The organism is Nocardiopsis halophila DSM 44494, from assembly GCF_000341245.1.
Taxonomy (GTDB): Bacteria; Actinomycetota; Actinomycetes; order Streptosporangiales; family Streptosporangiaceae; genus Nocardiopsis_A; species Nocardiopsis_A halophila.
Genome location: NZ_ANAD01000223.1, coordinates 1 through 50057, shown reverse-complemented (window position 1 = coordinate 50057; position 50057 = coordinate 1). Strand labels below are relative to the sequence as shown.

37 protein-coding genes are annotated in these 50057 nt (G+C 74.6%); 29 read left to right on the top strand and 8 right to left on the bottom strand.

The features are described 5' to 3' along the window. Window positions 1–50 precede the first annotated feature (50 nt). Window positions 51–2063 carry a terpene synthase family protein gene (locus D450_RS0124625; RefSeq protein ID WP_449289483.1) on the bottom strand — a complete coding sequence of 671 codons (2013 nt, stop codon included), beginning with the start codon at window positions 2061–2063 and terminating at the stop codon, window positions 51–53. Window positions 2064–2826: 763 nt separating this feature from the next. On the opposite strand from D450_RS0124625, the gene D450_RS0124620 reads away from it, so the two are divergent. Continuing rightward, window positions 2827–3147 (top strand): helix-turn-helix domain-containing protein, encoded by a 321-nt coding sequence (locus tag D450_RS0124620; protein ID WP_017541289.1) that lies wholly within the window; start codon window positions 2827–2829, stop codon window positions 3145–3147. A 10-nt stretch (window positions 3148–3157) separates the two neighbouring features. On the opposite strand, the gene D450_RS0124615 is transcribed toward D450_RS0124620, so the two are convergent. Continuing rightward, entirely contained in the window at window positions 3158–3769 is a 612-nt protein-coding gene (locus D450_RS0124615; protein ID WP_017541288.1) for a ClpP family protease, read from the bottom strand. 1 nt (window position 3770) lies between these two features. Further along, window positions 3771–4424 carry a ClpP family protease gene (locus tag D450_RS0124610; protein WP_017541287.1) on the bottom strand — a complete coding sequence of 218 codons (654 nt, stop codon included), beginning with the start codon at window positions 4422–4424 and terminating at the stop codon, window positions 3771–3773. 215 nt (window positions 4425–4639) lie between these two features. Here D450_RS0124610 and D450_RS0124605 point away from each other — a divergent pair, with 215 nt between their 5' ends. From D450_RS0124605 to D450_RS0124530, 16 genes are all read left to right on the top strand, one after another. Next, window positions 4640–5545 (top strand): DMT family transporter, encoded by a 906-nt coding sequence (locus D450_RS0124605; RefSeq protein ID WP_017541286.1) that lies wholly within the window; start codon window positions 4640–4642, stop codon window positions 5543–5545. 71 nt (window positions 5546–5616) lie between these two features. After that, window positions 5617–6258, top strand: coding sequence for a hypothetical protein (locus D450_RS0124600; RefSeq protein ID WP_017541285.1), 642 nt, complete (start codon window positions 5617–5619; stop codon window positions 6256–6258). A 357-nt stretch (window positions 6259–6615) separates the two neighbouring features. Further along, complete coding sequence (locus tag D450_RS0124595; protein ID WP_017541284.1) at window positions 6616–8637, top strand: flotillin family protein; 2022 nt, start codon at window positions 6616–6618, stop codon at window positions 8635–8637. A gap of 4 nt (window positions 8638–8641) precedes the next feature. Then, window positions 8642–13675: a DNA repair ATPase gene (locus D450_RS0124590; protein ID WP_017541283.1), complete on the top strand. Its 5034-nt coding sequence runs from the start codon at window positions 8642–8644 to the stop codon at window positions 13673–13675. Window positions 13676–13809: 134 nt separating this feature from the next. Next, entirely contained in the window at window positions 13810–14100 is a 291-nt protein-coding gene (locus D450_RS34985) for a hypothetical protein (RefSeq protein WP_017541282.1), read from the top strand. Then, window positions 14097–14483 (top strand): Uma2 family endonuclease, encoded by a 387-nt coding sequence (locus tag D450_RS34980; RefSeq protein WP_017541281.1) that lies wholly within the window; start codon window positions 14097–14099, stop codon window positions 14481–14483. Before D450_RS34985 ends, D450_RS34980 begins: the two co-directional genes overlap by 4 nt. Continuing rightward, on the top strand, window positions 14477–14587 hold the full coding sequence (locus D450_RS0124580; protein WP_017541280.1) for a hypothetical protein: 111 nt from the start codon (window positions 14477–14479) through the stop codon (window positions 14585–14587). The genes D450_RS34980 and D450_RS0124580 overlap by 7 nt, the downstream gene beginning before the upstream one ends. A gap of 10 nt (window positions 14588–14597) precedes the next feature. After that, entirely contained in the window at window positions 14598–15386 is a 789-nt protein-coding gene (locus tag D450_RS0124575) for a helix-turn-helix domain-containing protein (protein ID WP_017541279.1), read from the top strand. 63 nt (window positions 15387–15449) lie between these two features. Further along, entirely contained in the window at window positions 15450–16082 is a 633-nt protein-coding gene (locus D450_RS0124570; RefSeq protein WP_017541278.1) for a TIGR03086 family metal-binding protein, read from the top strand. Window positions 16083–16148: 66 nt separating this feature from the next. Beyond that, window positions 16149–18293, top strand: a complete 2145-nt coding sequence (locus tag D450_RS31205; RefSeq protein ID WP_241483278.1) for an MFS transporter — start codon at window positions 16149–16151, stop codon at window positions 18291–18293. A gap of 349 nt (window positions 18294–18642) precedes the next feature. After that, window positions 18643–19857 carry a sensor histidine kinase gene (locus D450_RS0124555; RefSeq protein ID WP_017541277.1) on the top strand — a complete coding sequence of 405 codons (1215 nt, stop codon included), beginning with the start codon at window positions 18643–18645 and terminating at the stop codon, window positions 19855–19857. 231 nt (window positions 19858–20088) lie between these two features. After that, window positions 20089–21309: a sensor histidine kinase gene (locus tag D450_RS0124550; RefSeq protein ID WP_017541276.1), complete on the top strand. Its 1221-nt coding sequence runs from the start codon at window positions 20089–20091 to the stop codon at window positions 21307–21309. 725 nt (window positions 21310–22034) lie between these two features. Continuing rightward, the gene (locus D450_RS0124545; RefSeq protein ID WP_017541275.1) at window positions 22035–23201 is read left to right on the top strand and encodes an IS701 family transposase; all 1167 of its coding nucleotides are present in this window, start codon (window positions 22035–22037) and stop codon (window positions 23199–23201) included. Between the two features lie 633 nt (window positions 23202–23834). Continuing rightward, window positions 23835–24980: a 3-deoxy-7-phosphoheptulonate synthase gene (locus D450_RS0124540; RefSeq protein ID WP_017541274.1), complete on the top strand. Its 1146-nt coding sequence runs from the start codon at window positions 23835–23837 to the stop codon at window positions 24978–24980. 248 nt (window positions 24981–25228) lie between these two features. Next, window positions 25229–25909: an isochorismatase family protein gene (locus D450_RS0124535; protein ID WP_017541273.1), complete on the top strand. Its 681-nt coding sequence runs from the start codon at window positions 25229–25231 to the stop codon at window positions 25907–25909. Then, window positions 25906–27819, top strand: coding sequence for a phenazine-specific anthranilate synthase component I (locus D450_RS0124530; RefSeq protein ID WP_017541272.1), 1914 nt, complete (start codon window positions 25906–25908; stop codon window positions 27817–27819). Before D450_RS0124535 ends, D450_RS0124530 begins: the two co-directional genes overlap by 4 nt. A 185-nt stretch (window positions 27820–28004) precedes the next feature. Here D450_RS0124530 and D450_RS31200 read toward each other — a convergent pair whose 3' ends face one another. Beyond that, entirely contained in the window at window positions 28005–29015 is a 1011-nt protein-coding gene (locus D450_RS31200; RefSeq protein ID WP_039820917.1) for a dTDP-glucose 4,6-dehydratase, read from the bottom strand. A gap of 742 nt (window positions 29016–29757) precedes the next feature. Here D450_RS31200 and D450_RS0124520 point away from each other — a divergent pair. The 3 genes from D450_RS0124520 to D450_RS0124510 all read left to right on the top strand — a co-directional run bounded on the left by D450_RS0124520 (window position 29758) and on the right by D450_RS0124510 (window position 34014). Then, window positions 29758–29946, top strand: coding sequence for a hypothetical protein (locus D450_RS0124520; protein ID WP_017541270.1), 189 nt, complete (start codon window positions 29758–29760; stop codon window positions 29944–29946). Window positions 29947–30301: 355 nt separating this feature from the next. Next, window positions 30302–32641 (top strand): TOMM precursor leader peptide-binding protein, encoded by a 2340-nt coding sequence (locus tag D450_RS0124515; protein ID WP_017541269.1) that lies wholly within the window; start codon window positions 30302–30304, stop codon window positions 32639–32641. Continuing rightward, the gene (locus D450_RS0124510) at window positions 32638–34014 is read left to right on the top strand and encodes a hypothetical protein (RefSeq protein WP_241483276.1); all 1377 of its coding nucleotides are present in this window, start codon (window positions 32638–32640) and stop codon (window positions 34012–34014) included. Before D450_RS0124515 ends, D450_RS0124510 begins: the two co-directional genes overlap by 4 nt. Before the next feature lie 18 nt (window positions 34015–34032). On the opposite strand, the gene D450_RS0124505 is transcribed toward D450_RS0124510, so the two are convergent. The 3 genes from D450_RS0124505 to D450_RS0124495 all read right to left on the bottom strand — a co-directional run bounded on the left by D450_RS0124505 (window position 34033) and on the right by D450_RS0124495 (window position 36804). Then, window positions 34033–34638 carry a response regulator transcription factor gene (locus D450_RS0124505; protein ID WP_017541267.1) on the bottom strand — a complete coding sequence of 202 codons (606 nt, stop codon included), beginning with the start codon at window positions 34636–34638 and terminating at the stop codon, window positions 34033–34035. Between the two features lie 181 nt (window positions 34639–34819). Continuing rightward, on the bottom strand, window positions 34820–35533 hold the full coding sequence (locus D450_RS0124500) for a response regulator transcription factor (protein WP_017541266.1): 714 nt from the start codon (window positions 35531–35533) through the stop codon (window positions 34820–34822). Further along, window positions 35527–36804: a sensor histidine kinase gene (locus tag D450_RS0124495; protein WP_026128751.1), complete on the bottom strand. Its 1278-nt coding sequence runs from the start codon at window positions 36802–36804 to the stop codon at window positions 35527–35529. The genes D450_RS0124500 and D450_RS0124495 overlap by 7 nt, the downstream gene beginning before the upstream one ends. Window positions 36805–37364: 560 nt before the next feature. On the opposite strand from D450_RS0124495, the gene D450_RS0124490 reads away from it, so the two are divergent. From D450_RS0124490 to ispG, 8 genes are all read left to right on the top strand, one after another. Further along, window positions 37365–38795: a family 2B encapsulin nanocompartment shell protein gene (locus D450_RS0124490; RefSeq protein ID WP_017541264.1), complete on the top strand. Its 1431-nt coding sequence runs from the start codon at window positions 37365–37367 to the stop codon at window positions 38793–38795. After that, a complete protein-coding gene (locus tag D450_RS31195) occupies window positions 38795–40819 on the top strand; it encodes a terpene synthase family protein (protein ID WP_241483275.1) in 2025 nt (674 codons plus the stop codon). The genes D450_RS0124490 and D450_RS31195 overlap by 1 nt, the downstream gene beginning before the upstream one ends. Window positions 40820–40827: 8 nt before the next feature. Continuing rightward, a complete protein-coding gene (locus D450_RS34975) occupies window positions 40828–41127 on the top strand; it encodes a hypothetical protein (RefSeq protein WP_017541263.1) in 300 nt (99 codons plus the stop codon). Further along, a complete protein-coding gene (locus tag D450_RS0124480; RefSeq protein WP_017541262.1) occupies window positions 41124–42560 on the top strand; it encodes a family 2B encapsulin nanocompartment shell protein in 1437 nt (478 codons plus the stop codon). Before D450_RS34975 ends, D450_RS0124480 begins: the two co-directional genes overlap by 4 nt. Before the next feature lie 464 nt (window positions 42561–43024). Then, window positions 43025–44143 carry a family 2 encapsulin nanocompartment cargo protein polyprenyl transferase gene (locus D450_RS0124475; protein ID WP_017541261.1) on the top strand — a complete coding sequence of 373 codons (1119 nt, stop codon included), beginning with the start codon at window positions 43025–43027 and terminating at the stop codon, window positions 44141–44143. 94 nt (window positions 44144–44237) lie between these two features. Next, the gene (gene ispH, locus D450_RS0124470) at window positions 44238–45590 is read left to right on the top strand and encodes a 4-hydroxy-3-methylbut-2-enyl diphosphate reductase (RefSeq protein ID WP_017541260.1); all 1353 of its coding nucleotides are present in this window, start codon (window positions 44238–44240) and stop codon (window positions 45588–45590) included. Continuing rightward, window positions 45587–47512 (top strand): 1-deoxy-D-xylulose-5-phosphate synthase, encoded by a 1926-nt coding sequence (locus D450_RS0124465; protein WP_017541259.1) that lies wholly within the window; start codon window positions 45587–45589, stop codon window positions 47510–47512. Before ispH ends, D450_RS0124465 begins: the two co-directional genes overlap by 4 nt. Continuing rightward, window positions 47509–48672 (top strand): flavodoxin-dependent (E)-4-hydroxy-3-methylbut-2-enyl-diphosphate synthase, encoded by a 1164-nt coding sequence (gene ispG / locus D450_RS0124460; RefSeq protein ID WP_017541258.1) that lies wholly within the window; start codon window positions 47509–47511, stop codon window positions 48670–48672. The genes D450_RS0124465 and ispG overlap by 4 nt, the downstream gene beginning before the upstream one ends. Before the next feature lie 95 nt (window positions 48673–48767). Here ispG and D450_RS0124455 read toward each other — a convergent pair whose 3' ends face one another. Continuing rightward, window positions 48768–49085 carry a DUF6221 family protein gene (locus D450_RS0124455; protein WP_017541257.1) on the bottom strand — a complete coding sequence of 106 codons (318 nt, stop codon included), beginning with the start codon at window positions 49083–49085 and terminating at the stop codon, window positions 48768–48770. A 162-nt stretch (window positions 49086–49247) separates the two neighbouring features. On the opposite strand from D450_RS0124455, the gene D450_RS0124450 reads away from it, so the two are divergent. Continuing rightward, window positions 49248–49988, top strand: a complete 741-nt coding sequence (locus tag D450_RS0124450) for a PhzF family phenazine biosynthesis protein (RefSeq protein ID WP_017541256.1) — start codon at window positions 49248–49250, stop codon at window positions 49986–49988. Window positions 49989–50057: the final 69 nt, after the last annotated feature.

Sequence of the window (50057 nt, the reverse complement as noted above, 5' to 3'; positions counted from 1 at the left end):
ACAAGGGTGTCGGTGCGGGCGGCAGGCAGTGCCACCGGGGCCTGCCGTCTTCAGCGCATCGCGCCCGGGACCGGGGGGCCGGAGGGGATGCGGGTCGCCGCCCTGGCTGCGAGGTCCATGGCGGCCCTTCTCGGGGCCGGTTCGCTCGCCAGGTCCTGTTTGCGGTAGCGGACCACCTCGCGGTGCCAGTGCAGGATCCCCGACATCCAGTCCTTCATCAGGTCCGCATAGCGCCGCAGCGCGTCCTGGGCCCGGTTGTCCAGGCCCATGTCCTCGAACAGCGCCGGCAGGCCCTCGCGGTCGAGGCGGTCGAACTGGTCCAGGCGCACCCGCAGCAGGTCGGCGACCGCGTCCCGGGCGGTGATCCGGTCGGTGCCGAGGAAGTTCTCCACCACCAGGACCATGTTGTGCAGCTCGCCCTCGCGCTCGATCTCCTTCTGGTAGGAGAACAGGTCGTTCAGGATGCACGCCACGTCCTGGGCGGAGGTCTCCAGTTCGCGCACCGTCCGGGTGACGAACACCTCCGGAGGGACGTCCCCCGCGCCCTCCATCCGGGCCAGGCCCATCGTCATGTCCGACCCGAACGTGCGCCGCCGCATCTCCAGGTAGTCCACCGGGTCGGGGACCCGGTTCGCGGCCTGGTTGTCCAGCTCCCACACCCAGCTGGCGGTCATCTCCCGCACCGACGTGCGGAACGCCTCGCGCGCCGCCATCGGCAGCGGGGCCGCCGACCGGCGCCACAGCTCCTCCAGCCCGCGCTCCATCGGGTCCAGCGGCTCGGGGACCAGCCCCAGGTCCAGGGGCATGAAGGCGCCCAGCCGCTCGTGCGAGAGCCGGCCCGCCGCCACGTCCCGGCGGGCGCCGTACACCAGCGGGTAGTAGTCGTCGCCGTAGGTACCCCAGCACAACCAGTCCGTGGAGACCTCCAGCTTCTCCAGCGACGAGTCGGCGTGGATGGCGGCCGCGCACAGGGCCAGGTCGTAGCCGGTGAACTTCTCCTCGCTCCAGACCACGGCGCCCACCCCGGGCACCTCGTCCAGCATGCCCATGGAGCGCACCCACTCCAGCGAGTGCTCGCGGGCGGCATCAAGGTGGGGGCTCATCCGCAGCGGGTAGTGGATCGGGATGTCCGGCAGCGGCAGGTGCCCGGTCTCGGGGTAGATCTCGTGCCCGTGCCTGCGGGCGCGGCGGCGCAGCCCCGGAGAGAAGTCGAGGTTGAGCGCCGGCACCCGCGCCGAGGAGGTGCCCAGTCCGGTCGGCCCGCCGGCCGACGCGGGCGGGCGCGGCGAGGGGTCCCCCGTGTAGCGGGCGGTGGCCGCGTGCCACTCGTGCCCTCCGGCCTGCCAGTCCTGCAGTGCCTTGGCCAGCGCGGCCGCGGCCGCCGCCTCGCCGGGAAGGCCGCCGGCCGCGGCCACCCCCTCGGCCAGCTCGCCCACGGCGGTGTCCTCGAACTGCACCATCCGCGAGGTGAGCAGGTCGTTGACGAGCTCCGCGGCCTCCTGCGTCGGGCAGCCCAGGAAGCCGCCGTAGACCTGGACGGCGTTGTCCCGGCGCCCGTCGGCGGCGTCCAGGCGGTAGGAGAACAGGTCGTTGCGCAGGTGCACGGCGTCGGCGAAGGCCTCGCGCAGCACCCGGACGGCGCGCCCCTGCGCGGCCGCGCCGAGCGCCGCACCGGCCGCGTACTCGGCCAGGTCGGCGCAGAACAGGCCGCCGCCCCCGGCACGCCGGTCCTGCAGGTGCTCGACCGGGTTGGGGGTGCGTCCGCGCTGGTCGGCCTCGCGCAGCGCGTCGGCGATCACCCCCCGCAGGTCGGCGGTGAAGCGGTCGCACAGGCCCTCGGGCAGAGCGGGCGCGGTCCGCTCCCACAGGTCGGCCAGNCCGCCCCCGTCCGTGTCGGCCTCGTCGGCTTCCCCGGGCTGTTCGGGCGGATCCGCCGCTCTGCCGTCGACCACGCCTTCGAGGAGGGCGACGTGGGCGCGGGCCTCGGGACGGTCCCCGGCGGTGCGGAAGCGGGCGCGGGCGTCGTCGCGGTGGAAGAACGCCCAGCTGTACCAGTCGGCCATGAGCGCGAGGGTGGCGGCGTCGCAGTCGGGGTGGGCGTAGGCCGCCAGGAGCGGGACGTCCATGGCGGCCACGGCGGCCTCGTTCCAGACCGGGCCGGTCCCGCCGGAGGCGCCGGGGGCCGGTGCATCGAGCAGCCCGACGCGCCGGATCCACGCGGCGTTGTGCTCGCGCGCGGCCTCCAGGTTCGGATTGATGCGGGCCGGATACGGGAGGTAGAAGGAGGGCAGCTCGAAGGCGTCCATCACTGAGGGGGCCTCTCTCGTCGACCGTGAGCCGGGGCGCGCCGCTTCGCAGGCAGCCTAGGCACGGTCGCGGCCGGGAGTCCCGGGCGCAGGGCGAATCCGTCGCGGACCGCCCGGGTTCATGGAGGCTTGCCCCCTTTGCCCACCGGGTTCCGGACGTCCGCTCCCCCGTTCCGGGGGCCATCCGACACCGCCCCGACCGCCGAAACGTGAAGGGCGGCGCCCCGGCCCCGGACCGCCCGGGAATGGCCCGGGTCACACGGAACATCTATTGAAAATGGTTTTCATTTCCGTCATGGTCGACAGGGTCGGCCCGCCCCGGGAGGCGCCCGGCCCACCTCCCTCAGACCGGGCGCCTCCCCTGACCCCTCGCGGGGCGCGGGGGCTGCGGACGGGTACCGGGTCCGCAGCCCTCCGGGTTACGCCCGGCGCGGAACCGCCCTGACGGCCGTGGCGGGGTCCGCGCCGGGCGCACTATGTTCGGAAGCCGAGCGACGTCCGCCGACGCCGGGAGGCAGCCGTGACCGAACGCGTCCCCGAGGACGAACCCCTGATGCGCGACCTGGTCGGCGCCATGCTGCGCCGGACCCGCCTGGAGCAGGGCCGGACCCTGCGGGAGGTGGCCGAGGCCTCCCAGGTGTCGCTGCCCTACCTCTCGGAGATCGAGCGCGGACGCAAGGAGCCCTCCTCGGAGGTCCTCGCCGCGATCCGCCAGGCGCTCGGCCTGCGCCTGGTCGACCTGGTCGGCACAATGCACATGGAACTGGCGTCCTCCCCGGTGGTCCCGGCCCAGGGCCCCGGCGTCGGGGGCGGCCACCAGGCGGTCATGCTCGCCGCCTGAGGGCCACCGGTCAGGCCGCCCGCGCGGCCAGGTCCCTCGCGGTCACCAGCCCGTCGATCAGGCCGTACTCCAGCGCCTCCTCCGCCGTGAAGATCTTGTCGCGGTCGGTGTCCTCGCGCAGGCGCTCGGTCGTCTGGCCCGTGTGGCGGGACAGGATCTCCTCCACCTGGGCCCGGATCCGCAGGACCTCCGCCGCCTGGATCTCCAGGTCGGCCGCGGTCCCCTGGCCCTCGGCCGACGGCTGGTGCAGCAGGACGCGCGCGTGCGGCAGGGCCGCGCGCTTGCCCGGGGCCCCCGCCGCCAGCAGGACCGCCGCCGCGGACGCCGCCTGCCCCATGCACACCGTCGCCACGTCGGCGCGGACGAACCGCATGGTGTCGTAGATCGCCGTGAGCCCCGTGTTCGCCCCGCCCGGGGAGTTGATGTAGAGCTGGATGTCCCGGTCCGGGTTCTCGTGGTCCAGGTGCAGCAGCTGGGCCATCACCACGTTCGCCACCCCGTCGTCGATGGGCGTGCCGATGAAGACGATCCGCTCCGACAGCAGCCTGCTGAACACGTCGTAGGCGCGCTCGCCGTCCGGGCGCCGCTCGACCACCGTCGGGATCGTGTAGCTCTGCGCCATCTCACTTCCCTCCCGTCTTCACGGCCCCCGCGGCCACGCCGAACCCGAACCGGCGGGCGGTCTCCCCGCCGATCTCCGCGACGCTGCGCACCACCCGGTCAACGAAGCCGTACTCCTTCGCCTCCTGGGCGGTGAACCAGCGGTCCCGCCGCTGGTCCTCGGCGATGGTCTCCTCCGACTGCCCTGAGTGCTCGGCGATGAGCCGCTGCACCGTCCTCTTGGTGTGGGCCAGGTTCTCGGCCTGGATGGCGATGTCGGCGGCCGTCCCGCCGAGCCCGCCGGAGGGCTGGTGCATCATGATCCGCGCGTTGGGCAGGCTGTAGCGCTTGCCCGCCGTCCCCGTGCACAGCAGCACCTGCGCCATGCTGTAGGCCGACCCCATGACCAGCGTCGACACGTCGTTGGGGATGAACCGCATGGTGTCGTGGACGGCCAGCCCCGCACTGATCGAGCCCCCCGGGCTGTTGATCAGCAGCGTGATGTCGCGCTTGGGGTCCTCGGAGGCCAGCAGCATCAGCTGGGAGCACACCCGGTTGGCCACGGCGTCGTCGATCTCCGCGCCGAGCACCACGATCCGGCCGTGCAGCAGCCCCGTCAGCACGTGGTCGCCGAACCCCCCTGCGGGGGCGGCCTCGGACGCCTCGTTGGTGAGCATCGTCCTCCTCCTCGCTTCCGTCCGGCGGGCCCGTGCTCCGCCGGTGCCTCAACAGTGCGCGGCCGGCGGCCGCGGGGGCCACGGTTTCTGCCCTGCGGAGATCTGCTGCGGGCAGAGCCCGGCCGAGGGGGCGACGGCGGGTACGGCACAGGGCGTAGGCCGGTTGTCGCCTCTGGGAGGACGCCGCCGCGAAGAATGTCCGAAAGGCTCGTCCCATGTCGATCGGTGTCTGGTTCGGTGTCGTCCTCGGGGTGCTCTCCTGCGCCTGCTACACGGCCGCCGCGGTCGCCCAGCGCCGGCTCGCGGTCGCCGTCCCCGGGCCGCTGACCGGGCGCCGCCCGCTGGCCGCCCTGCTCGGCCACCCCCTGTGGTGGGGCTCGGCGGTGCTCAACGGGGGCCGCGCCGCCTTCCAGGTGGGGGCGCTCGCCTTCGCCCCGCTCACCGTGGTGCAGCCGCTGGGCGTGCTGGTGCTGGTGTTCGGCCTGCCCTGGTCGGCGCGGCTGGCCGGGCGGCGGGTGGCGCCGCGCGAATGGCGCGGGGCGCTGCTCACCGTGCTGGCGCTGGCGGTGCTGCTGGCGGTGGCGGTGACCGACGGGCGGAGCCGGCCGATGGGCCCCGGCGTCTCGGCCGCGGTGGCCGGCGGGACCGCCGCGCTGCTGGCCGCCCTGGCCTGGGCCGCCGGCCGGGTGCCGTCCGCGGCCTGGCGCAGCCACCTGCTGGCGGCCGCCGCCGGGATCGCCTTCGGGGTCTCCTCGGCCACCGCCAAGACCGCCATCGCCGCCGCCGGGACCGACGGCGCCGCGGCGCTGTTCCACCCGGCCGCGGCCGGCACCGCGCTGGTCGCCGCCGCCGGGCTGCTCCTGGCCCAGGCCGCCTACCAGGGCGCGGAGCTGGGCGCGCCGCTCGGGGTGACCACGCTGGCCAACCCGCTGGCGGCCTCGGTGGTGGGCGTGGCGTTCATGGGCGAGACCTACTCCGGCGGCCTGCCGGGCGCCGGGGTCGCGGTGCTGTGCGGACTGCTGGCCGCGTACGGCATCGCCCTGCTGGCCACCCCCTTCCGACCTGGCCGAACCCGGACATACCATCCCACCCCGCCGCTGTCCGGGGCCCGCGGCCGATAGGATCGGCGCCGCGCACCGCCCGGGAACCGCCCGGATGCGGCCGACCACGTCAGGGGGCATCCGGGCAGGACATGGGGTTCTTCAACGCGGCGTTCGCCTTCCCGACGGTGCTCTTCAGCATTCCGCTGGTGGTCGTGGTCGGCTACTGGCTGACCGCGCTGCTGGGCGTGCTCGACATCGGTCTGCTCGACGGCGACGCCGGGGACGGCGAGGCCCCCGGCGGCCTGGCCGGCGTGCTCGCCGCCGCCGGGCTGGGCGGTCTGCCCGCCACCGTCTCCCTGTCCCTGCTGATCGCCCTGGCCTGGTTCACCTCACTGGTGGGATACGTCGTGATCGCTTTCCTGGGACTGTCCACCCCGCTGATGATCGCCGCCTCCCTGCTCGTCCTGGTCATCGCCGTGATGGTGGCCTGGGGCCTGACCAGCGCCGTGGCGGTGGGCGTCCGGCGCCTGCTGCCCGGGACCGCCCGCGTGCGCACCGGCGGCGACCTGGTGGGGCGCACCTGCACGGTGCGCACCGGCCGGGTCGACGACGGCTTCGGCCAGGCCGAGGTGGTCTTCGACGACGGCTCCAGCATGACGGTGCAGGTGCGCACCATCGGCGGCGAGCTCCTGGAGTCCGGGGAGACCGCGCTCATCTTCGACCACGACGCCGAGGGCGGCCTCTACCGCGTCTCGCGCTACGACAAGGCCCTGGACCCCGGCGAGGGCTGACCGCCCGCGCCCTCCACCCCCTCCCGGCCCTCCGCATTCCCGCCGACGCGTCCCCGACGACCTGCGCGTTCACGGTGGTCCCCGGCCTGGTCCGGCCGCACGGGGAACCGGTCGGCCCCGCACCGCGTCGGAGGGCCTGAGGACGCACCGGGCGGAACCGCGCGCACCCCCGCGCCCGCACGGCCGCGTTCCCCGTGGACCGCACGCAGTACCGCACGACGACCGAACGAACCACCCAGCGGACGCCCGGCCCCGCCGGGTGCCCCGCAGGCGCCGTCCGGCGCACCGTGCCCGGCCCCCGTCCCCGCTCACCGGCGCCCCGCACGACGCAACCGCACGTAGAAAGATCCCCTCGGCATGGAAGCCATCGGCATCGGCGGCGGTGTCCTCATCGCCGTCCTCCTGCTCATCGCCGTGCTCGTCCCGGTGGTCCTTCTGAAGATGTTCCAGAAGGTCCGCCAGGGCGAGGCGCTGATCATCAACAAGTTCCGCCACGACGACGTCTCGCTCACCGGCGCCGTGGTCCTCCCGGTCATCCACAAGGCCGAGGTCATGGACATCTCCCAGAAGTCCATCGCCTTGTCGCGCAGCGGGCGCAACGGCCTGGTCTGCCAGGACAACATCCGGGCCGACATCAGCATCAAGTTCTTCATCCGGGTGAACCCCGAGAAGTCCGACATCCTGCGGATCGCCAAGAGCATCGGCGTGGAGAACGCCAGCAGCCAGGACAACCTGCAGGACCTCTTCGACGCCAAGTTCGAGGAGGCCCTCAAGACGGTCGGCAAGCACTTCGACTTCGAAGAGCTCTACACCCACCGCAAGCAGTTCCGCGACCGCATCATCGAGGTCATCGGCAACGACCTGTACGGGTACGTGCTCGAGGACGCGGCCATCGCGCACCTGGAGCAGACCCCGCTGACCGCCCACGACCGGGACAACATCCTGGACGCCGAGGGCATCACCAAGATCACCGAGCGCACCGCGATCCAGCACCGGCGCACCAACGAGCTGGAGAACGAGCGCGACAAGGAGATCAAGCGCAACGACACCGAGACCGCCGAGACCCTGGCCGAGCTGGAGCGCCAGGAGGCCGAGGCCAAGGCCCGCGCCGAGCGCGAGATCTCCACCATCCAGGCCCGCGAGGAGGCCGAGACCCAGCGCGTCCAGGCCGAGGAGCGGCTCAAGTCCCGCAGCGCCGAGATCCGCACCGAGGAGCAGCTCGGTGTGCAGCGGGAGAACCAGCAGCGGGAGATCGCGGTCGCCGAGAAGAACCGCGAGCGCGTCATCGCCGTGGAGAACGAGCGCATCGAGAAGGACCGGATGCTGGAGGTCATCGGCCGCGAGCGCGAGACCGAGCTGACCACCATCGCCAAGGACAAGGAGGTCGAGGCCGAGAAGCGCGAGGTCGCCGACGTCGTCCGGGAGCGGGTCGCGGTGGAGCGGACCGTGGCCGAGCAGGAGGAGTCGGTCAAGAAGCTGCGCGCGGTCGAGGAGGCCGAGCGCGAGCGCCAGGCGATCGTCATCAAGGCCGAGGCCGAGGCCCAGGAGAACCTGGTCAAGGACATCAAGGCCGCCGAGGCCGCCGAGGAGGCCGCCAAGCACCGCGCCGCCGAGGAGCTCACCCTGGCCGAGGCCCGGCAGCAGGCCGCCGACCTGGACGCCCGCGCCCGGATCCGGCGCGCCGAGGGGCAGCAGGCCGAGGCCGCGGCCGAGGGCCTGGCCCAGGTGCAGGTGCGCGAGCAGGACGCCGCCGCCGTGGAGAAGGTCGGCCGCGCCGAGAACGCCGTCGCCCGGGAGAAGGCCGCGATCGAGGCCGAGGCCATCTCGGCCAACCTCAAGGCCGAGGCCGAGGGGCTCAACGACAAGGCCGGCGCCATGGCCGCGCTGGACCAGGTCAGCCGCGAGCACGAGGAGTACCGCCTGCGCCTGGACGCCGAGAAGGAGGTCCGCCTGGCCGGCATCGACGTGCACCGCCAGGTCGCCGAGGCCCAGGCCACGGTGCTGGCCACCGGCCTGGAGAAGGCCGACATCAACATCGTCGGCGGCGACGGCATGTTCTTCGACCGGATGGTCAACGCGGTCGGCATGGGCAAGGCCGTGGACGGGTTCGTCGGCGGCTCCGGCGTCGCCCAGTCCCTGGCCGGGGACTGGCTCAGCGGCGAGCGGGACTTCGCCTCCGACCTGACCGGGGTGCTCTCCCGGGTCGGCACCGAGGACGTGAAGAACCTGTCGGTGTCGGCGCTGCTGATGAAGCTCATCGACGGCGGGGCGCCCGACTCCGACAAGCTGCGCTCGCTGCTGGACACCGCCCGCGAGATGGGGGTGGCCGAGCAGAGCGTGGCCGCGCTGGACAACGGCGCCGCACCGGTGAAGCGGTGAGCCGGTGACACAGGACCGCGACGACGCCGGCGCGCCCGAGGAGGGCGCGCCGGCCCCCGCCGGACTGGACCAGGGCACCTACGAGGTGCTGCGGGCCCGCCTCTCCCAGCAGGCCCGGGAGCTGGCCGAGGGCGCCGAGGAGCTGAACCGGCGGCGCCTGGAGGTCTTCGGCTCCGGTGAGCTGCGGCTGCTGGGCACCGAGCGCATCCGCACCGAGAACAACTGCGTGCCGCGGGACATCGTGTCGGTCGGCGGGCTGATGCTGTTCGGCTACAACGTCTTCATCGGCCTCAAGCCCGAGACCGGCGTGGGCGACGTGTTCAGCCTGCACGCCGTGCAGCGCGACGAGGAGGGCGGCGGCCTGGCCTTCACCGAGGCCGGCCGGGACGGGGTCCCCGGGCTGCTGGACGCCCCGGCCTTCGAGCGCGACTTCGGCGAGCTGTACCGGTACTACCGGGAGACCCGCCTGATGCAGCTGCGCCACGTGGAGGGGCGGCTGCTGGCGGTCTTCCGCACCGGGCCGCGCACCGACGACGTGCGGGTGCTGCGCTGGGACGTCTCGCCCAAGGGCGAGGTGGCCTACCGGGACGCCCGCGGCGAGCGCGACCACGTCTTCCCCGCCTCGCACGACTTCGCCTGGACCGAGACCACCCGCGACGACCACGTGCAGGGCCGCCACCCGCACATCTCCGTCGCCGGCAAGGTGTTCGTCGAGACCGTCGGCGGCGACCTGACCATCAAGGTGGAGAACAACACCGAGGTGGGCGAGGGGATCTACAGCGAGCCGGTGGACGAGCCGCTGCAGAGCCTGGCCGACGCCGAGGTGCGCTACGCCGAGGTGGGGCCGCTGGTCCTGCTGCGGATCCTGCCCTACAACGAGGCCGACCACCGCTACCTGGTGTTCAACACCCGCACCAAGGAGGTGCTGCGGCTGGACGGCATCGGGCAGGCCTGCCGCCGCCTGCCCGAGGACCAGGGGATCATCTTCCCCGGCGGGTACTACCTGGCCACCGGTGCGCACAAGACCTTCGACACCGACACCGAGGAGCTGGAGTTCGAGCGGGCCGTCCGCTCCCCCAACGGCGAGGACGTGCTCTACGCCTTCCACGCCCGGCGGGAGGGCCGCACCCTGCTGCTGCCCTACAACGTCATCCGCAAGGAGGTTGCCAGCCCGATCTCCTGCCACGGGTACTCGCTCTTCGACGACGGCACCATGGTGGTGTTCCGCAACGGCTCGGACGAGCCCACGCGGGTGCACCCGCTGCAGGTGTGGCGCACGCCGTTCGTGTCCGACCTGCACGCGGCGGCCCAGCCCGCGGGCACCGGCCCGCTGGAGCGGATCGGCAACCCCGACCTGGTGCGCGGCATCTCCGACTGCCTGTCGGTGACCCGCATGGTGGAGGAGATGTCGCCCTCGGCGGCGGTCTTCGAGGCGCTGATCGCCGCCTGCCGCCGGCTGGGCGACCACTACCACTGGCTGGGCGAGGAGGAGCTGGGCGCCCCGGGCAGGGCGGTGGAGGCGGTGCGCACCACCGCCGAGCAGGTGCTGGAGGAGTTCGAGAACGTCCAGGCCCTCACCGAGCAGGCCGCCGGGGCGCTCCAGGAGGCCGAGACCGAGCTGCTCGGGCTGGTGCGCCGCTCCCGCGGGGAGACCGGGGACACCGCCGACGCCTGGGTGTCCCGCCTGGCCGAGCTGCGCCGCGCCCAGGGCCGGGTGGCCGCGCTGCGGGACATGCGCCACATCGACACCGAGCGGCTGGACGCCCTCGACGGGCGCCTGGGCGAGGAGCTCGACGAGGCGGGGCGGCGCACCGTGGAGTTCCTCCAGGGCGAGGGCGCCTTCGCCGGGTACCACACCGAGGTGGACCGGCTGGCCGCCGACGCCGAGGCGATCGGCGCCGCGTCCGAGGCCGAGGAGGTCGCCGGACGGCTGGCCGCCCAGACCGAGGGCCTGGAGGTGCTCACCCAGGTGGTGGGCGCCCTGGAGGTGGGCGACGCCCAGGTGCGCACGTCCATCCTGGAGCGGGTCGGCGAGGTGCTGGCCGGGGTGAACAGGGCGCGCGCCTCCCTGGACGCCCGGCGCAAGGAGCTGCTGGAGGCCGAGGGGCGCGCCGAGTTCTCCGCCGAGTTCGCGCTGCTCGGCCAGTCGGTCACCGGCGCCCTGGCGGCGGCGGACACGCCCGAGCGGTGCGACGAGCAGCTGGGGCGGCTCATGCTCCAGCTGGAGAACCTGGAGTCGCGGTTCTCGGAGTTCGACGAGTTCCTCGACGACCTGGCCGCCAAGCGCGAGGACGTCTACGAGGCGTTCTCGGCGCGCAAGCAGGCGCTGCTGGACGAGCGCGCGCGGCGGGCCGACCGGCTGGTGGAGTCGGCCGAGCGCATCCTGTCGGGGGTGCGGCGCCGGGTGGCGTCCATGGAGTCGGTGGAGGACGTCAACACCTACTTCGCCTCCGACGCGATGGTCGCCAAGCTCCGCTCCACCTCGGAGGAGCTGCGCGCCCTGGGCGACCAGGTGCGCGCCGACGAGCTGGAGGGGCGCGTCAAGGCGGCCCGCCAGGAGGCGGGGCGGTCGCTGCAGGACCGGCTGGAGCTGTTCGAGGGCGGCGGCGAGACGCTGCGCCTGGGGCGGCACCGGTTCGCGGTCAACACCCAGCCGATCGACCTGACGCTGGTGCCGCACGAGGGCGAGATGGCGGTGACCGTCACCGGCACCGATTTCCGGCGGCCGGTGCGCGACGCCGGCTTCCAGGACACCCGGGACTTCTGGGACCAGCTGCTGCCCAGTGAGACCGCGCAGGTCTACCGGGGCGAGCACCTGGCGGCGTCGCTGCTGGCCGAGGCCGAGGAGGGGACCGGCCCGCACACCCTCCAGGAGCTGTCCGAGGCGGCGCTGCGGGAGTCGGGCGACCCCGGCGGCCCGGCGCTGGCCGACATCGTCCGCAAGGCGGCCGAGGAGCGCTACGACGAGGGCTACGAGCGCGGCGTGCACGACCACGACGCCCAGGCGATCCTGCGGGCGCTGCTGCGGCTGCGCGCGGGGGCGGGGCTGCTGCGCTACCCGGGCCGGGCGCGCGCGGCCGCCCAGCTGTTCTGGGCGTTCGGGGCCGGCGAGGGCGAGCGGGAGGCCTGGCGCACCCGGGCGGTATCGCTGGCCCGCGCGCGCTCCACCTTCGGGTTCGGGTCCTCGTCGGCGATCACGGAGCTGCGCGCGGAGCTGTCCGGGGCGCTGGCGGCCTTCCTGGCGGAGGCGGCGCTGGCGGACCTGGCCGACACGGCGGACGCCGCGGGCGAGTACCTGTTCGAGGAGCTGGGCACCGGCCGGGCCGGGTTCGGCACCAGTGCGGGGGCCCACGCGCTGCTGGAGGCGTTCCGCGGCGCGCTCGGCGGCGCCTCGTCCGCCTCCTACGAGGAGTACGCCGCCGACCTGGCCGCGCTCCAGGGCACTGCCGAGCGGCGCCAGCTCGCCTCGGCCTGGATCGGGGCCCACCTGGCCTCGTCGGGACGGCAGGAGGAGCTGGGCGCCTTCCTGGAGGAGGCGGTCGCCGCGGAGCTGTGCGGGTCGCTGCTGCCCCGGCACGACTCTTCGGCGGAGCTGTCGGCCACCGTGGAGGGGCTGCTGGGCACCCACCCGCGGCTCCCGGGGCGGCGCCTGGAGCTGCGGCTGGACGAGTTCCTGGAGCGCACCCGGCGGTTCCGGGCCGAGCGGGTGCCGGCGTTCCGGGAGTACCAGCGGCGCCGCAACGCGCTGATCGCCTCGGAGCGGCGGCGGCTGCGGATCGAGGAGTACGTCCCCAAGGTGATGAGCTCCTTCGTGCGCAACCGGCTGCTGGACGAGTCCTACCTGCCGCTGATCGGCGACAACCTGGCCAAGCAGCTGGGGGCGGCCGGCGACGGGCGGCGCACCGACCAGAGCGGGCTGCTGCTGCTCATCTCCCCGCCGGGGTACGGCAAGACCACGCTGATGGAGTACGTGGCCAGCCGGCTGGGGCTGGTGTTCGTGAAGGTGAACGGCCCGTCCCTGGGGCACGCCGTCACCTCGCTGGACCCGGACGAGGCCCCGGACGCCACCTCCCGCCAGGAGGTGGAGAAGATCAACTTCGCGCTGGAGATGGGCTCCAACGTGCTGCTGTACCTGGACGACGTCCAGCACACCGACCCGGAGCTGCTGCAGAAGTTCATCTCGCTGTGCGACGGGCAGCGCCGCATGGAGGGCGTCTGGGAGGGCCGCACCCGCACCTACGACCTGCGGGGCAAGCGCTTCGCGGTGTGCATGGCGGGCAACCCCTACACCGAGCAGGGGCAGCGGTTCCGGATCCCGGACATGCTGGCCAACCGGGCCGACGTGTACAACCTGGGCGACGTGCTCTCCGGCAAGGAGGACGTCTTCGCGCTGAGCTACATCGAGAACGCCCTGACCTCCAACCCGGTGCTCGCGCCGCTGTCCGGCCGGGACCGCGGGGACGTGGAGCTGCTGGTGCGGATGGCCCAGGAGGACGACTCGGTGCGCCCGGACCGGCTGTCCCACCTCTACTCCCGGGTGGAGCTGGACCAGATCCTGGCGGTGCTGCGGAGGCTGCTGCGGGTGCAGGAGGTGGTGCTGGCCAACAACCAGGCCTACATCGCCTCGGCGGGCCAGGCGGAGGAGTNGGAGCCCCGGCCCGCCCCGCCGTACCGGCTGCAGGGGTCGTACCGGAACATGAACCGGCTGGCGGAGAAGATCGTCCCGGCGATGAACGAGGAGGAGCTGGAGGCGGCGATCGACGACCACTACCTGGGCGAGGCGCAGACCCTGACCTCCGGGGCCGAGGCGAACCTGCTGAAGCTGGCGGAGATCCGGGGGACGATGACCGCCGAGCAGTCCGAGCGCTGGCGCGAGGTGAAGGAGGCCTACGTCCGCTCCAAGACGCTGGCCGGGGACGGCGACGACCCGATCGGCCGGGCCGTGGGCGCCGTGGGCCTGCTCGCCGACAAGGTGGGGGCGGTGGAGACCGCCATCACCAAGGCGGCCGGCCGCTTCGGCGGCCCCGAGGGGGCGTAGGGGCCGGCGGTCGTGACCGTGGCGAGGGGCACCCCTGGGATACCGGGGTGCCCCTCGTCGTACTCCGCCTTTTCCACATGCCCCGATTCCCCGAAAGCCGTCCGCCCTCGCAGGTGCCCCCGTAGGCTCGCCCCGTGACCGATTCCGAGGGCCTCCCCTGCCCCTCCTGCGGTGAGAACACGCGCTACTGGATCGACGACCGCCTCGGCGGGCTGCCGCGGTGGATGCTGCCGCCGCGCAGAGAGGGGTGGATCGCCGACGACCTCGACGACCTGACCGACGACCCCAAGTGGACCGAACTGATCGACGGCGCGCTCGTCTTCCAGATGCACTCCGGGACGGTGTGGCATGCAGCGACGAAGGCGGATCTCAATCTGGCCCTGGGGCGGCCGCCGACGGGGACAGGACGGTTCTGGGCGGGATGACCGTGACCCTCGACCGCTACAACCGTTTCCTCACGGACGCCGTTGTCATCGAAGGGGCGGTCGACATGGACGCCACCACGCTCGACCCGAGGACGATTCCACTGTTCGTGGAGGTATCCGAGGACGAGACCCTGCACCGGGACCGCACGGTGAAGCCACAACGGTACGCAGCCTCGGGCATCCCCTTCTACTGGCGTGTGGAACCCGGGGAGGGAGAGGCCCGGGCAGTGGTCGTGCACACCTACGAGCTGGTCGGCGCGACACGCACGTACACGCCGACGGGCGTCCACCGCGAGCGGTTGAAAGTGCGCCGCCCGTTCATGGTGGACATCGACCTGACCGACCTGCGACAAGCCGCACGGGGGAGAAGGACATCGTGGTAGCCGACCGATGCGGCGGCCAACGGAAGGAACCGGGGAGCGACCGGTCGTTCGGCGGCGAGGGCGGGATCGACGGCACGGCCGGGCTGCGCCAGGAGGACACCTAACCTTGGAGGCATGTCCTGGTACACGCCGGTGGCCGCGGCCCCCGACCTCTCCGGGGAGCTGGCCACCGCCTGGACCGCGCGGGCCGGGGGCGCGGAGCACCTGCTGGTCCCGGACGGGTGTGTGGACGTCCTCTGGTTGAGCACCGGGCGCCTCGTGGTCTGCGGCCCCGAGACCTCCGGGTGGTCGTTCTCGCTGCCGGACGGGACCGAGGCGGTCGGCGTGCGCCTGCGGCCGGGACGCGCCGCCTCCGTGCTCGGCCTGGACACGCCCGGCGCGCTCAACCTCCGGGTGGACCTGGAGGACGTCCTCGGCACGCGGGAGCGGCGGATCCTCCTGGAGCGCCTGCACGGCGCGGCCGGACGGCACGAGCGCCTGGCCCTCCTTCAGCGGATGGTCCGGGAGCGCGCCGAGGACCGTCGCGCGTTCGGGGAGCCGCGGTCGCGCTCCGCCTCCACGGCCGCCGTGGTCTCCCGGGCGCTCACCGCGGCACCGGAGACCACCGTCGCCGCCCTGGCCCGGGAGACCGCCCTGAGCGAGCGGCAGCTGCACCGCCGGTGCGTGGCGGCGTTCGGGTACGGCCCCGCCGTGCTCCGCCGGATCCTGCGGCTCCAGCGCTTCCTCCGCCTGGCGCGGCACCCGGCCGCCACCACCGACCTCGGCGTGCTCGCGGCCATGGCCGGCTATACCGACCAGTCCCACCTCAACCGCGACTCCCGGGCCCTGGCCGGAGTGCCGCCGAGCGCGCTGCTCGGCATGCACCTGACCGACGGCGTGGGGGACATGCCGGGCGTCGGGTGAGGCCCGTCGAGGACGTCCGATCCGTACAAGCGGCCTGGCGGTCCTGCGCAGCAGACTGGCCCCATGAGCGAGATCTCCGAGCGCTACCGCGCGCTGGCAGCAGAGTTCACCCGCCGGGTCGAGGCCGTGCCCGACGAGCGCTGGGACGCACCCTCCCCCTGCGAGGGGTGGACGGCACGGGACGTGCTCGACCACATGCTGGACAACCACCGGAACATGCCGGCCTACGCCGGGCTGAAGCTCGACCTGCCCCGGACCGCCGCCGAGGACCCGGAGGGCGCGTGGGCCGACGCGGTCGCCGCCATGCAGGCCCTGCTGGAGGACCCGGCCCGGGCGGGCCACGAGTACGACGGCTACTTCGGCCGCACCAGCGTGGAGCGGACGGTGGACGAGTTCCTCGGCACGGACCTGCTCCTGCACGCCTGGGACATCGCCCGGGCCACCGGCCAGGACGAGGCGCTCCCCGCCGACGAGGTCCGGCGCGTCGCCGCCGACGCCCGGAACTGGGGGGAGGCGATCCGCATGGAGGGCGTCTGCGGCCCGGCGGTCCCCCTCCCGGAAGGAGCGAGCGAACAGGACCGCCTCCTCGCCTACTTCGGCCGCGACCCGCGCCNGGGCGCCCCCCCCCCCCCCCGCCGATGGGACGGGGCGTCGCCGGGCGCCGGACTCCGGTGGAGGCCGGACCCGGGACGTTGACTTCGAGTTAACTGGAACTTCTAGTCTTCTCACCGTCGAGCACGACGAGTCCGAGGAGACCCCCCGATGAGCGAACGCACGGCACCGGGCAGGGCCGGGACCAGGGAGTGGGTCGGCCTGGCCGTCCTCTCACTCCCGGTCTTCCTGCTCTCCGTCGACGTGACCGCCCTGCACCTCGCCCTCCCGCACCTGGCCGCCGACCTGGAGGCCACCGGGACCCAGCAGCTGTGGATCCTGGACGTCTACGGGTTCCTGCTGGCGGGGCTGCTGATCACGATGGGCACCGTCGGCGACCGCATCGGACGCCGGAGGCTCCTGCTGATCGGCGCGGCGGCCTTCTCCGCCGCCTCCCTGGCCGCGGCCTACGCCCCCAGCGCCGAGGCGCTCATCGCCGCCCGCGCCCTGCTGGGCATCGCCGGGGCGACCCTGATGCCCTCGACCATGTCCCTGCTCAAGAGCATGTTCCCCGACGACCGGCAGCGCGCCACCGCGCTCGCCCTGTGGATGGCCTGTTTCACCGCCGGCGCGGCCGCGGGACCGGTCATCGGCGGCCTGCTGCTGGAGGCGTTCTGGTGGGGCGCGGTCTTCCTCATGGCGCTTCCCGTCATGGGCCTGCTCCTGGTCACCGCCCCGTTCCTGCTGCCCGAGTTCCGCTCCCCCGCTCCCGGGCGCCTCGACCCGCTGAGCGCGGTCCTGTCCCTGGGGGCGCTCCTGCCCTTCATCTACGGCCTCAAGAAGGCCGCCGAGGGCGGCGGCCCCGAGCTCCTGGCGGTGTTCGCGTTCGCCGCCGCCGCCGGCTGGCTCTTCGTCCGGCGCCAGCTGCGCCTGGAGGACCCGCTGCTGGACCTGTCGCTGTTCCGGATGCGCGTCTTCTCCGCCGGACTGGGCTCCCTGCTCGCCGCGAACCTCGTGATGGGCGGCGTGATGCTGCTGTTCATCCAGTACCTGCAGATGGTCAAGGGGCTGTCGCCGGCGGCCGCCGGCGCGTGGCTGCTCCCCTTCTCCCTGGCCTCCATGGCCGCCTCGCTCGCCGCCCCCGTCCTGGCCCGGCGGTTCGGCGTCAAGCCGACCATGCTCGCCGGGCTGGCCCTGGCCGCCGCCGGCCTGGTCGCGGCCGCCCTGTACCTGGCGCCCGACACCCCCGCGGTGTGGACGGGCACCGTCGCCGCGGTCATCGCCCTGGGCATGACCCCGCTGGGCATGCTGGNGGGCGCCCGCCGTCAACGAGACCTTCGGCGAGATGGGGGTCAGCCTGGGCGTGGCCGTGATGGGCGCGCTGGCCGCCGCCTTCTACCGCCCGCTCATGGCGGACTCCCTCCCCGCCGGGACGCCCGAGGAGGCCGCCGGTCCCGCACAGGACAGCCTGGCGGGCGCCGTCTCGGCGGCCGGGCACCTGCCCGCCGAGGCCGGATCGGAGCTGGTCTCCGCCGCGCACACGGCGTTCCTCGGCGGCTTCGCCGCCACCTGCGTCACGGCGCTCGCCGTGATCGCCGCCGTCGCCGTCGTCATCGCGCGGTACCTGACGACCGGATCGCGCCCCGAGGACGCCCGCCCGACGCCCGCGGCAGCGCACGGCGGCACACGGCACGACGCCCCCTGAACACCGAACGCACGACCGAAGGAGACCCTGCAATGTCCGAGAACGACCGCCTGCATGTCGCCGTGATCATCGGAAGCACCCGCGAGGGCCGGTTCGGCCCGGTGCCGGCGCGGTGGATCGCCGAGCGGGCGCGGGAGCACGGCGGCATGGACGTGGACCTGGTCGACCTCGCCGAGGCCGCGCTGCCCGCCGTCCTAGGCGGGAGCGACGGGCCGCCCGGGACCGTCACCGCGCTCGGGCACCGCCTGGAGGCCGCCGACGCCTTCATCGTGGTCACCCCGGTCTACAACCGCGGCTACCCGGCCTCCCTGAAGAACGCCGTCGACTGGTACTTCGAGGAGTGGAGCCGCAAGCCGGTCGGCTTCGTCTCCTACGGCGGCGCGGGCGGCGGCCTGCAGGCCGTGGAGCAGCTGCGCACCGTGTTCAACGAGGTGCACGCCCACACGGTGCGCAGCGCCGTGGCGATCAGCGACTTCTGGAAGCGGTTCGACGGCGACGGCCGCCCCGCCGACCGGGGCACCGAGGGCGCCGCCAAGGAGATGCTCGACGAGCTGACCTGGTGGGCACACGCGCTCAAGGAGGCCCGTGCCAGGTACCCCCTCGCCGCGTGACCCGCGGCCGGGAACCGGCCGCCACCATGCAGCGGTGCGTCCTCCGGCCGCCTGGCACACGCCCCCGTCTCGCCTCCGAGGTCCGGCCCCTTCCGCCCGCTCTCCAGGCGCATCGGGGCATCCCGGGCGGTCGCCGGTGGCCGCCCCGACCGCCTTCAACAGCTGACACTGGGATCCCTGGTCCCGGTCGCGGGAATCCCCGTTCGGCCCACCCGTTCGGCGACCGAGTTCGATCGTCTGTCAGAATTCGCAGGGTTCACTTCACCGTCCACGAACGGTTAGTTTGCTCGGGAAGGCCTGGTACGCCCGGATTCCTGCGCCATGTGGGGATAGCAGACGAGGAGGGACGGTGGAGCAGAACGACACCGCGACCCGTCCTGCGACGCGCGGCCGGGCAGCCGCGGGTGCAGGGGCGAACGCGGTCGAGATCGTCGCACCCCGGCTGTCCTGGGGCGTCACCGCGGTCGTCTTCATCGGCCTGTGCCTGATGTCGTTCTCCATCGTCCTCGACCAAGGGCACGGCCCCGGGCCGACCGCAGCGGCCGCCGTCGGCATGGCCGCCCTCTTCGCCCTGCAGATGGCGCAGTGCCGTTTCGCCGGGAGCCCTGCCCACCTGAACCGGGCACGGGCCGCCCTGACCGCTCAGGCCGTCCTCGCCTACGCCCCGATCCCCTACTTCGGCGTGGCGTGGACCTCGATGCCGATCTTCTTCGCCGGCAGCGCTCCACTCGTGCTGCCCCCGCTCTACGGGTGGGCCTGCTTCGCCGCGGTCGTCGTCGGCGACGTGCTCATACAGGCCTCCTACACCTCCGATCCGACGGTCCTCGGCTACGCCGCGGACACTACCGCGGTCTTCAGCCTGGCCGTGTACGGACTGTCCCACCTGCGTACGGTCACGAAGCGGATGCGCACCGCCCAGGAGCGGCTGGCCGACGCCGCAGTGGCCCGGGAGCGCCTGCGCTTCGCCCGCGACCTGCACGACGTGCTCGGCTACAGTCTGTCCTCGATCATCCTCAAAGCCGAACTCGCCCATCGGATGGTCCCGACCCGGCCCGCCCAGGCGCAGCAGGAGGTCGAAGAGCTCCTGACCACCGGGCGGCAGGCGCTGGCCGACGCCCGATCGGTCGCTCACGGATACCGCGACCTGTCGCTGGACGACGAGTGCCGCTCGGCGCACTCGATCCTCACCGCCGCCGGCGTCGACCTTCGGCTCCGCGCCGACTACCAGGACCCTCCCCCGCGGGTCGGCACCGTTGTGGCCACCCTGATCCGGGAAGGCGTTACCAATCTGCTCCGCCACAGCGAGGCCGGGAGCTGCACGATCTCCCTGATGCAGACACCGGAACGGATCACCGCGGAAATCGTCAACGACGGCGCGCCCGGCTTCGGCGCCGGGGGCGCGCCCCGGCTCGGGGGAAGCCTGCGCGACCTGGCCCACCGCGCGGACAGCCTCGGCGGGTCGCTCACCGCGGATTTCCTCGGCGGAGACCGGTTCCGACTGGCGCTGGAGCTGCCGCTCCCCTCCTCAGGGTCCGGAGCGCCCCTGATCCCGGCAGAGCACTGACGGCCTCCCCCGGCTACGGCCGTCCACCGGGCGGCCCTGGCCGCCGTTCCGGGCATTCCCCGTAGATCCCGGATCCTTCCTTGCGCCCCGCTTCTCCACTGGATCCGTCACGGGATAGTTTGGCCTGGGAGCCGGATTCGGGGCGCTTCCGCTCGGCGCCCTTTCAATGGAGCATGGCCCCGGTCGGCCGCCCGCGTCGACCAGACGCCGCCTGCGAGAGGGAACGACGCCGTGACGACGGGACCGGACGTGTCCACCACCGCACCTCCCCCCACGACCGACGCCATGGCTCCGACCTTCGCCTGGGCCGTATCGCTCACGGCCGTGGTCGCCTTCTTCCTGAGCCACCTGCAGATCACCTACGTCCACCCGTTCCCCGCACCGTCCCACCGCGCCGCCGCGTTCGCGGTGCTCCCCCTGATGCTCCTGCTGCAGATGCTGTTGTGCGTCTGGTACGGCCGGGCGGACCGGCGCACCGCCTGCCGTGCCGCCCTGGCCGGGCAGGCCGTCCTGGTCTTCGCGCCGCCGCTGCTCTTCCACGACGCGTGGACGGGCATATCGGGGTACCTGGCCGGTGGCGCATTGCTGACCCTGGGACCCCGCACCGGCTGGGGCGGCTTTGCCGCGACGGTGGCGGGTGTGACCGCGGTGCACGCCTGGTACAACCCGCTTCCGCTCAGCGCGCCTGCCGGACCGCTGTTCATGTGCGTGCAGGCGGTGGTCACCGGCCTGATCATCTATGGTCTGACCCGGTTCCGGAAGATGGTGGTCGACCTGCACGAGGCGCAGACGGCGCTCGCCGAGGCGGCCGTGGTGCGCGAGCGGCTGCGGTTCGCCCGCGACCTGCACGACCTGCTCGGGTACAGCCTCTCGGCGCTCACCCTCAAGGCCGAGTTGGCGCACCGGCTGATCCCCACCCGCCCCTCGCAGGCCCGGAACGAGCTGTCCGAGCTCCTCGACACCGGCCGCCGCTCCCTGGCCGACGTGCGCGCCGTCGCCCACGGCTACCGCGACCTGTCTCTGGAGGAGGAGTGCGTCTCGGTCCGCTCGATCCTGACCACAGCCGGGGTGAACGTGCGCATGGAGGCCGACCACGGCGAGCTTCCCACCCAGCTGGGGACCGTGGTCGCGACCGTGCTGCGGGAAAGCGCCACCAACCTGCTGCGCCACAGCAAGGCCGAGAACTGCAGGGTCTCCATCCGGGACGAGGGGGACCGGGTCACGGCCGCGTTCGCCAACGACGGGGTGCGTTCCGGGGGTGACTCCCTGGACGACGGGGGCGCTCCTGGAGCGGGGGGCGCACGCGCCTCCGGCGGCCTGGACAATCTGGCCGACCGCGCTGCGGCTCTCGGCGGCACTCTGACCAGCGGCGTCGACCCCGACGGCTGGTTCCGGGTCACCGTGGACCTCCCCAAGCGTCCCCCCCACGACGCCGCCGGCCCGACCGCCTGAGACCGACGGGCCGCGCTCGGTCTGAGCGGGTGGGCCGGTCCGGTCCCATCCCCCTCGAAAGCCGTGCGCGAGGGGCGGCGCGCCGGGGCCGGTGACACACCGTCGCGCACAGCCGCCCACCGCGGCGGGCACCGCGCGAGGCGTTCCTCAGCGCCCCGCCATGACCTCGTCACAGGGTTCCAAGTGACGGAGAACCGGAATCGGGCAATGAATTCGAACACTTCATTCAGTGATTCTCTAATATTGCCTCGAACCGGGCTAGAAAATAGCATCTAGACACTGTATCGGCGAAAGTCTCAGTCATTCCCGCATCCGAGGAGTAAACCCCGGAAACGCACCCACGCCCCCGCCGCGCCGACGGGGCAACGCGTTCCCGGGAGACCGACGACGGAACCTCAGAAGGACGGAACATGACAAGTCCCTTCGTTTCCCCGGGCGAGGCGGCGGGCATCGGAGCGGAGCCGCCCGCCACACTCACGCTCCGCACCGCGCCGCTCGTCGCACGGACGGTCGGCCGATCCGCCCGCGGGGTCCGCGTCACCGCCCCCGCGAAACCCCCCCCGACCGCCACCGGAAATCAGCGGCACGCGTTCTTTCGTTTGCTGCGATAACTCCTGGTTTCCTTCCCGCGCCAGCTCCCCGTGATCCCGGGCGCTGCCGTCTCGCCCGATCGACCTCTCCGGAGGGGCAGAATGAGCGATACCGCACAAAAATACGCATCGGAAATGCGCGGAGCGCCGCTCCCCACGGTTTCGGAGCCCGCCGTCAAGCAGCGGAGCACCCCGCTCCTCCCCGGACCGGTTCCCGCCCCGCCGGGCGGGGCGGGAACCGAGAAGCTCCTCAAGGAACTGTCCGATGAGCTCTTCGCCTCCCTGCGCCGCGCCGACCAGCGCAGCAGGGGCACCGAATACCTGCGCGGGCTGCTGACCACGCCGGGCCGCAAGACCATCCGCAACATGGCCGCCCTGATCGGAGGCACCGGGACCGGCCAGAGCCTGCACCACTTTATCTGCAGCTCCACCTGGGACTGGGTGCCGGTGCGGCGGGCGCTGGCCGAGTACCTGGTCCGCACGGCGCCCCCGCGCGCCTGGGTGGTCCGGCCCCTGCTCATCCCCAAGACCGGCCGCCACTCAGTGGGCGTGGGGCGCTACGGGGGCCAGGAGTCGCCGATGAGCGCCCAGATGGCGATGGGGGTGTGGGCCGCCTCCGAGGCCTTCACCGGCCCGGTCCACTGGCACCTCCGGCTGCCCGCCTCCGACGGCGCTCCCGACGCCGGGGGCGGCGTCGACGCCGGGCTGGAGGTGCTCACCGAATGGGGCCTCCCTCCCCGGCCGGTCGTACTCGACCTGGAGGGGGAGGCCGCCGCACCGGCGATGCGCCGCCTGCGCGCGGCGGGACTGCACCCGGTCGCCCGGATCACCGGTGACGTTCCGCTGGCGGTGGTGGACCCGGCGCTGGTCGGCCACGGGGGGCGGGTGATGCNCCTGCGCGCCGCGCAGGACCTGCGCCGCCCGGTGCGCGGAACCGGGGGCGGCCCGCACACCCGGCCGCGCGGGCCGCGCCGCCCCCACGCGGGACGGCCGGACGTGGCGGCGGCGGTGCGCGTCCGACTGGCGGACCGGCCCAACGCGGACACGGGGCTCGTACTGGTGGGGCTCGGCCCGGCGGACCGCTTCTGGCCCCGGGAGATGTGGCTCTCGGCACTGCCCTACCCGCAGAGCACGGTCGCCGTCCCGGCCTACAGGGGACTGCTCCGCCTGACCGAGCATGCCCAGGACACCGTCGGCGAACGCGTGGGGCTCCGCGACTATGCTGGACGCTCTTACGTCGGCTGGCACCGCCACGCCACTCTGGCCTCCGCCGCACACGCGGTGGCCTCGCTCTCCTCCTGACCTCGATCTCCCTGGACGGACCGGGGACGACAGGAATCGGAATCGGCCGGGACGCGCCCACCGGGTGCTCCCGGCCGCACTCGTTCTCCCGCCCGCCGCCCCGGAACGGGGCCCGCATCCCCTGCGCAGGCGCCGCATAGGCTTCGCCGAGGGAGGGGCCCTGCTCCGCCCTCGGCCTGCCGGGCGCCCGCCCCCTAAAGCGGCCTTGGGGCATCGGAATCCGAGACGGCGGAACCACAGCTCTCAGCGGTCGCGCAATGGAGAGCGGCCTCCCCGCCCGCCTTCACCAGGGCGGGGCCGGGCACATTGCAGGTTGCCACGCCGAGGGGCGGTGAAGCGCTGAGGCCCCGTGCCCTGGTCCCCGCATGGCGACCGCTCCCGCTGAACCGGGGCCACGGTCCGGTCACCGGCCCCGACGCGCACAGGAGGAGCCGTGAAATCCTCATGCCTCTCCAGTGCACTGGTCACGAGGGCGGCATGAGGCCGTGTGCTCCGTGTACCTGACGAATTCCCCTTCGGCCTTTGGCCGCCCGCTCGGCGGTCCGCACATGATGATCTCCGCACACCGCAGTGCGGCCGGTGGCCCCCGGGGTCACCGCCCTCCTCGCTCCCAAGGCCGCAAAGGAGTCCGTCATGGACGACACCGCCCTGCTCGAAATCGGCTCCCGAACCGCCCTCCAGCAGCCCGACTGGTCCCAGGACGCCTTCCTGCCCACCGTCCGGCGCACCTTGGGCGCCCGGCCGCCGCTGGTGCGCGCGAGCGACACCGACCGGCTGCGCCGGATGCTGGCCGACGTGGCCGAAGGCCGCTCCCTCGCCGTGATCGCCGGAGACTGCGCCGAGGACCCGGCCGAGTGCACCGCACCCGACGTCGCCGGTAAGGCCGGGCTGGTGGAGCTGGCGGCCGGCGCCCTGCAGATCGCCGGACGACGCCCGGTGGTGCGTGCGGCGCGCATCGCCGGACAGGCCGCCAAGCCCCGGTCCCGGCCGACCGAGGTCCTCGACGGCGTCGAGCTTCCCGCCTACCGCGGGCACATGGTCAACGGCCCCGAGCCCGACCCCGCCGTGCGGGTGCCCTCCCCCGCGCGCCTGCTGTCCGCCTACTCTTCGGCCCGCTCGGTGATGGGCCACTTGGGCTGGCTGGGCTCGGGCGCCCAGAAGGACCCTGCCGTGTGGACCGCCCACGAGGCCTTGCTGCTGGACTACGAGCTGCCGCTGATCCGCCCTGTCGGCGACGGTCGACAGCTGCTCACCTCGACGCACTGGCCCTGGATCGGCGACCGCACCCGCGGCCTGGACGGAGCGCACATCGCCGTCCTGTCCGGTGTGGCCAACCCTGTCGCCTGCAAGATCGGCCCCTCCATCGACACCGCTGAGCTGGTGGAGCTGTGCTCCCGCCTGGACCCCGGCCGCGAGCCCGGGCGGCTCACCCTGGTCGCCCGGATGGGCGCGGGGANGGCGCCCGCCGTGCACGAGGCGGGCCACCCGGTGGTGTGGCTGTGCGACCCGATGCACGGCAACACCGTGACCACCCCGTCCGGTCTGAAGACGCGGCACACCGAGGCGATGGTCCGCGAGATCGCCGAGTTCCAGGAGGCGGTGCGCGGCGCCGGCGGCGTCGCCGGCGGGCTGCACCTGGAGGCGACCCCGGAGCAGGTCACCGAATGCGTCCGCGACCGCGGGCACGAGCATGAGGTGGCCGGCAAGTACACCAGCTTCTGCGACCCGCGGCTCAACCCGGCGCAGGCGGTGGAGGTGGCCTCGGCATGGTCGGCCTGACCCCGGCCCGGCGGCAGACCGCCGGACCGGCCGGGGGTCTGTCCCGCATTCCGCCCGGGGCGGCGGGGCCGACCACCGTGGGGCCCTGCACGGAAGCCGGGAACAGCACCGGCTCCGCGTCCCGCTCGGGCGCACGGCCGGGCCCGAGGACCCCGCCCGGCACATCCCCCGCACACCCTGACCGTCGACGGAGGCGCGACGCTGGGCGCCTGACGCCCGCGGCCTCCCCGGCCCACCGGAGGACGACCATGCCAGCGATCCCGCCCATCCCCGCCTACCCCATGCCCGCCGAGGGCGACCTGCCGGCGAACACCGCCGCATGGACGCCCGACCCCGACCGCGCGGTCCTGCTCCTGCACGACATGCAGCGCTTCTTCCTGCGCCCCTTCGCCGGGACCGGGGCGCTCCACGACGACCTGGTCGGCAACTGCGCCCGGCTGCGCCGCGCCTGCGCCGCGCTCGGCGTGCCCGTCGCCTACACCGCCCAGCCCGGCGGCATGTCCACCGACCAGCGCGGCCTGCTCAAGGACTTCTGGGGGCCGGGGATGACCGTGTCCCCCGAGGACCGCGAGGTGGTGCCCGAGCTGGCGCCGGCGGCCGCCGACTGGACGCTGACCAAGTGGCGCTACAGCGCCTTCCACCGCACCGACCTGCTGGAGCGGCTGCGCGCCGGCGGGCGCGACCAGCTCATCGTCGCCGGGGTCTACGCCCACGTCGGCGTGCTGATGACCGCGGTGGACGCGTTCACCAACGACATCCGGGCCTTCGTGGCCGCCGACGCGGTCGCCGACTTCTCCCCCGGCTTCCACCGCCTGGCCCTGGACTACACCGCCCAGCGCTGCGGGATGGTCGCGCTGACCGGGACCCTGGTCGACGCCCTGGAGGGCGCCGCCGACGCGTCGGCGGCCCGCGAGGAGGTGACGGTATGAGCGCCGGAAGCGCCCTGCTGGAGGAGGTGCTGGCCGGCCGCAGGGACACCTTCGCCCTGCTGCACCGGCCCGAGTCGGCGGCCGGCCCGGACGCGGTGGAGGTGCTGGCCGGTCCGGCGTCCACCGCCCAGAGCCTGGCCGACCTGCCCGTCGCCCCCGAGCCCGTCGCGGACCCCGGGGGCGGCGCGGCCCCCGAGCGGCACGAGCTGCTCGCCCTGGTCCCCTACCGGCAGATCCACGAGCGCGGGTACGCCTGCGCCGACGACGGCGCCCCGCTCATCGCACTGCGCGTGCAGGAGCAGGGGCGGGTGCCGCTGGCCGGGTTCTGCGACCGCGTCCCCGACACCGGGATCGCGCTGTCCGACGGCGGGTTCGACGTGGACGACGCCTCCTACGCGGCCACCGCCCGCCGGATCATCGACGGGGAGATCGGCAGCGGGGAGGGCGCGAACTTCGTGCTGAAGCGCTCCTTCACCGCGACCATCGACGGGTTCTCCGCGGCGAGCGCCCTGACCCTGTTCCGCCGCCTGCTGCGCCAGGAGTCCGGCGCCTACTGGACCTTCGTGGTGCACACCCCGCACGGCACGTTCGTCGGAGCCTCCCCCGAGCGGCACGTCAGCCTGGACCGGGGCACCGCGGTGATGAACCCGATCAGCGGCACCTACCGCTACCCGTCCTCCGGGCCGGCGCTGGAGGGGGTCAAGGCGTTCCTCGCCGACCGCAAGGAGGCCGACGAGCTCTACATGGTGGTGGACGAGGAGCTCAAGATGATGGCCCGGATCTGCGACTCGGTCCCCCGGGTGGTCGGTCCGCGGCTCAAGGAGATGGCCCGGGTCGCACACACCGAGTACCACATCGAGGGGGCGAGCTCCCGGGACCCGCGGGAGATCCTGCGCGAGACCATGTTCGCCCCGACCGTCACCGGCAGTCCCCTGGAGAGCGCCTGCCGGGTGGTGGCCCGCCACGAGCCCGAGGGGCGCGGCCACTACAGCGGCGCGGTCGCGCTGATCGGCCGGGACGCCGGCGGCGGGCGCGCCCTGGACTCGGCCATCCTCATCCGCACCGCGGAGATCTCGCCGCAGGGCGGGTTGCGTCTGGGGGTGGGCGCGACCCTGGTGCGCCACTCCGACCCCGAGGCCGAGGTGCAGGAGACCCGCGCCAAGGCCGCCGGGATGCTCGCCGCCCTGGAGGCGGACCGGTCGCGCGGGCTGGCCGAGCACACCGAGGTCCGCTCGGCGCTGGCCAGCCGCAACGACCAGGTGTCCGGGTTCTGGCTGGGGCGGGCCGAGCGGGCGGCCGTCCCGGAGCTGGTCGGCCTGGACGTGCTGGTGGTGGACGCCGAGGACACCTTCACCTCGATGCTGGCCCACCAGCTGCGCGCCCTGGGCCCGCGTGTGGAGGTGCGCCGCTACGACGAGCCGTTCCGGCTGGAGGGGCGCGGCCTGGTGGTGATGGGCCCCGGGCCGGGCGACCCGCGGGACACCGCGCACCCCAAGATCGCAGCCGTGCGCCGGGCCGTCCGGGAGCTGCTGGAGTCCCGGGCGCCGTTCCTGGCGGTGTGCCTGAGCCACCAGGCGCTCTGCCTGGAGCTGGGGCTGGAGGTGGTGCGCCGGGACACCCCCAACCAGGGCGCCCAGCACACCGTCGACCTGTTCGGCCGCCCGGAGCGCGTGGGCTTCTACAACACCTTCGCCGCGCGCTGCGCCGAACCGGAGTTCGTCCCCGCCGGGGCCTGCCCCGGTCCGGTCGAGGCGGCCCGCGACACGGGGACCGGCGAGGTGCACGCCCTGCGCGGGCCCGGCTTCGCCTCGATGCAGTTCCACCCCGAGTCGCTGCTGACCCGAGACGGCGTGGGCATCCTGGCCCGGACCCTGGCCGGCGTGGTGCAGCCGGACGCCGTGCCCGCCTGAGGCCTGGGGGCGGCGGGCTCCCAGCTGGGGATCCGCCGCCCCCGCCCCGGTCAGTACCGCGCCCCTCACGGCCGCACGGCACCGGTTTCGGTATCGGGACAGGCGAACAGAGCGTGCGCTTGGACGTCGATGCGGTGCCCATGCCGCATCGGTACGTTGGGCGCCGGCCGATGCCCTGCGCGGGTTCATCCGCTCCCTCTCTCTCCCGGCTGGCGGCGCGGGCGGGCGCCGCTCCCGCACAGCGGTTTCCACCAGGCGGGGTTGTCGGCGTACCAGGCCACGGTGCGAGCCAGCCCGCGATCGAAAGGAATGAGCGGGGCGTATCCCAGTTCCTCACGGATCCGGGTGTCGTCCACCGAGTAGCGGCGGGCGTTGCCGACTCGGTCGTTGACCCACTCGATCGCCGATTCGTCGCCGCCGCACAGCTCCAGTAGCAGCTCGGTCACCTCCAGATTGGTGCGGTGCTCGCCTCCGCCGACGTTGTAGACGCGGCCCGCGCGTCCGCGGGTGAGCACCAGGTGGACGGCGCGGCAGTGGTCGTCGACGTGCAGCCACTCGCGCACGTTGCCGCCGTCCCCGTAGAGGGGCACCTTCCGCCCCTCCAGCAGGCGGGTGATGAAACGCGGGATGAGTTTGGCCGGGTGCTGGTAGGGCCCATAGCTGTCGGCGCACCGAATGACGGACACGTCCAGCCCGTGGGCACGGTGGTAGGCCAGGGCCATGAGGTCGGAACCGGCCTTGGAGGCGGAGTAGGGCGACCTGGGAACGACCGGCTCGCCCTCACTCCAGGATCCTGCGTCGATGGAGCCGTAGACCCTGTCGGTGGAGGCGACGACGACACGGCGGGTGCCCGCGTTCAGCGCGGCCTCCATGAGCATCTGGGTCCCCACCACGTTGGTGCGGGCGAGCGCGCCCGCACCGTCAGCGGAGCGGTCCACACGGCTCTCGGCAGCGAAGTGGACCACGGCCTCGTGCCCGGGAACGAGCCCGTCCAGCAGGACAGCGTCGCAGACATCGCCGCGCACGAGGGCCAGCCGGGGGTGGCCCACCGGCAGGTTCGCCGTGCCGCCCGGCCGGGCCAGCAGGTCCAGCACGGTGACCTCGGCGCCCTCATAGCCCGGGTAGCCGCCGTCGAGCAGTCTCCGGACATAATGCGAACCAACGAATCCCGCGCCTCCGGTCACAAGGATTCTCATTCCTGCACCTCCTTTTCCCGCACCGGCCGGAGCCGGACAGGGAAGCGGCGCGACCCTGATTACCCGGGCCGCGAATTCGCCACCACCCTTCGCCCCCGAAGCCCCCGGAGAAAGCCGCACCCGCCCGCTTTGTCATCTCCTTCCGATCATCCTCCCCCGCGTTCCTGGCCGCCACCGCACGGCGAAGAGATGAACGCCGGCCGCGAAGATTCCTCGGGAACCGGCGAACGCGCCGGCACACGGGACTGCCATGAAAAATTCACCAGTCCATCGATGCCGGCCTCACTACCGGGGCAACCACCCTGGAAAGCGACGCCCCCCATGATCTGAGGACTCCGCCCGCCCCGGCACCTTCCGGCCTAAATCGTCCGCACCCCAGGAACGCCGAGGGAAGTGCTTGCACCACGGAATCATATGTGAATTTCTCACACGGGACCCTTGCCCCGGACAGCCGCCCCCGTGAACGCCGCCGCCTCTGCCGAACCCGCCTCCCAGGAACCGCGCCGGCGCGTGGTGGCCGAGCGGAAGGGAGAACGCTCCGTCCCCGCACCTCGGCGGCGGGCGGTGCGCCTGACGGAGGGCACGGCCCGTTCCAAGCGGGCCCCGGGTCCACGGTTCACAGGCCCGGCATGATGAACCCATGCGCCCACCCATGAGACGTGCACTATGTCCGACAAGTCCCATCTAGCGAGAATGTCTCCCGTTCCGATCGAACAGAAACCGGATCGCAAAGGAGACTGCAATGTCGGCGACAGCCCTTTCCACTCAGTCCTCCATCGAGGCGGAGCTGCAGATCGACGTCTTCGACAGCTGGTCTCTGCCCTCGGAGGTCATCGCCGGCGCCACCGGCTGCCGCTGCGGTCTGGCGCCGCGGCGCACCCCCGCCCCGGAGCGCACGCCCGTCCCCGCCCCCGCGCCCGTCCCCGCGTGAACGCGAACCCCCGCCGACGCCGCTGAACCTCCCGGCGCAGAGCACTCACCGCCCTGCGCCGGGAGGGCTTGGCCGCCGGGGCCGGAGAGGCCCCTCATCCGCCTCCGGCCCTGTGAGGAATTCACATACGCGTGGATGACGAACGCGCTGCCGGTACAGGCGCGCGGACGGCCAGAATGAGTCTGCCCCGCTCACCCTGAACGAAGGACCCCTACCGACCCCACCCCTAGGACGCTCCTCCCCGGACGCAGGAGGCCCCGGATGACCCTCGCACCGACCGCCGAGACGACACCGACGCCGTTGGACCGCGCCGCCTCTGCCACCGCTGCCGCCACTGCCGAAAGGGTGGTCTGAGATGCGCCCGGCCGTACCCGACAGCGACCGGCGCGAAGACCGCGGAAGCCGGGAACCCCTCGACCGGGGCGCGGCCCCGGAGCCGCTGGGCTTCCGGGCCGGGCTGCGCGCCGAGACCGTCCCCGGCGAGGGCGTCTACCTGTTCTCCGAGACCGGCGTGACCACCCTGCGCGGCGCCGGGATCGAGGCGCTCGCCCCGCTCCTGGACGGCACCCGCGACCTCGGCGCGCTCCGGCGGAGCGCGCCCGCAGGCCTGTCCCCCGACGCCGTCGACCGGATCATCGGCCGTCTGCGCGAGGCCGGCCTGGTCGCCCCGACCGCGCCGCAGCCGCCCGCCCAGGCCGCCTACTGGGAGGCCGCGGGGCTGGTGCCGGCCGCGGTCGCCCGCGCCACCGACGCCGCCCCCGTCCAGCCGGTCTCCGTCGGCGGCGCCGACGCCACCGCGGCGCTGCGCGCCCTGGCCGGCACCGGGCTGCGTACCGCCGACGCGGTCGCGCACCGCCCCGGCACCGGCTACGCACCGGCCGACGGCTCCGCCCTGTCGGTGGTGCTCTGCGGCGACTACCTGGACGCCGGCCTGGACGAGATCGACGCCGCGCACCGGGCCCGGGGCCGCCCCTGGCTGCTCGCCCGCCCCACCGGGGCCCGGGTGTGGATCGGCCCCTTCTTCACCCCGGGCCAGGGCGGCGCCTGCTGGCACTGCCTCGCCCACCGGCTGCGCTTCCACCGCCAGGCGGAGCTGCGCGCCCAGCGCGACCTGCGCCTGACCGGTCCCGTCGCGTGCCCCTCGCCCACCGTCCCCGCGCTCTCCTCAGCGGCACTGGGGATCATCGCCCTGGAGGCGGCCAAGTGGACGGCGGGCCACCGCGACGGGAACCAGCGCGCGGTGTGGACCCTGGACAGCCTCACTCTGCAGACCCGCCACCACGAGCTGCGCGCCCGCCCGCAGTGCGCCTACTGCGGCAACCCCGGCCTGGTGCGCGCCCGGACACGGCGCCCCGTGGAGCTGCACCCCCGCCCCAAGACGCCCGATGGCGCCACCGGGCACCGCTCGCGCGCCGCCGAGGACGTGCTGGCGGACTTCGGCCACCTGGTCAGCCCGGTCACCGGCCTGGTCAAGGAGCTGCGCGCCGACCCCTCCGCGCCGCCCGGGGCGCACATCTACCGCAGCGGCCCCAACATCGCCGCCGCCTGGACCGACCTGGAGCAGATGCGCATGGTCACCCGGGCGGAGAACGGCGGCAAGGGCACCACCGACCTGCACGCCCGGGTCAGCGCGCTGTGCGAGGCCCTGGAGCGGCACAGCGGCGCCTACCACGGCGACGAAGAGGTGGTCCGCGGCAGCTACGCCGAGCTGGCCGACCGGGCCGTGCACCCGGACGCGTGCATGCTCTACGACCCGCGGCAGTACCCCGGCCGGGAGCGCTGGAACGCCGAGCACGGCCCCTTCCAGCACGTGTGCGACCCGTTCGACGACCACTCCCCCCTGGACTGGACCCCGGTGTGGTCGCTGACCGGCGAGCGCACGCGCCTGCTGCCCACCGCCCTGCTCTACTTCGGCGCGCCGCACGAGCCGGGCTGGGCCCCGGTGGTGGCCGACTCCAACGGCAACGCGGCCGGGACCAGCCTGGAGGACGCGGTCCTGCAGGGCGCCCTGGAACTGGTGGAGCGGGACGCGGTGGCGCTGTGGTGGTACAACCGCACCCGGCAGCCGGGCGTGGACCTGGACGCCTTCGCCGACCCGTGGGTGGACCGGATGCGCGAGGCGTTCGCCGACGCCGGGCGGCGGCTGTGGGTCCTGGACGTCACCTCCGACCTGGGCGTGCCCGCGATGGCCGCCGTGTACCGCAACACCGGCCCGGGGCCGCAGAACGTGATGTTCGGCTTCGGCGCCCACCTGGACGCCCGCACCGCACTGCGCCGGGCGGTGGCCGAGGCCTGCCAGATGATCCCGTGCGCGGAGGGGGTCCGGGGCTCGGACGACCCCGACGCGGCCCGCTGGCTCGCCGGGCCCGGCACCGACGGCGCCCCCTACCTGCTGCCCGACCCGCAGCGGCGCCCGCTGCGGCCCGCCGACTACAGCGGGGCCGCCGGCGACGACCTCGCCGCCGACGTGCGCACCCTGCGCGACCGGTTCGCCGCGGCGGGCCTGGAGACGCTGGTGCTCGACCAGACCCGGCCGGACATCGGGCTCCCGGTGGCCAAGGTCATCGTGCCGGGCCTGCGCGGCTTCTGGTCCCGGTTCGCCCCGGGCCGCCTCTTCGACGTCCCCGTGGAGCTGGGCAGGCTCACCGCGCCGACGCCGTACGAGGAGCTGAACCCGGTCCCCATATTCCTGTGACCCTTGGACGGCAGATGTTCCAGCACGGCGGCGGGGCACACCCCCAGCGACTGCTCTCCCTCATCGACGGCGCCCTGGTCGAACAGGGCGGCGACGGTTCGCTGACCGTCGCCTCGCAGTGGGGGGACGTCCGCGTCGCCGAACCCGGACCCGCCGTGCGGACGCTGCTGGACCGGATGTCGCTGGGCCCGGTCTGCCCGGACAACGTGCTCCCCCCGGAGGGCCCCGAGCGGGACCGGGAGCGGGGGGAGCTCCGGCGCGTGCTGCACGAGCTGGACGGGTGCGTGGTCCACTCGCTGTCCGACGGGAACCTGGGCGGGCCGGTGCTGTCCGTAGAGCCGGTCGCGCCGCGGGCCCGGTTCGCCCCGCCGCTGCCGACCGAGCCCGCGCCGGGGCTGGTGGTGCGGGTGTCCCGGTACGCGGTGGTGCGCACCTCGGGCACCCGGATGCTGGCCGAGTCCCCGCTGGCGCTGCACCGCGTGGTGCTGCACCGGCCCGAGGCGCTGCGGGTGATCGGGGCCCTGGCCGCACCGGTGGGGCCCGAGGAGCTGGCCGAGGCGCTGGACGACGTGCCGCCCCCGGTGCTGTGGGAGGTGCTCGCCCACCTCACCGCCGCCGGCGTGGCGGTTCGGGGCCGGCGCGGGTCCGAGGGGGGCCGCCCGGTCCTGCTGGAGGACACCGATGCCCGGCTGGCCCCCTGGTCCCCGCACGACCTGCTGTTCCACTCCCGGCGCCGCCCCGGGCGCGACGGCCGGTCGCTGGCCGCGGCCGCCCGGGCCACCCGCGGGCACCGGCCGCCGCCCCGGCGGATCCCCCTCCCCGGTGCGGCGGCGCCGGCGGGCGGCTCGGCGCCCCCGGGGCCGGGCCGCCCGCTGCGCGCCGTCGACCTGGGCACGCTGCTCTCCCGGGCCCTGGACCAGGGCGCCCCCGGCGTGCTGGACGCGGTCCCGGCGGTGCTGGGGCCGGAGCGCTCGCTGGACTTCTACGTCACCGTCAACCGGAGCCGCGACGTGGAGCGCGGCATCTACCGCTACTCCCCGCGGGGGCACGATCTGTGGCTGGTCAACTCCGACGAGCAGGACGTACAGGCGCTGCTGGACTGCGCCCGGGTGGCCGGCGGCGGCGGTCCGGCCCCTGCGGTGCTGATCACCATCGCGGCCCGGATGCCGGCCATCCCGCGGTCGGTCGAGGCCAGCCCCTACGCCACCGCGCTGCTGCTGACCGGCGCGCTGCAGGAGCGGCTGCGCCAGGCCGCCCAGGACATGCGCCTGGCCGCCTCGGTCCTGGTCACCGGGGACGGCGAGACCTCGGCCCGGGCGCTGCGGCTGGACGGCATCGCCGAGATCCCCACCGGCGACGTCGGCGCCGGGTGAGGGCCGGCGGCCGACCGGTCAGATCCAGCCGGCCTCCCCGGCGATGCGGATGGCGTCCACCCGGTTGCGGGCGTTGAGCTTGGTGGTCGCCGATGTCAGGTAGTTGCGCACCGTGCCGGCGGTCAGGAAGAGCCGCCCGGCGATGTCGGTGACGTCGATCCCGTCCGCGGCCAGCCGGAGCACGTCCAGCTCGCGGGGGGTCAGCGGGCACTCCTCGGTCTCGAAGGCGGCCAGCGCCAGCTCCCCGTCGACGACCCGGCGCCCGGAGTTCACCCCGCGCACGGCGTCGGCGAGCTCCTTGGGCGGGGCGTCCTTGAGCAGGAAGCCGCCGACCTTGGCCTCCAGGGCGCGCCGCATCGTCCCCGGCTTGCCCAGACTGGTGAGGATGAGGGTGCGCGTGTCGGGCGCCTTGTCCCGGATCTCGGTCGCGGCGGTGAGCCCGTCCTTGCCCGGCAGGTCGATGTCGATGATCGCGACGTCGGGCCGGTGCCGCAGAACGGCCGGGAGGATCTCGTCCCCCGAGACCAGTTCCGCCACCACCTCGATATCGTCCTCAAGGCCGAGGAGGGACACCAGCGCTCCCCGGACCATGTGCATGTCTTCGGCCAGGATCACCCGGATCACTGCTGTGTTCTCTTCCTTTCGGCGGTGAACGGCAGCGGCCCGCTCTCCGCCGCCACGGGGGGCGGTGGCCGCCTTCGGACACCTTATAGGCCCCGACCTCATCCCGACTTTTCACAATTGTCCACTTTCGGACAGGATATCCGCGGAAGGGTCGACCACCTGCGGATTCAGCGCCGTCGCCTCAGGAGGGCTGCTCGGCGTCATTGGCGAGCAGCGCGATCTGCACACGGTTGTTCAGATCGAGCTTGGCGAGGATCCGGGAAACGTGGGTCTTGACGGTGGGCAGGCTCATGAACAACGCTTCGGCGATCTCGGCATTGGAGGCGCCCCGGCCGATCGCCGAGGCCACCTCGCGCTCCCGGTCGCTGAGCAGGGCCAGCCGCCCGCGCGCCCGGTCGCGCCGCCGCAGGGCCTCGTCCCCGCCTCCGGCCACGTGCGCGATCAGGCGCCGGGCGACCGCAGGGGAGAGCACCGGCTCACCGGCGCGCAGGCGCCGCAGCGCCCCGACGATCTCCTCGGGGCGGGTGTCCTTGAGCAGGAAGCCGGCCGCGCCCGCGCGCAGCGCCCGCAGCACGTGCTCGTCGGTGTCGAACGTGGTCAGGATGAGCACCTCGGGCGCGTCCGGCGCGGCGCGCAGCGCCTCGGTCGCCGCCAGGCCGTCGGTTCCGGGCATCCGGATGTCCATCAGGACCACGTCCGGGCGCAGCCGCCGGACCTGTGCACAGGCCTCGTCGCCGTCCCCGGCCTCGCCGGCCACCTCGATGTCGGGCGCCCCGCCGAGCATCAGCGCCAGCCCGGAGCGGACCATCGGATCGTCGTCGGCCAGCAGCACCCGGGTGCGCGGCCCGTGGGCGGAGTCGCCGCCCTGCCCGGTGTCCTGCGGGGTGCTCACCATGCCGCCCAGGGTAGCCAGGCCCGCACCCCGAACCCGCCGTCGGCGCGGCGCCCGTGCTCCAGGCGCCCCCCGGACAGCTCCGCCCGCTCGGCCAGTCCGACCAGGCCGCTGCCCGACCCGGCGCCGGCAGGGGGCGCGGAGCCTCCCCCGGCCTCCCCCGGCGGCCCGGAGACCACCTCCACCTCCAGCCCGGCGCCCGGCCCGCCGGACACCCGCACCGCGACCCGCGCGCCCGGAGCGTGCTTGCGCGCGTTGGTCAGGCACTCCTGCACGATCCGGTAGGCGCTGCGCCCCACCGCCCCGGGCGCCTCGCCAGGGGCGCCGACCTCCTCCTCCAGGGCCACGTCCATGCCCGCCTGGCGGGACTCCTCCACCAGGCCGCCGACCGCCTCCAGCCCGGGCTGCGGGCGCTCCCCCGGCCCGGCCTCCTCCAGGCCGGGCGCACCGCCCGCACCGTCGGCACCGCCCGCGACGCCGTCCGGACCGTCGGAGCGCAGCATGCCGATCACCTCGCGCAGGTCCTCCAAGGCCCGGTGCGCGCTCTCCCGGATCACCCCGGACGCGCGGGCGACCTCCTCGGGCGGGGCGTCGCGACGGTACTCCAGCGCCCCGGCGTGCACGCTCAGCAGGGACAGGCGGTGCCCCAGGACGTCGTGCATCTCCCGGGTGATGCGCTCGCGCTCGGCCAGCCGCGCCCGCTCGGCCAGCAGCACCGCCTCCCGCTCGGCCAGCCGCACCCGCTCGGCCTGGGCCCGCGCCTCCCCCTCGGCCCGCACCGCGCGCTCGCGCAGCGAGTCCACCAGGCTGCGGCGGGTCCGGGCGTACATGCCCCAGCCCAGCACCGCGAACGACGTCCCGCCGCCGGCCACCAGGCTGAACAGCAGGTTGAAGGCGTAGGGCAGGGCGGGGTCGGGGCGCAGCACCCCGAAGACCAGGGCCGCGGCCGACGCCGCGCCGCCGATCACCAGGGCGGTCCGGGGCGGGCGCCGCAGCGCCGCCCCGTACAGGGCCACCAGCATCGCGCCGCCGGCGAACTCGGAGAAGGTGCTCAGCGCGACCAGCACCACGGCCACCCCCACCGGCCACCGGCGGCGCAGCCACACCGCCCCCAGGGAGACCAGCCACGCGAGCTGGTCGAGGGTGACGAGGGCCGGGGGGACCTGGCGCGGGACTTCCTCGGCCGCCGCGACCAGCACCATGAGCGGCGCCCAGGCGAACACGAACAGGAAGACGAGCACGTCCAGCGCCCACCGCCGCACTGACCGCGCCACCGCGCACCCCCTCCGGCCGAATCCGACTCCGACCCTACCGTCGGACATTCCCCTCACTCTGCGCCCGCACGCGCATTCCGACCGTGCCCGCCGTGTCCCCCTATACCCGATCAACGGTTCAAAACAATTCACTCAGACAAAGAGGATGAGGATGCGCCGGCTCCGGGGATGTGCGCCGAATACATGGCGGATCCACAGGGACGAAAACCCGCACTCACCACTTCTTTCCGGAAATGGTTGACGCATGGCCGCAACCCGCACCTCCCTCGTTCCTTCGCAGCCCGAAGGCGGTACACCGCACTTCTCCGGATCACTCCACTCTGGACCGAATCACACACACCACACCGGATCGCACGCATTTCACCGCCCGTCGTGAATATGCTCCGGCATGTCCCCAGAAAGGCGGGGGTAGGACGTCGGTCGACCGAGCGGGCCTTTCGACCCCCGTACGCCCGAACGGACCTTCCGGAGGAATCCGCGCCCCCGCGGAGCCGTCCGGGCGGACCGTCCCGGGCGCCCCCTTTGACACGTCCACGCGACTGCAGAAACGGCGGTGCACTGTGACCGAGCAGCTCGAAACCGGTACCGGACCCCAGGACGGCGCCCCCCAGCCCCAGCGCAGCCTCGGTACGGCCGCGGCGCGCAACCTGGCGACGACCACCAAGTCCCAGCCGCAGATGCAGGAGATCTCCTCCCGCTGGCTGCTGCGGCTGCTGCCCTGGGTGCGCACCGCGGGCGGCGCCTACCGGGTGAACCGCCGGCTCAGCGCCGTGGTCGGCGACGGCCGGGTCACCTTCACCACCCGCGGCGCCGAGATCTCGGTGATCCCCCAGGAGCTGCGCGAGCTCCCGCTGCTGCGCGGGTTCGACGACGACGCCCTGCTCGCGGAGCTGGCCGCCCGCTTCGAGCAGCACGAGTACGAGCCGGGCCAGCCGATCGTCACCACCGGGGACGCCGCCGACCGGGTCCACCTGGTGGCGCACGGCAAGGCCAACGAGATCGGCACCGGGGAGTTCGGCGACCCGGTGGTGCTGGAGACCCTGGTCGACGGCGACCACTTCGGCGACCTGTCGCTGGTGGGCGAGGGCGACCAGTGGGAGATCACCGTCAAGGCGGTCACCCCCACCACCGTGCTCTCCCTGCACCGGACGGCCTTCCAGGAGCTCGCCGACCGCTCCGACGACCTGCGCGCGCACGTCGAGGCCTTCCTGTCCGGGCTGGACGCGCCCGTCAACGAGCACGGCGAGGCCGCCATCGACATGTCCTCCGGCCACGTCGGCGAGCCCGACCTGCCGGGCACCTTCGTCGACTACGAGCTGGCGCCGCGCGAGTACGAGCTGAGCGTGGCCCAGACCGTGCTGCGGGTCCACACCCGGGTGGCCGACCTGTACAACGAGCCGATGAGCCAGGTCGGCGAGCAGCTGCGGCTGACCATCGAGGCGCTGCGCGAGCGCCAGGAGAGCGAGATGGTCAACAACCGCGACTTCGGTCTGCTGCACAACGCCGCGCTGGAGCAGCGCATCCCCACCCGGACCGGGCCGCCCACCCCCGACGACATGGACGAGCTGCTCGGGCTGGTGTGGAAGGAGCCGGCGTTCTTCCTGGCCCACCCGCGGGCGATCGCCGCCTTCGGGCGCGAGTGCTCCGAGCGCGGCCTCTACCCGCAGACCGTCGACCACGGCGGGCACCAGATCCCGGCCTGGCGCGGGGTGCCGATCTTCCCGTGCAACAAGATCCCGGTCAGCTCCACCCGCACCTCCTCGATCATGCTCATGCGCACCGGCGAGCAGAACCAGGGCGTGATCGGGCTGAACCAGACCGGCCTGCCCGACGAGTACGAGCCCGGGCTGTCCGTGCGGTTCATGGGCATCGACGAGAAGGCGATCATCTCCTACCTGGTCAGCACCTACTACTCCGCGGCGGTGCTGGTGCCCGACGCGCTGGGGATCCTGGAGCACGTCGAGATCGGCCGGGAGCACGGGCAGGCCTGATGCACCCCTACCGCATCCCGCCGTTCTACGCGCTCTACCCCGCGCGGCTGAACCCCCACGTGGAGGCCGCGCGGGAGCACTCCAGAGCCTGGAGCGAGGAGATGGGCATCTTCGACGACACCGGGCCCGACGGCGCGCCCGTGTGGAGCCGGAGGAAGTACGAGGCCCACGACTTCCCGCTGCTGGCCGCCTACACCCACCCCGACTGCGACGAGCGGCTGATGAAGCTGGCCTCCGACTGGTACGTGTGGGTGTTCTACTTCGACGACCACTTCCTGGAGATGTTCAAGCGGACCCGGGACCGGCGGGCCGCCCGGGACTACCTGCTGGGCCTGCGGGCGTTCATGCCGCTCGACCCGGAGGCCCAGGTGCCCGCCACCGCCGCCCCCGTCGAGCGGTCCCTGGCCGACCTGTGGCGGCGCACCGCACCGGCGATGTCCCGGGACTGGCGCGAGCGGTTCCTGGGCTACACCCGCAACCTCACCGACGAGTCGCTGCGCGAGCTGGTCTCCATCGCCAAGGACGAGGTCGCCAACCCCATCGACTACCTGCAGATGCGGCGCCGCGCCGGCGGGGCCGAGTGGTCGGCCGGGCTGGTGGAGGCGGTGATCGGGGCCGAGCTGCCCGCCCGGGTGGCCCGCACCCGGCCGATGCGGGTGATCACCGACGCCTTCGCCGACGCCGCCGGGATGCACAACGACGTGTACTCCTACCAGCGCGAGGTCGAGGAGGAGGGCGAGCTCGACAACGGCGTCCTGGTGATGGACACCTTCCTGGGCTGCGGGCCGCAGCGCGCGGCCGAGGTGATGCGCGACGTCGTCGGGTCGCGGATGCGGCTGATCGAGAACACCGCGGTGGCCGAGCTGCCGGCGCTGTTCGCCGAGCACGCGCTCGACGAGGAGGAGAAGGCCCGCGTGCTGCGGTACGTCAAGGGGCTGCAGGAGTGGTTCTCCGGGACCGACGAGTGGCACCTGCAGTCCGGGCGCTACCCGGGGGCGGCCTCGACCGCCGCCGCGAGCGGCCTGCCGGTCCCCTCCGGGACGGGCACGGCCGCGGTGCGCGCGGGGGCCACCGCCGCCCTGGGCGCGCGGGCGCTGGCCGCCTCGCACGGCCCGGTGCCGCGCGCCCCGGCCGAACCCGTCGAGGCGCCGGAGTTCACGATGCCCTACCCGCACCGGACCAACCCCCGGCTGGAGCAGGTGCGGGCGCACGTGCGGGAGTGGGCGGGCGCGATGGGCATGCTCTCCACCCCGGTGTGGGGCCCCGGCGCCTTCGAGGACGCCGACTACGGCCGGTTCGCCGCCCTCACCCATCCCCGGGCCGGGGCCGAGGAGCTGGAGCTGGTCGGCGACTGGCACGTGTGGGGCTTCTACCTCGACGACATGGTGGTCCAGGAGTTCAAGCTGCGCCGGGACCGGGCCGGGGCGCGGGCCTACCTGGAGGGGCTGCGGGCGTTCCTGGGGCCGGACCCGGCGGCGGGCCCGGCCCCGGCCGACCCGGCCCAGCGCGGCCTGGCCGACCTGTGGCGGCGCACCGCGCCGCTGCTGGGGCCCACCGCCCGGGCCGCCTTCCCCGACCTGGTCGGCGGGTTCGTGGAGTCCTGGCTGTGGGAGCTGGCCAACGACGCCCAGCACCGGGTGCCCGACCCCATCGACTACATCGAGATGCGCCGCCGCACCGCCGGCACCTCCTTCTCCCTGGGGCTGGCCCGGCTGGCAGCCGAGGGCGAGGGGGGCGACCCGCTGCCCGAGGAGTTCCTGGCCGAGGACGCGGTCCGGGCGCTCACCGAGTCCTGGGCCGACGTTGGGCCGCTGCGCAACGACATCCTCTCCTTCCGCAAGGAGATGGAGGAGGAGGGCGACGTCAACAACGGCGTTCTGGTGGCGCAGCGGTTCTTCGGGACCTCTGCANGCGGGCGGCGGCCGCCGACGCCCGTCTGGAGGAGTTCGAGCGGGCCGCGCGGCAGGACGTCCCGGCGCTCTGCGCCGAGCTGGAGCTGGGGCGCGGGGCCGCGGCGCGGGTAGAGCGGTACATGAACGACCTCCGCCTCTGGCTGGCCGGGGACCACGAGTGGTCCCGGGCCACGGGCCGCTACCGGGCCCCGGCGGCGCCGGGGTCCGGGGGCCCGGCCCTGCGCCGCCTGCTCGGCGGCCCGGGCGGCCCGGGCACCGCGGCCGCCCGCCCGCCCCGCCCCGACGCGCGCGGCGGCCCCGTGCCCCCGACCGAGACCGACCGCACCAGAGCCGACCGGCCGGCCGCGGCAGCCCGCGTCTCCGGCCCCGCCCACCCCCTCTTCGACCGACCGCCCCTCGACGAACGGTGCGCACCATGACCCAGACGCACGACGGCCCCGGCGCGGCCGCGGACGGGGTCCCCCCGCCCCCGCAGAGCCTGACCACCGGTGCCGCGCGCAAACTCTCCACGACCACCAAGACCCCGCCGGCCACCCTGGAGACCACCCCCCGCTGGCTGTCCCGGATGCTGCCCTGGACGGACGTCCCCGGCGGTGCCTACCGGGTCAACCGCCGGCTCACCCACACCGTCGGCGACGGGCGGGTCCCGATCGTCCGCGTCGGCACCGAGCACCGCCCCCTCCCGGCGGGACTGCGCGAGGTGTCCCTGCTGCGCGGCGCCGACGAGGGGAGCCCGCAGGGAATGGAGGCGCTGAACGCGGTCGCCGACGCCTTCACCGCGGTGCGCTACCGGCCCGGCGAGGTGATCGCCGAGGCCGGGAGCCCCGCCGACCGGGTGCTGCTCGTCGCGCACGGCAAGGTGCGCCGCACCCGCTCCGGGGAGTTCGGCGACCCGGCGCGGCTGGGGCTGCTCTCCTCGGGGGAGGTCGCCGGGTCGGCGGCGCTGTCCGGGCCCCGTTCGCAGGCCGAGCCGTGGGACGCGACCCTGACCGCCGCCACCGCGTGCACGGTGCTGGCGCTCTCCGCGGCCGACTTCGCCGCGTTGCGCGACCGGGTGCCGGCGCTGGAGGCGGTGGTGCGCAGGGCCGCGTCGGCGCCCCGGCCGCGGACCAACAAGCTCGGCGAGGCGGCGGTCGCGATGGCGGCCGGGCACGGCGGGGAGCCGACGATCCCCGGGACGTTCGTCGACTACGACCCCGCGCCCCGCGAGTACGAGCTGGGCATCGCCCAGACGGTGCTGCGGGTGCACACCCGGGTGGCAGAGCTGTACAGCGAGCCGATGGACCAGCAGGGCGAGCAGCTGCGCCTGACGGTCTCGGCCCTGATGGAGCGGCGCGAGCACGACCTGGTCAACGACCGGGGGTTCGGGCTGCTGCACAACGCCGACCCGCGCCAGACGGTGTCCACCCGGTCGGGCCCGCCCGGCCCCGACGACCTGGACGAGCTGCTCAGCCGGCGCCGCAAGTCGGAGTTCTTCCTGGCGCACCCCAAGGCGATCGCGGCCTTCGGGCGCGAGTGCACCCGGCGCGGGGTGATGCCCGGGACGGCACGGGTGGAGGGGCAGGCGGTGACGACGTGGCGCGGGGTGCCGCTGCTGCCCTGCGACAAGATCCCGATCAGCCGCTCGCAGACCACGTCGGTGCTGGTGATGCGCACCGGCGAGCAGGACGAGGGGGTGATCGGGCTGCACCGCACGGGGCTGCCCGACGAGCACGTGCCGGGGGTGTCGGTGCGCGCCATGGACATCGGCGACCAGGCGATCCGCCGCTTCCTGGTGACCGCCTACCACTCGGTCGCCGTGCTGGTGCCCGACGCGCTGGGGCTGCTGGAGAACGTCGAACTGGGCCGGTGACCCGCCGCACGGGGCGGAGGTTCCCCGCGTCCGGCGACGGCGCACGCACACGGGAAGGGGGCGACCGATGGCGGCGGCATCCGAGCGCTCCCCGACCGTGGCCCGTCCGACCGCGCCGCTCCGGTGGTGCTCCCCGGCATGCGGCCCCGCCCCTACGGCGCCTTCGCCTACCGAAAGGCGTCCACCGACCGCCTCCTCGATCGTCGACGGAGGTTCGTGGCCTGGTCGGTGGAGGCACCCCCGCGTGGCCACCCGACGACCGAGAGGAGCAGACCGGCGAGGAACCCGTGTGACGGAGCCGAGGTCCCGGGCCGAGGCCCCCGACCACCCCTGACCGCACCGATTCCACGGACGCGCATGCAGAGCCCCGGCCCGCCGGCCGGTGGTCTCCTCCACCGCCCGCGCCGGCCGTTCACCGGTCCCGACCGGTCCGCCCGGCCGCGCCGACCCGTTTGGGAGGTTCCATGTCCCCCACAGAATCCGCCACCGAGTCCCCCGCCGCTTCCCTCGACCCCGCCGCCGCGGCAGATGCGGCGGGGCGGCGCGCCGCCGGCCCCGCCCGCGGCGCCGCCGACGTGCTCTCCGACTCCCGCGACCTGGTCGGCCCGGCGCTGCGGGAGGCCGTGGAGGGCCTGCCCCCGGCGATGGGCCGGATCGCCGGGTACCACTTCGGCTGGTGCGACGAGGACGGCCGCCCCGTCGCCGACGGCGGCGGGAAGGCGCTGCGCCCGGCCCTGGTGCTGCTGTCCGCCGAGGCGGTCGGCGGCGACGCGCGGCGGGCGCTGCCGGCCGCGGTCGCCGTGGAGCTGGTGCACAACTTCTCGCTGCTGCACGACGACGTGATGGACGGCGACACCACCCGGCGGCACCGGCCCACGGCCTGGACCGTCTTCGGCGCGGGCCCGGCGGTACTGGCCGGGGACGCGCTGCTCACCCTGGCCTTCGAGGTGCTCTCGCGGGGCGGCTCGCAGGTCGGGGCGCACCGCGCCGCCGAGGCCGGGCGGATGGTGGGCGCCGCGGTGCAGGACCTGATCGGCGGCCAGTCGGCCGACCTGTCCTTCGAGCGCCGCGGGGACGTCGGGCTGGAGGAGTGCCTGGGGATGGCCCGCGGCAAGACCGGTGCGCTGCTGGCCTGCTGCACCGCGCTCGGCGCCCTGTGGGCGGGCGCGGGGCCGGCCCGCGTCGGGGCGATGCGCGACTTCGGCGCGGACCTGGGGCTGTCCTTCCAGATCGCCGACGACCTGCTGGGGATCTGGGGCGACCCGGAGGCGACCGGTAAACCGGTCCACTCCGACCTGCGCAGCCGCAAGAAGACGCTGCCGGTGGTGGCGGCGGTGGCGTCCCGGACCGGAGCGGGGGACGAGCTGCACGGGCTGATGAGCGGGCAGGAGCGGCTCTCGGACGAGGAGGCGGAGCGCGCGGCGGCCCTCGTGGAGGAGGCGGGCGGCCGTACCTGGGCCGTCGAGCGCGCGGACGCCCTGCTGGAGAACGCCCTGGAGGCCCTGCGGACGGCGGTGCCGCACGGCCGCCACCGGGAGGAGCTGTCCTCCCTGGCCCGCCTGGCCGCCCACCGCGACGGCTGACCGCGGGGACCGCCCGTCCGTGCCGTGCGCCCCCGAGGTCGCCCCGCCCCGCAGAGGGCCGGGAACGCACTCCCCGAAGAAAGGCAGGGAAGCCATGACCGCAGCCCCTTCCGGCGGCGCCGAACCGGCGCTCCGCGACAACGGACCATCCGGTCCCCCCGGGCGCACGGCGGCGCTGGTCGCCGACGTCCTGGTCCCCGATGACGGACCGTCCGTCCCCTGCCCCGCGGCCGACCTGCTGGCCGGCTCCCTCACCCGCGCCGGGGTGCCCGTCCGGCGCGGCCCGGTCGCCCTGCCCGGAACCGGCGGCGGCGCGGGCGCCGTGCTCGCCACCGTTCTCGACGCTCGCGGGCCCGAGGGCGCACATGGGCGGGCGGGCACCGCGAGAGGAGCGGGGGCCTCCGGCACCGCTTCCGGCGTCGGGCTGGGGGTCGAGGTCGAGGGACCCGACGGAGGCCCCGCCGCCGGAGAGGCCGTCCAGGCCGCCTTCTCCGCCTGGCAGGAGGTGGCCGGGGCGCCCCGCCAGGTGCTCCTGGCGGCCCCGCGCTCCTTCTGCGCGGGAGTGGAGCGCGCCGTCGAGATCGTCGAGCGCGCGCTCGAACAGCGCGGTTCCCCGGTCTACGTGCGCAAGCAGATCGTGCACAACACCCGCGTCGTCGCCGAACTGGAAGAGCGCGGTGCGGTCTTCGTGGACGAGCTCGACGCCGTCCCCGAGGGGGAGACCGTGGTCTTCTCCGCCCACGGCGTCTCGCCCGCGGTCCGTGACGACGCCGACCGCCGCGGCCTGTCCGTCATCGACGCGACCTGCCCGCTCGTCACCAAGGTGCACGCCGAGGCCCGGCGGTTCGCCTCGCGCGGGGACACCGTGCTGCTCATCGGGCACGGCGGGCACGAGGAGGTGGAGGGGACCCTGGGCGAGGCGCCCTCCCGCACCGTCCTGGTGCAGACCCCCGAGGAGGCCGCCCGCGTGGAGGTGCCCGACCCCGGCCGGGTCTCCTACCTCACCCAGACCACGCTCGCCGTGGACGAGACCGCGGAGATCGTGGACGCGCTGCGCGCCCGGTTCCCCGCACTGCGCGGGCCCGCCTCCGACGACATCTGCTACGCCACCACCAACCGGCAGGACGCCCTGGCCGCCATCGCCGCCGAGTCCGACACGGTGCTCGTCGTCGGCTCGGACAACTCCTCGAACTCGGTGCGCCTGGTCGAGCTGGCCGAGCGGCACGGGACACCGGCGCACCTGATCGACGGCCCCGGCGACATCCGCCCCGAGTGGCTGGCGGGGGCGCGCGCCATCGGCCTGACCGCCGGCGCCTCGGCCCCGCCCGCCCTGGTGGACGCGGTGGTCGACGCCCTGCGGGGGCTGGGCCCGCTGTCGGTCGAGGAGTACGAGACCGCCCGCGAGGCGGTGCACTTCACCCTGCCCGCCCCGGTGAGGCGCCGATGACGCGGGCACAGGGGACACCACGGCCGCAGGCCGCGGCGGGCGGCGACGACGGGACCGGGCCCCGCACGCCGCTGCTGGACCGCGTCGGCGGCCCCGCGGACCTGCGCGCCCTGCCCGCCGGCCTGCTGCCCGACCTCGCCGGGCAGATCCGCGCCTTCCTCATCGACCGGGTCTGCCGGACCGGCGGCCACCTGGGGCCCAACCTCGGCGTGGTGGAGCTGACGCTGGCCCTGCACCGGGTCTTCGACGTCCGCGAGGGCGGGGACGTGCTGCTGTTCGACACCGGCCACCAGTCCTACGTGCACAAGCTGCTCACCGGGCGGCGGGAGGGGTTCGACGGCCTGCGCTCGGAGGGCGGGCTCTCCGGCTACCCCAGCCGCGCCGAGTCGGCGGCCGACGTCATCGAGAACTCGCACGCCTCCACCGCCCTGTCCTACGCCGACGGGCTGACCAAAGCGCTGGCCCTGCGCGGCGACCGGCGCCGCCGGGTGGTGGCGCTGGTCGGCGACGGCGCACTGACCGGCGGGATGAGCCTGGAGGCGCTGAACAACCTGGGCGCCGCCCCCGACCGCCCGGTCGTGGTGGTGCTCAACGACAACGGCCGCTCCTACGCCCCCACCTCGGGCGGCCTGGCCGCGCACCTGGAGCGGCTGCGCGGTGCCGCAGGGGACGGCGGGGAACGGGACGGGCGGGAGGCTCCGGGCGCCGGGGACGTGTTCTCCGTCCTCGGACTCGCCTACCTCGGCCCCGTCGACGGGCACGACACCGAGGCGCTGGAGGAGGCGCTGCGCCGGGCGGCCGCCCTGGGGCGGCCGGTGGTGGTGCACTGCGTCACCCGCAAGGGGCTCGGGTACCCGCCCGCCGAACGGGACCGCGCCGACCGCCTGCACACCGTCGGGGTGGTCGACCCGCGCACCGGGCGCTCCCGCTCCCCCTCGGGCCCGTCCTGGACCTCGGTGTTCGGCGAGGAGGTCGCCGCGATCGGCGCCGAGCGCCCGGAGGTGGTCTGCGTGACCGCCGCCATGGCCGGCCCCACCGGGCTGGAGCCCTTCGCCCGCCGCTTCCCCGACCGGGTCTACGACGTGGGCATCGCCGAGCAGCACGCGGTGACCTCGGCCGCCGGGCTCGCCCTGGGCGGCGCCCGGCCGGTGGTGGCGCTGTACTCCACCTTCCTCGGGCGCGCCTTCGACCAGGTGCTGATGGACGTGGCCCTGCACCGGCTGCCGGTGGTGCTGGTGCTGGACCGCGCCGGGGTGACCGGCCCGGACGGGCCCAGCCACCACGGCATGTGGGACGCGGCGCTGCTCCCGGTGGTGCCGGGGATGCGGCTGGCCGCGCCCCGGGACTGCTCCTCGCTGCGGGAGCTGCTGCGCGAGGCCCTCGCCGAGGAGGGCGGCCCCGCCGCGCTGCGCTACCCCAAGGCGTCGGCCGGCCCGGACGTGCCCGCCCGCGCCCGGATCGGCCACTGCGACCTGCTGCGGGAGGACCCCGCCGCCGAGGTGCTGCTGCTCGGGACGGGGCCGATGGCGGGGGCCTGCCTGGAGGCCTCCCGCATGCTGGCCGCCCGCGGGGTGCCCGCCACCGCGGCCGACCCGCGGTGGATCGCCCCGCTGGACGACGCCCTGGTGGAGCTGGCCGCCGCGCACCCGCTCGTGCTGACCGCCGAGGACGCGACCGCCGCCAACTCCCTGGGCGCCCGGCTCGGCCAGGAGCTGGCCCGGCGCGGGCCGGCCACCCGGACGGTCACCCTGGCGCTGCCGCCGCGGTTCCTGCCGCACGGGCCGCGCGCGGGGATCCTCGACGAGCACGGACTCGACCCGGCGGGCATCGCCGCCGCCGTCCTCGACCACCTTCCGCACGGCGGGTCCCGGGCCGCAGCCCCCGGGCACTCGGGGGTCCGCCGGGAAAGGAGCCCGCGATGAGCCCGACCGAACTGGGCCTTCCCCGCCTGCCCTCCGACCCCGAGCCGTGGACGGGGCCCCGCGCCCCCGAGCGCCGCCCCACCCGACGGCTCGACGTCGGCGGCGTCCCGGTGGGCGGCGGCGCCCCGGTGTCGGTGCAGTCCATGACGACCACCGTCACCGCCGACGTCGACGCCACCCTGCAGCAGATCGCCGAGCTGACCGCGGCGGGCTGCCAGATCGTGCGGGTGGCGGTGCCCAGCGCCGACGACGCCGCGGCGCTGCCGGTCATCGCCGCCCGGTCGCAGATCCCGGTGGTCGCCGACATCCACTTCCAGCCCAAGTACGTGTTCGCGGCGATCGACGCCGGCTGCGCGGCGGTGCGGGTCAACCCGGGCAACATCAAGCGCTTCGACGACCGGGTCGGCGAGATCGCCGCCGCCGCGGGCGCGGCGGGCGTGCCCATCCGGATCGGCGTCAACGCCGGGTCGCTGGACGCGCGCCTGCTGGCGCGGCACGGCGGCGCCACCCCCGAGGCGATGGTGGAGTCGGCGCTGTGGGAGTGCTCGCTGTTCGAGGAGCACGGGTTCCGGGACCTCAAGATCTCGGTCAAGCACCACGACCCGGCGGTGATGGTGCCCGCCTACGAGCTGCTGTCCGAGCGCTGCGACTACCCGCTGCACCTGGGGGTGACCGAGGCGGGGCCGCCGCCGCAGGGCACGGTCAAGTCGGCGGCGGCGTTCGGGGCGCTGCTCAGCCGGGGGATCGGCGACACGGTCCGGGTGTCGCTGTCGGCGCCGCCGGTGGAGGAGGTCAAGGTCGGCATCCAGGTCCTGGAGGCGTTCGCGCTCCGGGAGCGCGGGCTGGAGATCGTCTCCTGCCCCTCCTGCGGGCGCGCCCAGGTGGACGTGCACACGCTGGCCCAGGAGGTGGCGGCCGCCTTCGACGGGTTCCCGGCGGCGCTGCGGGTGGCGGTGATGGGGTGCGTGGTCAACGGCCCCGGGGAGGCGCGGGAGGCCGACATCGGCGTGTCCTGCGGCAACGGCAAGGGGCAGATCTTCGTGAAGGGCGAGGTGGTCGCGACCGTTCCGGAGTCCCAGATCGTGGAGGCGCTCGTGGAGAAGGCCATGGAGATCGCGGACCTGGAGGACGTGGAGGAGGGGGAGGCCGCGGGCGCCTGACCGGTTCCACGGCGGCGGGGCCCGGGGACCGGAGGGACGAACCGGGCGCGGCGGGAGACCCCCCGCCCACAGGCTGTGGACCGCGGCCCCGCGCCTCACCGGTTCGGGACGCCCTGCTCCTGCGTCAGCCACGAACGGTCGAAGTCCGGGTGGCCCGAGTACGCCCAGGCCAGGTGCTCCAAGGCCTTCCGCCAGGCGTGGAGGGCGCCCCACGAGTCGTCGCTCGCGGGCTCGCCGCGGCCGCCGATCGCGTTCAGGCCCGCCCGGTAGGCGCGTACGTACTCCTGCACGATGCGCCGTTTGGCCGCCGCGTCCGCACGGGCGCGCCCGGGGCCGCCGGTGGCGGGGGAGGCTGCGTGCGCGGCCCTCTCGTCCTCGTCCAAGCGTGCGTTGAGGAACTCGACGATGGTCACGCGACCATGCTCCCTTCACCTGCGGCTGCGCCCTCACGCGTCGTCTTACCACCCGTGCGGGCACGGAGGGAGGCCCTCGGTGCGGCCGGACACGGACAGGGGTCACCGCCGCGGGCCGGAGGGCGGACCCGTCCGCCTCCGAGGCGGTGGTTGAATCCTCCTGTGCACGACGACACCGCCGCAACCCGGAGTACCGCAGGCCCGACCGTACGCGTCCTGCGCGTCTTCACCGGCCCCGACGGCGCCGGGGGCAACCCCCTGGGCGTCGTCCCCGACGGGGGCGCGCTCCCCGCCCGGGAGGAGCGCCAGGCGCTGGCCGCGCGGCTGGGCTTCAGCGAGACCGTGTTCGTCGACGACCCGGACAGCGGGGCCGTCGACATCTACACCCCGGGCGTGCGCCTGCCCTTCGCCGGCCACCCGCTGGTGGGAACCGCCTGGCTGCTCCGCCGGTCCGGGCACCCCGTCGAGGCGCTGCGCCCCGAGGCGGGCACCGTGCCGGTGCGGGAGGACGCCGACGGGACCGTGTGGATCCGCGCCCGCCCGGAATGGGCCGCCGGGCGGCGCACCGAGCGCCACCCCTCCCCCGATGCGCTGGAGGCCCTGCCCGGCCCGCCCGAAGGCGAGGGGTGGCTGTACGCCTGGGCGTGGGCCGACGAGGAGGCCGGGCTGGTCCGCGCGCGCGGCTTCCCCCGCCGGGGCGACGGCATCGTCGAGGACGAGGCCACCGGAGCCGCCGCCCTGGTCCTCGCCGGCGAGCTGGGGCGCCCCCTCGACATCCGGCAGGGCCGGGCGTCCCTCATCCGCACCCGCCCGGGCCCCGACGGCACCATCGGCCTCGGAGGCGGTGTCGCCCTCGCGGAGGACGGCGGCCTCCCCGCCCCGGCGACGCACCGATCCGCCTGATCCCCCTGCCGAGCCGCCGCGGCGGCACGGGCGCGTCGACCGTGCCATCGCTCCGCTCAGCGGCGGGGG

What these genes read in the sequence shown, in the direction of transcription:
- D450_RS0124615 (WP_017541288.1), bottom strand. Translation starts at nt 3,769, where the DNA reads ATGGCGCAGAGCTACACGATCCCGACGGTGGTCGAGCGGCGCCCGGAC.
- D450_RS0124610 (WP_017541287.1), bottom strand. Translation starts at nt 4,424, where the DNA reads ATGCTCACCAACGAGGCGTCCGAGGCCGCCCCCGCAGGGGGGTTCGGC.
- D450_RS0124605 (WP_017541286.1), top strand. Translation starts at nt 4,640, where the DNA reads ATGTCGATCGGTGTCTGGTTCGGTGTCGTCCTCGGGGTGCTCTCCTGC.
- D450_RS0124600 (WP_017541285.1), top strand. Translation starts at nt 5,617, where the DNA reads ATGGGGTTCTTCAACGCGGCGTTCGCCTTCCCGACGGTGCTCTTCAGC.
- D450_RS0124595 (WP_017541284.1), top strand. Translation starts at nt 6,616, where the DNA reads ATGGAAGCCATCGGCATCGGCGGCGGTGTCCTCATCGCCGTCCTCCTG.
- D450_RS34980 (WP_017541281.1), top strand. Translation starts at nt 14,097, where the DNA reads ATGACCGTGACCCTCGACCGCTACAACCGTTTCCTCACGGACGCCGTT.
- D450_RS0124575 (WP_017541279.1), top strand. Translation starts at nt 14,598, where the DNA reads ATGTCCTGGTACACGCCGGTGGCCGCGGCCCCCGACCTCTCCGGGGAG.
- D450_RS0124535 (WP_017541273.1), top strand. Translation starts at nt 25,229, where the DNA reads ATGCCAGCGATCCCGCCCATCCCCGCCTACCCCATGCCCGCCGAGGGC.
- D450_RS0124530 (WP_017541272.1), top strand. Translation starts at nt 25,906, where the DNA reads ATGAGCGCCGGAAGCGCCCTGCTGGAGGAGGTGCTGGCCGGCCGCAGG.
- D450_RS31200 (WP_039820917.1), bottom strand. Translation starts at nt 29,015, where the DNA reads ATGAGAATCCTTGTGACCGGAGGCGCGGGATTCGTTGGTTCGCATTAT.
- D450_RS0124520 (WP_017541270.1), top strand. Translation starts at nt 29,758, where the DNA reads ATGTCGGCGACAGCCCTTTCCACTCAGTCCTCCATCGAGGCGGAGCTG.
- D450_RS0124515 (WP_017541269.1), top strand. Translation starts at nt 30,302, where the DNA reads ATGCGCCCGGCCGTACCCGACAGCGACCGGCGCGAAGACCGCGGAAGC.
- D450_RS0124500 (WP_017541266.1), bottom strand. Translation starts at nt 35,533, where the DNA reads ATGGTGAGCACCCCGCAGGACACCGGGCAGGGCGGCGACTCCGCCCAC.
- D450_RS34975 (WP_017541263.1), top strand. Translation starts at nt 40,828, where the DNA reads ATGAACGACCTCCGCCTCTGGCTGGCCGGGGACCACGAGTGGTCCCGG.
- D450_RS0124480 (WP_017541262.1), top strand. Translation starts at nt 41,124, where the DNA reads ATGACCCAGACGCACGACGGCCCCGGCGCGGCCGCGGACGGGGTCCCC.
- D450_RS0124475 (WP_017541261.1), top strand. Translation starts at nt 43,025, where the DNA reads ATGTCCCCCACAGAATCCGCCACCGAGTCCCCCGCCGCTTCCCTCGAC.
- ispH (WP_017541260.1), top strand. Translation starts at nt 44,238, where the DNA reads ATGACCGCAGCCCCTTCCGGCGGCGCCGAACCGGCGCTCCGCGACAAC.
- D450_RS0124465 (WP_017541259.1), top strand. Translation starts at nt 45,587, where the DNA reads ATGACGCGGGCACAGGGGACACCACGGCCGCAGGCCGCGGCGGGCGGC.
- ispG (WP_017541258.1), top strand. Translation starts at nt 47,509, where the DNA reads ATGAGCCCGACCGAACTGGGCCTTCCCCGCCTGCCCTCCGACCCCGAG.